The sequence below is a fragment of the Arthrobacter sp. MDT1-48-3 genome (assembly GCF_054511015.1).
This window is the reverse complement of the sequence record NZ_JBTNDL010000008.1, coordinates 1-56,632: the sequence shown is the minus strand read 5'-3', so window position 1 is coordinate 56,632 and position 56,632 is coordinate 1. Positions and strand designations below refer to the sequence as shown.

Sequence of the window (56,632 nt, the reverse complement as noted above, 5' to 3'; positions counted from 1 at the left end):
CGTCGCGGGCCCCCTCAGCACCGTCCTCACGGCCTGGCCGGTCGCCCTCCTGCTCGCTGTCGCGATCTTCCTGGGGCTCCTGATCGTCACGGCCACGCCCTTCCGCCACATCCCGGCCCGCCTGCGGACGCTGTACGAGCACCTCATGGGCCAGGACCCCGACGACGCAGCGCACCGCCGGGACGACGGCCACGACCAGAGCTACCTGTACGAGACGCACGGCGCCTCGGCGAAGCCCGGACCGAAGAAGCGCAAGCGCCTCTTCGGCAAGGGCAGGCAGGACGCCCCCTTCGACGCCGAGCACGACGCCGACCCGGACGGCTACGTCGGTGACGAGGCGTTCGAGCGCGCCGTGATCGAGGACGAGGAGCGCCGGGCACGAGAGGCCGAGGCGGCGGTCCCGCCCGGTGTCCGCCGTCCGACCAAGCAGGAACTGGCCGCCGAGGAACTCAAGCGGTCCCAGGCCGCGCGCGTGCCGGCCCCCGAACCGGAGCGGGAGCCCGAGGGCGCCACGGAGGCGATCGACGTCGTGCCCGCGGCGCGGGCGATGATCGTCCCCTCCACGCCCGTGCAGCCCCAGGTCCCTCCGACGCCCATCCCGCAGCGCACCGAGCAGCTGCAGCTCGCCGGCGACGTCACCTACACCCTGCCGCCGTCGGACTACCTGCCCGCCGGTACGCCGCCGAAGGAACGGTCCGAGGCGAACGACGCGGTCGTCGCGGCGCTGACGCACACCATGGACCAGTTCAACGTCGATGCCAAGGTCACGGGCTTCTCGCGTGGCCCCACGGTCACCCGCTACGAGATCGAGCTGGCCCCCGGCACCAAGGTGGAGCGGGTCACCGCCCTGTCGAAGAACATCTCCTACGCCGTGGCCAGTTCCGACGTGCGCATCCTGTCGCCCATCCCCGGCAAGTCGGCCATCGGCATCGAGATCCCCAACACGGACCGCGAGACCGTCTCCCTCGGCGACGTGCTGCGCTCCGGGAACGCCCGGAAGACCGACCACCCCATGGTCATGGGCGTCGGGAAGGACGTCGAGGGCGGGTTCGTCGTCGCCAACCTCGCCAAGATGCCGCACCTGCTCGTCGCGGGCGCCACGGGCGCCGGCAAGTCCTCGTTCGTGAACTCGATGATCACCTCCATCCTGATGCGCTCCACGCCCGACGAGGTGCGGATGGTCATGGTGGACCCCAAGCGCGTCGAACTCACCGCCTACGAGGGCGTGCCGCACCTCATCACGCCGATCATCACCAACCCCAAGAAGGCGGCGGAGGCGCTGCAGTGGGTGGTCCGCGAGATGGACACGCGCTACGACGACCTCGCGAACTACGGCTACAAGCACATCGACGACTTCAACAAGGCGGTCCGGAACGGCAAGGTCGTCCCGCCCGAGGGGTCCAAGCGCGTCGTGCGGCCCTATCCGTACCTGCTGGTCATCGTCGACGAGCTCGCCGACCTGATGATGGTCGCCCCGCGCGACGTCGAGGACTCGATCGTGAGGATCACGCAGCTCGCGCGCGCCGCCGGCATCCACCTCGTCCTCGCGACGCAGCGGCCATCGGTCGACGTCGTCACGGGCCTGATCAAGGCGAACGTGCCGTCGCGCATGGCCTTCGCGACGTCGTCGGTCACGGACTCCCGCGTGGTCCTCGACCAGCCCGGGGCGGAGAAGCTGATCGGCCAGGGCGACGCCCTCTTCCTGCCGATGGGAGCGTCCAAGCCGATGCGCGTGCAGGGCGCGTGGGTCACCGAATCGGAGATCCACCGCGTCGTCGAGCACGTGAAGGGCCAGCTCCAGGCGGTGTACCGGGAGGACGTCGCGGTCGACGCCCCGAAGAAGCAGATCGACGACGACATCGGGGACGACCTGGAGGTCCTGCTGCAGGCCACCGAACTGGTGGTCACCACGCAGTTCGGCTCCACCTCCATGCTCCAGCGCAAGCTGCGCGTCGGATTCGCCAAGGCAGGGCGGCTCATGGACCTGCTGGAGTCGCGCGGCGTCGTCGGCCCCTCCGAGGGCTCCAAGGCCCGCGACGTCCTCGTCAAACCGGACGACCTCGAACCGGTCCTCGCGGCCATGCGCGGGGACGAGCCGCCGGCCCCGTCCCGTGCCGTGGCCCCCGAACCGATCGACCTCGTCGCCGACGACCTCGCCTCCCGCGCGCAGGCCGTGGACTACTACGACGGCGCGGACGCCTCGGACGGCGGCGACGACGGTGACAACGACGCGTGGAACCTCACCGGCAGGTAGCCTGACATCGTGAGTACCTCCCCGAGCCCGGCGGTGCCGGTCCTGAACATCGCGAACGTCCTCACCGTCGTGCGCATCCTGCTCGTGCCGTTCTTCATCTGGTTCCTCCTGCTCGACGACGGACGGGCAGGGCTGTTCCGCTGGCTGGCGGTCGCGACGTTCGTCGTCGCCATCTACACGGACAAGCTCGACGGGGACCTCGCCCGCAGCCGCGGCCTGATCACCGACTTCGGGAAGATCGCCGACCCGATCGCGGACAAGCTGCTCATCGGATCGGCGCTGGTGCTGCTCTCGGTGCTGGGCGAGCTGTGGTGGTGGGTCACCATCCTCATCCTCGTCCGCGAGATCGGCATCACGCTCCTGCGGTTCGCCGTCATCCGGTACGGCGTCATGCCGGCCTCCCGCGGCGGCAAGCTCAAGACCGTCGTGCAGACCGTCGCGATCCTGCTGTTCCTCATCCCCTTGCAGGCGGTCGCGGGGGACTGGGCCTGGTGGCTCGCCGTGGCCGTCATGGCCGCCGCGACGGTGATCACCGTGGTGACCGGCGTCGACTACATCGTCCAGGCGATCCGCCTGCGGGCGGGCGCCCGCCGGTGACGTCCGCAGGACCGGCGGCCGAGGTCGTCGCACTGGCGTCCGGGCTCGGCCTCACCATCGCCACGGCGGAGTCGCTGACGGCCGGGATGGTCGCCGCGTCCCTCGCCGCCGTCCCCGGTGCGTCGGCCGTCCTGCAGGGTGGCATAGTCGCCTATCAGGTCTCGGTCAAGCAGAACCTCCTGGGCGTGGAGGGCGAGCTCCTCGCCACCGCGGGGGCGGTCGATCCACGCGTCGCGGCGGCGATGGCCGACGGCGTCCGGGTGGCCCTCGCCGCGGACATCGGCATCTCCACCACCGGTGTCGCGGGCCCCGCACCGCACGAGGGGAAGCCCGTGGGCACCGTGTTCACGGCGATCTCCACGCCCACCGGCACCGAGGCGTTCGGTCATTCCTTCTCCGGGGACCGCGCGAGCATCAGGAGTGCCTCCTGCGACGCGGTGCTCCGCGAGCTCCTCGAAGAACTGTCCAGGGGAACAAACGGGGGTCGGGGGTAGTTATAAACACTGCCGGCCGTTGATAGGGTTGGCGACTCAGGCTCAAGCAGATCGGGCAGGTCATCATCACGCGGCATCCGCGATTCCGGCGGTGCCGCATTCATGAGGGAGCAAGCGATACAGATGGTAAAGCAGCCCGTATCCGTAAACGGCGTCGTCCGTTGGCGCGATGTGGGGTTGGCAGAGGATGCACAACGCAAGCCCAAGGAGCGCAAGATGGTAGTTCTCCGCCATGAAATCGGCGACGTCCTCCGTGACGTCCGCCAGCGCCAGGGCCGCACCCTGCGCGAGGTGTCGCACAGTGCGAGGGTCTCCCTCGGATACCTCAGCGAGGTCGAGCGTGGACAGAAGGAAGCATCCTCCGAACTCCTCTCATCAATCTGCAGTGCACTCGAGGTGCCGCTCTCCTCGATGCTGCGGGAAGTCAGCGACCGCCTGGCAGAAGCAGAAGGCGTCTCGATCCCGGACACCATCCCCCAGGAGTTCTCCCGGGAGTTCGGCGAGGACCTGTCCGACGAACTGAACGACGATTTCCGTCGGGGACTCGCGGCGACGAACCGTTAGGACCCCCACGACAAGGAAGGCCCGTCCCTGCAGGGACGGGCCTTCCTGCTGTCTGCTACCAGTTGTCCTTGGTGTACGTGTTGTTCAGCTGTGCGATCAGGGTCCCGAGCCGGGTGAGGTCCTCGACGTCCCAGTCCTCCATCAGCTGGTGGAATGCCTGCTTGCGAGCGGTCTGGGCCGCGACGAGCTGGCTCGTCCCCGCGTCCGTCAGCGAGATCGCCTGGGCCCGCCCATCGAGGGGGTCGGCTTCCTTCTGGACCAGTCCGAGCTGTTCCAGCATGGCGATCTGGCGGCTGACGGAGGGCTTGCCCACCCCGACGCTCGCTGCGATGTCCGTGAGGCGCATGGAGCCTTCGCGCTGGAGGATCACCAGCAGTCCGTACGCCGCGGGCTCCATGTCCGGGTGCACGCGGCGGGCGACCTTGTAGGAATTCGACCGCGCGCGGCGCCACAGCATGCTGAGCTGTTGTTCGAGGGCCTCGATGGCCGCGTCGGTGTCGGCATCTTCCCCGGGGTAGGCTGCAAGGCCCGGGCCGGGATCGGTGGTGCTCGGCTTCGCGTTCATGGGCCCATTGTAGGGTTCCGCCGTGGCGGAGACACCTCCACAGGACGGTCCGTACTGCACGGGTACACGAGAGCGAGGCACTGCAGATGCGATTGAGTGATTTCTGGCGGTTGATGGACGACGAGTTCGGCGAGCGGTATTCGAGGACCCTCGCCCGGGACCTGGTGGTCGACCGGCTGGGCGACAGGACCGCCGCGGAGGCACTGGGCGCCGGGGTGGATCCCAAAGTGGTCTGGGAGGCCGTGTGCCGGGCGCAGGACGTACCGCGCGAGCGGTGGCTGGGGCGCGACATCAAGCCGCGATGACCCTCGGAGGCCGGAGGGACAACACGCTCGCGGTCCCGCGGATAATCGAATATCTGTTCGGACCGGACTATGATGGTGGAGGAGGCGGCGCGCTCCTGTGCACATAGCGGCGGCCCACCTCAAACTGTCGGCGCAGGCCAATACAGTCGAGAAGAACACGTAAACAGGCCAGTTGGCCATGAACAACCGAGGTGAAGAATGGCCGCTCCAGACCGCGAGAAAGCCCTAGAAGCTGCTCTCGCCCAGATCGACAAGCAGTACGGCAAGGGTTCCATCATGCGTCTCGGCGACGAGACCAGGGCGCCCATCGAGACCATCTCCACGAGTTCCATCGCGCTGGATGCAGCACTCGGCATCGGCGGCCTCCCGCGTGGTCGGGTCGTCGAGATCTATGGTCCCGAATCCTCCGGCAAGACCACCGTGGCGCTGCACGCCGTTGCCAGCGCACAGCGCAACGGGGGCATCGCGGCATTCATCGATGCCGAGCACGCGCTGGATCCCGAGTACGCCAAGAAGCTCGGCGTGGACACCGACGCCCTGCTCGTGTCGCAGCCGGACACCGGTGAGCAGGCCCTCGAGATCATGGACATGCTGGTGGGCTCCGGCTCCATCGACATCGTCGTGATCGACTCCGTCGCCGCACTCGTGCCGCGCGCCGAGATCGAGGGTGAGATGGGCGACAGCCACGTCGGCCTGCAGGCCCGTCTGATGAGCCAGGCGCTCCGGAAGATCACGGGCCGCCTGAGCCAGACCAAGACCACGGCGATCTTCATCAACCAGCTGCGCGAGAAGATCGGTGTCTTCTTCGGAAGCCCGGAGACCACCACGGGTGGAAAGGCGCTGAAGTTCTACGCGTCGGTCCGCATCGACGTGCGTCGTATCGAGACGCTGAAGGAAGGCGTCAACCCGGTCGGTAACCGGACGCGCGCCAAGATCGTCAAGAACAAGATGGCCCCGCCCTTCAAGCAGGCGGAGTTCGACATCCTGTACGGCCACGGCATCTCCCGTGAGGGCGGCCTGATCGACGTCGGCGTGGAGAACGGACTGGTCAAGAAGTCCGGTGCCTGGTTCACGTACGACGGAGACCAGTTGGGGCAGGGCAAGGAGAACGCCCGGAAGTTCCTCATCGACAATCCTGATCTGGCGGACGAGCTGGAGCAGAAGATCAGGGTCAAGCTCGGAATCGGAGTGCAGCCGGAGGAGCCCGATGCTCCGAAGCTGAAGGCCGTCAGCGGCGAGTAGGCACGTGTCCTCGGAGGAAGGATCCGAGCCGGTCGGATGGGGTGCCTCGTTCGACCGGTTCGGTTCTGACAGCTCCGTCGATGCTGTCGACGGCGACGCGCTCCCGCGACGGTCGCCGTCCAGGGGACAGGGCCTGACCCGGACCACGTCGTCCTCGTTCGGCGCGCGGGCGGCAGGCGGAGCCGGACGGGGTGCGCCCCGGTCAGTGGTCCGCGGAAGAACGTCCTCCCGATCCTCCGCCGACGATCCGTTCGGTCCTGTGGTCGGATCCTCCGCCGACGGCGATGCTCCCGCGGACGGTTCCGCTGATCGCGCGGGACGAAGCCAGGGTCGCTCCCGTCGGAGGAACACGGCGCGCGGGTCGGGCGCCGCTGCCGCCCCCGCCCCGGACACCCGGGGCGAGGGTGGAGCTCCGCCGCCCAGGACCGACGAGGAATGGACGTCGCAGGCTCGCTCGATCCTGCTGCGCCAGCTCGCACTCGGACCGCGGAGCCGGCACCAGCTCCTGCAGAAGCTCGCCGAACGCGAGGTGCCGCCCGCGATCGCCACCGCACTCCTCGACCGCTTCGAGGAGGTGCAGCTGATCGACGACGCCGAGTTCGCGCGGATGTGGGTGCGGACCCGTACCGCGGCCAAGGCGTTGTCCCGCTACTCGCTCCGGCGCGAACTCGCGGACAAGGGCATCGAGCCCGACCTGGCGGAGGAAGCGCTGCAGCAGGTCACCGACGAGGACGAGCACCTGCAGGCCCGGGACGTCGTCCGCCGCAAGCTCCGGAGTAGCGCCGACCTCTCGGACCGTGCCGTGCGGGACAAGGAGGTACGCCGTCTCGTCGGTGTCCTCGCGCGCAAGGGATACAACCCCGGGGCCGCGTTCTCCATCGTCAAGGAGGTTCTGGCGGACACCGGCACGCCGGACTGAGCCCGCGCGGACGATTGTCGGGGCCCCCGCGGGCAGCCGTACGCTTAAGGGCGTGAGCATGACACTTCCCGTCCCCCTCGGCGACACCGATCCCCAGTCCGGCGACCAGCCGGACCGCCCCGCGGCCGACCCGCGCACCTACGAGGTGCGCACCTTCGGTTGCCAGATGAACGTGCACGACTCGGAGCGTATCTCGGGACTCCTCGAGGACGCCGGGCTCGCCCGGGTCGAGGGTGGGCAGGCGGACGTCGTCGTCTTCAACACCTGCGCCGTCCGTGAGAACGCGGACAACAAGCTGTACGGCAACCTGGGCATCCTGAAGGCCGTCAAGGAATCCCGCCCCGGGATGCAGATCGCCGTCGGCGGGTGTCTCGCCCAGAAGGACAGGGACACCATCCTGAAGAAGGCCCCCTGGGTCGACGCCGTGTTCGGGACCCACAACATCGGCGCCCTGCCGGCCCTGCTGCAGCGCGCACGGCATAACCAGGACGCGCAGCTGGAGATCCTCGAGTCGCTTGACGTCTTCCCGTCCACCCTGCCCACCCGGCGGGAATCGGTCTACGCCGGCTGGGTGTCCATCTCGGTCGGGTGCAACAACACCTGCACCTTCTGCATCGTCCCCTCGCTGCGCGGCAAGGAACGTGACCGCCGACCCGGTGAGATCCTCGCCGAGATCGAGGCCCTCGTCGCCGACGGCGCCGTCGAGGTCACGCTGCTCGGCCAGAACGTCAATTCGTACGGCGTCGAGTTCGGGGATCGAGGCGCCTTCGCCAAGCTGCTCCGCGCCTGCGGCTCCATCGAGGGCCTCGAGCGCGTCCGCTTCACGAGTCCCCATCCGGCGGCGTTCACCGACGACGTGATCGACGCCATGGCCGAGACGCCCAACGTGATGCCGCAACTGCACATGCCCCTGCAGTCCGGGTCCGACCGCATCCTGAAGGCCATGCGCCGTTCCTACCGCTCCACCCGCTTCCTGGGCATCCTCGACCGCGTGCGCGAGCGCATGCCGCAGGCGGCCATCTCCACGGACATCATCGTCGGATTCCCCGGCGAGACGGAGGAGGACTTCCAGGCCACCCTCGATGTCGTCGAGCAGTCGCGCTTCGCCACCGCCTTCACCTTCCAGTACTCGAAGCGCCCGGGGACCCCCGCCGCGGACCTGCCGGAGCAGCTTCCCAAGGCGGTGGTGCAGGAGCGCTTCGAGCGGCTCACCGCCCTCCAGGACCGTATCGCGCGGGAGGAGAACGCACGCCAGGTCGGCACGCTCGTCGAGGTGCTCGTCACCGACCAGCAGGGGCGCAAGGGCGGCGAGACCCACCGGCTCACCGGTCGGGCGCGCGACCAGCGCCTCGTCCACTTCTCGGTCCCCGAGGGCGCCGCCGCGCCACGGCCGGGCGACTTCGTCACGCTGCCCGTCACCGAGGCGGCGTCGTTCCACCTGCTGTCCGACCCGACGTCCGATCAGTACTCGCTCCGGCGTTCTCGCGCCGGCGATGCATGGGACAGGAGCCAGGCCGACTCCTGTGGCGTGCCCGCCGGCCCGGACGGCGCCCCCCGGTCCGTCTCCCTCGGCATGCCGTCCCTGCCCGTGCGGGGGAGCGGCCGTTGACCGTTCCGGTCGTCGCCGTCGTCGGTCCCACCGGCTCGGGCAAGTCCGACCTCGGCGTCGACCTCGCGCACCGGCTCGACGGCGAGGTCGTCAACGCGGACGCCCTGCAGTTCTACCGGGGCATGGACATCGGCACCGCGAAGCTGCCCCTGCCGGACCGGAGGGGCATCGAGCACCACCTGCTGGACGTCCTCGACGTGACCGAGGAAGCCAGCGTGGCCGCGTACCAGGAGGAGGTCCGGCGCGTCATCGCGGACATCCGCAGCCGGGGCCGCGTCCCCATCCTGGTAGGCGGTTCCGGACTGTACCTCCGCGCGGCCCTCGACCGGCTGGAGTTCCCGCCCACCGACGCGGCCGTGCGCACCCGGCTCGAGGCGGTGCTGGCGGCCGGGGGCAGTGCGGCCTTCCGCGAGCGACTGCGCGCGGTCGATCCCGCATCCGCGGAACGGATCGACGACGACCGTCGGCTCATCCGGGCCCTCGAGGTGTTCGAGGTCAGTGGACGGCCCTTCAGCGCCTTCATGCCGCGGCGCGAGTACCACCAGCCCGCCGTGCAGATCGGGCTGGCGGTGGACCGCGCGATCCTGCGCGAGCGGCTCGCCGACCGCGTGCACGCCATGGTGCGGGCCGGCCTCGCGGACGAGGTGGAACGCCTTGCCGCCTCCGGGCTGCGGGAGGGGCGGACGGCGTCGCGGGCGCTCGGCTACGGGCAGTTCCTGCGCGTCCTCGACGGGTCGATGACGGAGGCGGACGCCGTCGAGGACACCATCGCGGCCACGCGCCGCTTCGCCCGGCGGCAGCTGACCTGGTTCCGCGGTGACCCGCGGGTGTCCTGGCTGGACCGGCAGGAGCCCGGACTCCTCGAGCGGGCCGTCGGGATCGTCCGTGCACCGGGGGACATATCCTAGGACGGTGACCGGATTCCCCGCTGATGCCCCTGCCCCCGCTGCCCGGCCGACGTCTGGCCTGTCCTTCACCAAGGGACACGGCACGGGCAACGACTTCGTCCTGACGCTCGATCCCGAGGGCACCGGACCTGCCGATCCGGCGTTCGTCGCGGGCCTCTGCGACCGGCACCGGGGCATCGGTGCCGACGGGTACATCCGCGCCGTGCGATCGGCAGTGCTCCCGGAGGGACGCGCCCTCCTGCAGACGGAGCCCGACGCCGAATGGTTCATGGACTACCGCAACGGCGACGGCTCCCTGTCGGAGATGTGCGGCAACGGCGTGCGTGTCTTCGCGTACTTCCTCCTCGCCAAGGGTGTCGCCGACCTGCCCGACGGCGGCGAACTCGCCATCGGGACCCGTGCGGGCGTCAAGCGCGTGACACGGTCGGGGGACGGCTACGCGGTCGACATGGGGCCGTGGGAGTTCATCTTCCCGGACGCGGCCGTCGCGCGCGGCATGGACTCCCTCGTCGACATCGGCGGGCTCGACGTCGAACGCCCGGCGCTGTCCATCAGCATGGGCAACCCGCACACCGTCGTCGCACTCGCCGATCGGGCCGACCTCGAGCGCACCGAGCTGTACCACGCCCCGGTAGTGCAGCCCCTACCACCGGCCGGGACGAACGTGGAGCTCGTGGTCCCCGCGGATCCGCTGGTCGGTGAGGACGGCGTCGGGCGACTCACCATGCGCGTGCACGAGCGCGGCGTGGGGGAGACGCAGTCGTGCGGCACCGGCGCGTGCGCAGCGGCGGCCGCCACCCGGTACTGGGCCGGCGAAGGTGCCCCGGCCCGGTGGCTCGTGGCCGTTCCGGGCGGGGTGGTGGGGGTGACGTTCTTCGACGGGCCCGAGGGCCGCGAGCACGTCCAGCTCAGCGGACCGGCCGAACTCGTCGCCGACGGCATGCTGCTGCCCGCCGGCTGAGGGCGGGAGCGGCGGGAGCGGCCGGGAGTCGTCAGGCGGGCCGGTGGACCTCGAGGATGCGGAACGACTTCGAGGTCTCGGCGCGGCGGACGGTGAAACCCTCGGGCAACTCGTCGCCGAGCCAGCGCTGAAGCGAGTCCGCACCGAGGTTCTTCTGCACCACGAGCCATGCCCGTCCGTCCGGGGCCAGGCGTGGCAGCCAGCGCAGGAGCAGGGCATGCAGTTCCTGCTTACCGATCCGGATGGGCGGATTGGACCAGATGGTGTCGAAGCGCAGGTCGGCGTCGACGTCGTCCGGCGTCGTCGCCACCACATTGGAGAGCCCCAACCGTTCGGCGTTCTCGGCCGTCAGCGCGACGCAGCGCTCGTTCACGTCCACCGCATGCACCGTCGCCGCAGGAGCCTTCAGGGCCATGGTGAGGGCGATCGGACCCCAGCCGCTGCCGATGTCCAGCAGGTGCTGTCCCTCGGGCTCGGGGACGGTGTCGAGGAGGATCGCCGTCCCCTTGTCCACGCCGTCGGGGCTGAACAGGCCCGACGACGTCACCAGGTCGCGGCGGGCGCCGGCGAGGACGACGGACAGGGGGCGGCGGACGTCGGGTCCGGCCGGTTGCGCGCTGAAATAGTGCTGTGACTCCATGCAGGAAAGCCTAGTGCCCCGGTCCGCGGCACCCTCCGGGCAGTTTTCGCGCTGGGAGAATTCGTTGGAAGGCGTCCCTCCGGCGGCCGTAGAATTGGACGACATCCACCTAGGGAGACCATGACCGAGAATCACGGACATTCCACCGGAGCCAACATGGGCCGGGAGGAGATCCAAGCCGTCATCGACCGGATCCTCGCCAGCGACGAAGCTGCCACGGCGAAGGCGACGAACGGACCTCAGAAGACGGGCGACACCGCACCGCCCGTGGAGAAGACCTGGCGGTCGCGCGCGCTCGCGCTGTCGAAGGACGAAGTGCCCTCCGACGCGGACGGGGACCAGGAGGACCTGGCCGAGCGCCGCGCGCTCCGCCGTGTCGCGGGACTGTCCACCGAACTCGAGGACGTCACCGAGGTCGAGTACCGGCAGCTGAGGCTGGAGCGGGTCGTGCTCGCCGGTCTGTGGAGCGAGGGCACGGCGCAGGATGCCGAGAACTCGCTGCAGGAACTGGCCGCCCTCGCGGAGACCGCAGGGTCCGAGGTGCTCGACGGGATCGTGCAGCGCCGGCTCAAGCCGGACCCCGGCACGTTCCTCGGGTCGGGCAAGGCCCAGGAGCTGAAGGACATCGTGCAGGCGACCGGTGCCGACACCGTGATCGTCGACAGCGAACTGTCGCCGTCGCAGCGCCGTGGGCTCGAGGACATCGTGAAGGTCAAGGTCATCGACCGGACCGCGCTGATCCTGGACATCTTCGCGCAGCATGCCAAGTCCCGCGAGGGCAAGGCCCAGGTGGAACTCGCGCAACTCGAATACCTGCTGCCGCGCCTGCGTGGCTGGGGCGAGTCGATGTCCCGCCAGGCGGGCGGCCAGGTCGGCAGCGCGAGCGCCGGCATGGGCTCCCGCGGACCCGGTGAGACGAAGATCGAACTCGACCGCCGGAAGATCCGCACGCGCATGGCCAAGCTGCGCCGGGAGATCGCGGAGATGAAGCCCGCGCGCGAGACGAAGCGATCCAACCGCCGTCGCAACCAGGTCCCCTCCGTCGCGATCGCCGGGTACACCAACGCCGGGAAGTCGTCGCTGCTGAACCGGCTGACCGACGCCGGCGTGCTCGTCGAGAATGCGCTGTTCGCGACGCTGGATCCCACGATCCGCAGGGCGGAGACGCCGGACGGCATCGGTTACACGCTGGCCGACACGGTCGGTTTCGTCCGGTCGCTCCCCACGCAGCTGATCGAGGCGTTCCGCTCGACCCTCGAGGAGGTCGCCGACGCCGACCTGATCCTGCACGTCGTGGACGCCTCGCATCCGGATCCGGAAGGCCAGATCGCCGCCGTCCGCGCGGTGCTGACCGAGGTCGACGCCCGCAAGGTGCCCGAGATCATCGTCCTCAACAAGGCCGACGCGGCCGACCCCTTCGTCATCGAACGGCTGCGGCAGCGCGAGCAGCGCTCGGTCGTCGTCTCGGCCCGGACGGGCGCAGGGCTCACCGAGCTCCGTCAGCTGATCAGCACGAACATCCCGCGTCCGGGCGTCAAGCTCGACCTGCTGGTGCCCTACGCGCACGGCGAGGTCGTCAGCCGCCTCCATGAGGAGGACGTCGAGATCCTCGGGATGGAGCACGCCGACGAGGGCACGCGCCTCGAGGTGATGGTCCGGGAGGGCCTGGCAGCCGAGCTGGAGCCGTACGTCCGGCATGAGTGAGAGCGTGCGGTCCGGTGCTGCGGTCGCGGCGCCGGACGCGGCGCACCACTCCGCCGAGGCCCGGCAGGCCCTGGAACTGCTCGACGCCGCCGTCGCGGCGATGGGCGGTGAGATGCGCGCCGGCCAGCACGAGATGGTGCGGCAGGTGAGCGAGGCCATCCGCTCCGGCGACCACCTCCTCGTGCAGGCCGGCACCGGGACGGGCAAGTCCCTGGCCTACCTCGTGCCGCTCCTCGCGCATGCCCTGGAGAGCGACCGTCCGTCGGTCGTCTCGACGGCGACGCTCGCCCTGCAGGCGCAGATCGTGGGGCGGGACCTCCCGCGCCTGTTGGACGCGGTGCGGCCCGCGCTCGCACGCCCGGTCGACGTCGCGCTCCTCAAGGGCCGCTCGAACTACGTCTGCCTGCACAAGACCGGCGGGGGATTTCCCGAGGAGGACGCCCCGGACGCCCTGTTCAGCCTGGGCGAGGACGCTGCCCCCCATCCTTCCCCTGCCGGCGGTGGAGCCCCCGCATCGGCCCTCGGGAGGGACGTGGTGCGTCTCCGCGAGTGGGCGGAGGAGACGACGACGGGTGACCGCGACGACCTCGTGCCCGGCGTGAACGACCGCGCGTGGCGCCAGGTCTCCGTCTCCAGCATGGAGTGCCTCGGCGCTGCCCGCTGTCCTGTCGCCCAGGAGTGCTTCAGCGAGAAGGCCCGGGCCGCCGCGGCCGACGCCGACATCATCATCACCAACCACGCCATGCTCGCGATCAGCGCCTTCGAGGGCATTGCCGTGCTCCCCGAATACGACGTCGTGGTGATCGACGAGGCCCATGAACTCCACGACCGGGTGACGGGCGCCGTGTCCGGACAGCTGTCCGCCTCGATGGTGATGGCCGCGGCGACCGCCCTGCGGCGCCACGCCTCCATCAGCACCGGCGCCCTCGACACCGCGGCCGCAGCGTTCGAGGCCTCCGCCGAGCTCATCCCGTCCGGCCTGCTGCCCGGCGGCCTGCCGGACGATCTCGAACAGTCGCTGGCGCAGGTCCGCGACGCGGCACGGGCCGCCCTGTCCGACACGAAGACGGACGGCAAATCGGAGGCCGACGCCGACGGTGGCCGGCAGGTCGCCCGCTCGAGGACGACGCTGGTCTTCGAGCTGGCCGAGCGCATCCTCGCGGCACCGGATCTCAACGAAGTGGTCTGGGCATCCCGCCCGAGCACCTTCACACCGGGTGCCGGCTATGCGCAGCCCGACGAGAGTGCACCGGCGACCCTGAACGTCGCCCCGCTCTCGGTGGCGGGACGGCTGCGGGAAGGCCTCTTCGAGGACCACACCGTGATCCTGACGTCGGCGACGCTCGCCATCGGCTCGGAGTTCGGTCCGGTGGCGGGGTCGTTGGGCCTCAGCGGTCCCGGTGCGCCCGCCTGGACCGGCGTGGACGTCGGGAGCCCCTTCGACTATCCGCGCCAGGGCGTCCTCTACGTGGCGAAGGACCTGCCCAAACCCGAGCGGGGCACGTCGGACGCCCAGCTGAATGAGCTGCTGGTCCTGCTCAGGGCCTCACGCGGGGGCGCTCTGGGCCTCTTCTCGTCCAAACGGGCCGCCGAGGAGGCGGCCGAGGCGCTCCGGCCGAAGGTCGACTTCGAGATCCTGTGCCAGGGGGAGTCCTCCCTCAGCGCACTGGTCACGCAGTTCGCCGACGAGCCCGACACCTGCCTGTTCGGGACCATGTCGCTGTGGCAGGGCGTCGACGTGCCGGGGGCGTCGTGCCGGCTGGTGGTGATCGACCGCATCCCGTTCCCCCGACCCGACGATCCCCTGATGACGGCCCGGACGAGGGCCGTCGCGCGGAACGGTGGCAACGGATTCATGAGTGTCTCCGCCACCCACGCGGCCGTGCGGCTCGCCCAGGGAGCGGGTCGCCTCATCCGGGCGGCGGGAGACAGGGGAGTGGTGGCAGTGCTGGACAGCCGCCTCGCCACCGCACGGTACGGCGGGTTCCTCCGGGCGGCCCTGCCGCCCTTCTGGGCGACCACCGACCGCGCCACGGTCACGGGCATCCTCGAACGCCTCTCGGGCCGCTGACGCCCGTCCCGCCGTATCCGTAGGCCTCCTGGAGGGCGCCCGGTAGGTTCGCCTGCTACGTCGGCGCCGGGAGGGACGCCGAAGCGCTCGGCGGCGTCGCCGACGACGCGCCGGAGCGCCTCCTAGAGGGCGCGCATCACCGAGACGACCTTGCCCATGATGCTGGCGTGGTCGCCCAGGATCGGTTCGTAGCGCGTGTTCTGCGGCAGGAGCCACGTGTGACCGTCACGCTGGCGGAAGGTCTTCACGGTGGCCTCGTCGTCAAGCAGCGCCGCGACGATGTCGCCGTTCTGGGCGCTCTGCTGCCGCCGCACCACGACCCAGTCGCCGTCGCAGATCGCGGCATCCACCATCGAGTCCCCGGAGACCCTGAGCATGAAGAGGTCCCCGTGCCCGACGAGCTGGCGCGGCAGGGGCATGACGTCCTCCACGACCTGGTCGGCGAGGATGGGCCCGCCTGCCGCGATGCGGCCGACGAGCGGCACGAGGGCGGTGTCGACGGCGATCTGGTGCTCGCCCGCAGGCTTGCGGTCCGTCGGGGAGGCGCCGGCGGACACCGGCTCCGACGCGAGCGTCAGGGGCAGCAGCACCTCCATGGCGCGAGGACGCTTCGGGTCCCGTCGCAGGTAGCCGAGCCGTTCCAGCTGGGAGAGCTGGTGCGTCACGCTCGACAGGCTGGCCAGCCCGACCGTGTCGCCGATCTCCCGCATGGAGGGCGGGTAGCCCTTGTCGGCGATCGAGCGCTGGATGGTCTCGAGGATGGTCAGCTGGCGCGCCGTCAGCCCCTTCGACACAGAGCGGCCCCTCGGGCGTCCCCGCCCGGCCGAGAGGGGCACGGCATCGGTGGGGACGTCGGCGATGTTCGATTCCTGCCGCGCTGCCGGTGTTGGTTCCACCACTGGTGTGCCTTTCGCCTGGGACTGCGCATCCCGTCGTATCCGCCGTGCGGCTCCCGCGCAGTGGGAGCCGTTTCTGTCAGTGGCGGATGGTTGTCTTGGGACCATCACCGGCAGGCCTGCGGCTCAGGAGCAGGACACGCCGGTGATGGACCGTGCTGTTCACGCTAGGCCAGTCCGGGGCGGTTTTCAAACATATGTTCGAGCGAGTCTCGACAAGCATCGTCCGTAGATGCTAGAAATAAGCGCAGCTGAATTAGAACGTGTGTTCGAAACACGCTGCGTTTCCACACGGAACATTCGAAGGGAAAGAGGTAGGCCGATGACAGAGGCACCAGCACCGCAGGGCAGTACGGCGTTGGCACTGGCACCCGCCCGGCCGGGGGTCCACCTCCGGCTCGTCGCGGCTCCTTCGACTCCCGCGCCGGCTTCCGTGTCGGCGGGGGAGCACCAGCTCTCGTCGCGGGAACCGGAGCGCCCGCTGACCCTCACCCGGCGGGGGCGGTTGCTCCTCGTGGGCCTGCCGATCGCGCTGGGCGTCGCCGCCCTGATCCTCCTCGGGGCCTTCCTGACCTCGCAGGCCCAGGCCGGGGAATCGGCTCCCGTCTCCTCGTCCGTCGTCGACGTCAACGTGGCCGCGGGCGAGACCCTGTGGGACCTCGCCGTGCGGTACGCCCCCGATCGCGACCCGCGCGACGTCGTCACGGAGATGGTCGAGCTCAACAATCTCCGCTCGTCCGTCGTCCAGGCCGGCCAGAGTATCTCCATACCGGCCGAGGGCTAGCCCCCGGTCCCGCATCGGTTCCCGCACTGCCGGGCAGGGCCGGTCCAGGCGCCCGACGTGCAGCATTCGCTGCGAGGGCCGTCATCGCTTAAACTTGACCGGTGCCCTCCTCCGTCGATGCCCTGGCAAACCTCCCCCTGCGCGATGACCTCGTCGGGATGCACCCCTACGGTGCACCGCAGCTCGATGTGCCGATCCTGCTGAACGTCAACGAGAACACCCACGGTGTACCGGCGGACGTGCATGCAGCCATCGTCCAGGCCGTCGCCGAAGCCACCACGGGGCTGAACCGGTACCCGGACCGCGAGTTCACCGAGCTGCGGAAGAACCTCGCCGACTACCTCGGGCACGGGCTGACGCCCGAGCAGCTCTGGGCGGCCAACGGGTCGAACGAGGTCCTGCAGCAGGTCCTCCAGGCCTTCGGCGGGCCGGGACGCACGGCGATCGGCTTCCCGCCGACGTACTCGATGTACCCGCTGCTCGCCAGCGGGACGGGAACCCGCTACATCACCGCCGAGCGCGGGTCCGCCTATTCGATGACGCCGGACGCGACAGCCCGCGCCATCCGGTCCTCGGATGCGAACGTCGTCTTCCTGTGCTCTCCCAACAACCCCACCGGCACGGCACTGGGGCTCGACGTCGTCGAGGCCGCGTACGAGGCCGGCGAGGACGCGCGGGCCATCATCATCGTGGACGAGGCGTACGGCGAGTTCGCCCAGCAGGGGACACCGAGCGCGCTCACGCTGCTCCCCGGCCGACCGCGCCTGCTGGTCTCGCGCACCATGAGCAAGGCCTTCGCCCTGGCGGGGGCGCGGCTGGGGTACCTCGCCGCCGCCCCGGAGGTCACCGACGCCCTCCGGCTGGTCCGCCTTCCGTACCACCTGTCGGCCATCACGCAGGCGGCGGCCAACGCCGCACTCACCCACGCAGAGACGCTGCTGTCCAATGTCGAGGCCATCAAGGTGCAGCGCGACCGCATCGTGCGGGAACTCGAGGACCTCGGGCTCTCGCCGGCTCCGTCGGACGCCAATTTCGTCTTCTTCTCGGGCCTCGAGGATCCCCACCGGGTCTGGGAGGGCCTGCTGGACGCAGGCGTGCTCATCCGCGACGTCGGCATTCCCGGCTCCCTGCGCGTCACCGCCGGAACAGAGCGGGAGACCACGGTGTTCCTCACAGCGTTGAAGAAGCTGCTGTAGCCGGTACCGCGGCGCCCCGCCCGGCCCGGTCCTCCTAGACTTGAAGGGTTCGGAGCGCCGCATCCTCCCGGCCCCGCGCCACCCAGCCCTCCCGACCACTGCCGATCAGCGCCCGGCCGACCGCCGGCGAACAGAAGGAATGCAATGACAGTTGATGCCGCCAGCGGCCGTACGGCCCGCATCGAGCGCGTCACGAGTGAGTCCAGCGTCCTCGTGGAACTCGACCTCGACGGCACGGGCGTGTCCTCCATCGATACCACCGTGCCGTTCTACGACCACATGCTCACCGCCCTGTCGAAGCACTCCCTGATCGACCTCACCATCAGGTCCTCCGGTGACACCCACATCGACGTCCACCACACGGTCGAGGACACGGCGATCGCGATCGGCGAGGCCCTCCGGCAGGCCCTGGGCACGAAGGCGGGCATCCGCCGTTTCGGCGAGGCCACGGTGCCGCTGGACGAGGCCCTCGCCAACGCCGTCGTCGACATCTCCGGACGGCCCTTCCTGGTGCACGGGGGAGAACCCGCCGGGCAGGAGTACCACCTCATCGGCGGGCACTTCACCGGATCCCTCACGCGCCACGTCCTCGAAGCGATCGCGCTGCACGCCCAGATCTGCCTCCACGTGACCGTCCTCGCGGGCCGCGATCCGCACCACATCGTCGAGGCCCAGTTCAAGGCCCTGGCCCGGGCGCTGCGTGCAGCCGTCGAACCCGACCCCCGCGTCGAGGGCATCCCGTCCACGAAGGGGGCGCTATGACCGCGCGCACCGTCACCGTGCTCGACTACGGGTCGGGCAATGTCCGCTCCGTCGTCCGCGCCCTCGAGCACGTCGGCGCCGAGGTGGTGCTGAGCGCCGAGCCGGACGACGTCCTCAACGCGTCCGGACTGCTCGTGCCGGGCGTCGGCGCGTTCGCGGCCGTGATGAAGGGACTCAAGGATGTCGACGCCCTGCGGATGATCGGCCGCCGCGTGGCGGGCGGGCGTCCCGTCCTCGGCATCTGCGTGGGCCTCCAGGTGCTCTTCGACGAAGGAGTCGAACACGGTGTGCGGACGCCGGGCATGGGCGAATGGCCGGGGACCGTGGAACGGCTGAAGGCGGACGTCGTGCCGCACATGGGCTGGAACACGGTGGACGCACCGGAGGACACCGTCCTGTTCGACGGCATCGCCGACGAGCGGTTCTACTTCGTGCACTCGTACGGCGTCCAGGACTGGTCCTTCGACGTCAACCAGCCCGCCATGAGGCCGCCGCAGGTCACCTGGTCCGACCACGGCGGGCGCTTCATCGCGGCCGTCGAGAACGGGCCCCTCAGCGCCACCCAGTTCCACCCGGAGAAGTCCGGTGACGCGGGCGCCCAGCTCCTGCGCAACTGGATCGAGAGCCTGCGGTGAGCCGGTGCTGAGCCTCGTGCTCATGGGAGCCGCCGGCGTCCTCATCGGAGGTGCCTACTCCCTCCGGAGCCAGGAGTTCCCGCGCTGGGTGTGGATCGCCTTCCTGGTGCTGGCGGGGCTCTCGCTGCTCGCCGCCTACCTGTTCACCCTGCCCGGCGACTAGCCGCAGCACCCTGTCCAGACCGACCGTCCCGACCCAGCGGCCCCCGCCGCGCGTACGAAAGCAGCCAAGCAGACGATGAGCCCCTTCTCCGAATCACCCACGCTCGAACTCCTCCCCGCCGTCGACGTCGCGGACGGCCAGGCCGTCCGCCTGGTGCAGGGCGAGGCGGGCAGCGAGACCAGCTACGGGGACCCGCTCGACGCGGCGCTCGCCTGGCAGGAGGACGGGGCCGAGTGGGTGCACCTCGTGGACCTGGACGCGGCCTTCGGGCGCGGCTCGAACCGGGAGCTGCTCGAGCGTGTCGTGAAGCACCTGAACATCAAGGTGGAGCTCTCGGGGGGCATCCGCGACGACGAATCGCTGGACGCCGCACTGGAACTGGGTGCCACGCGTGTGAACCTCGGCACGGCCGCGCTCGAGAACCCCGAGTGGACCGAGCTGGCCATCGCCCGCTACGGGGACGCCGTCGCCGTCGGCCTGGACGTCCGCGGCACCACGCTGGCCGCCCGCGGCTGGACGCAGGAGGGCGGGGACCTGTGGGAGGTCCTGCAGCGCCTCGAGGATGCCGGGTGCGCGCGGTACGTCGTGACCGACGTGACGAAGGACGGGACCCTCAGGGGCCCCAACATCGAACTCCTCAGGGAGGTCCTCGCGAAGACGACGCGTCCCGTCGTCGCCTCGGGCGGTATCTCCAGCCTCGACGACATCGCAGCCCTCCGCGAGCTCGTGCCGCAGGGACTCGAGGGCGCGATCGTGGGCAAGGCCCTCTACGCCGGAGCCTTCACCCTGCCCCAGGCCCTGGACGTGGCAGGGCTGCCCGCCGCGGACGCGTGACCGGCAAACAGCTGCCCGCGCACATCGCCGCCGCGCTGGCCGGCAACACCGCCGACTCCGCGGGACGGCCATGGGCCGGGCGGGACCTGTCGGGACCCGACAATCCGCTGCACGCATTCGACGACGACGACGGCGCGGCCGACGTGCGGCTCGCCGCCGCGGTGGCCGGACTCCTGGAGACGTCCGACCGGCCGGGACGGGGTGAACGGGCCGTCTTCGCCGCACTGACGACGGCACGGGTGTTCATCCCCATCGTTGCCCAGCTCGGCGCGGAAGGGGACGCCGCCTCCGGCCTCCGGGCCGACAAGGAAGCGGACATGGCGCTTGTCACGCTCACCGCGCCGGACGGGCGGAAGGCCCTGCCGGTGTTCTCCTCCAGCCGGGCGCTGGGACGCTGGCACCCGGACGCCCGGCCCGTGGCCGCCTACGCGGCGCGGGCCGCCCTCGCCGCCGCGGCAGAGCAGGCCGAACTGCTGGTGCTCGACCCGGGTGCCGACGTGACCTTCGTCCTCCGGCGTCCTGCGGTCTGGGCACTCGCCCGGCAGACCGGCTGGACCCCGTCCTACGAGGACCAGGAGCTGGCCGCACTCGTCGAGGGGGCGGCGCGCGTGCAGGAGGATGTCCTGTCCGTGCGGCTCAGGCCCGGTGGAGGCGTCCTCACGCGGGCTGCCGACGGTAGCATTGCGTCCGGTGGGGGACCGGGTCCCGAATTGCGCATGGACCTCCAGCTCCGCGCGGGACTGACTCCGCAGGGGGTACGGGACGTCGTGTCGTCCTTCCGTACGAGGCTCCTCGCACTCACCGAATTCGTGGATCGCGTCGACTCGCTCGACATCAAACTCACCCGCTGACGGAGCCGTCGGCGGAGAAGGACAGCTCGTGAACTTCGCCGTATACCGGGACCTGCTGCGCATCCGGTCCGTCCGGACCCTGCTGATCGTCGGGATGATCGCCCGCTTCCCGCACTCCGCGGCAGGGGTCCTGCTGACGCTGCACGTGGTGCAGACCCTGGACCGCGGCTACGCCGAGGCCGGGGCCGTCGCGGCCGTCGTGACCATCGGGATAGCCGTCGGCGCCCCGTGGCGCGGACGGCGGATCGACAGCGCGGGGCTGCGCCGGGCGCTCGTCCCGTCCATCGTCGCGGAAGCGGCCATCTGGTCCGTCGCCCCGCACCTGCCCTACCACTGGCTGCTGGTCGCCGCGCTGGTCGGAGGCCTGTTCACCCTTCCGGCGTTCTCGGTCATCCGCCAGGCGCTGGGCGTCCTCGTGGACGGGGACCGGCGGCGCACGGCGTTCACGCTCGACGCGATCTCGACCGAGGTCATCTTCATGGCCGGGCCGGCGGTGGGTGTCGTCCTGGCGACGCAGGTCTCCACCGTGCTCGGCCTGACGCTCGTCGGACTCGCCACGGCCTCCGCCGGGCTGTTCCTGATGTGGTTCAACCCGCCGACGCGCTCGGAGCAACTCCCTGATGCCGTCACCGTGTCGGCAGCGGCGCCGGCCGGGATCGGCGAGGCCGCAGCGGACCTCATCGGCTCCCACGACGCCGTGCACCAGGGGGAACGGCGTCCGTCGCTGCTCCGCCGGGGAGTTCGGCGCGCCTTCCCCTGGCTGACGGTTCCGCTGGTGGTCGTCATGGTCATCGCGGCGGGAGCGGGACTCGTGCTGTCCGGCTCGGAGGTCGGCATCGTCGCTGCACTCGAGCACGCCGGCAACGAGGGGCAGCTCGGCCTCGTCTTCGTGGCGTGGTGTGCTGCGTCCGTGGTGGGCGGTCTCCTCTACGGGGCGCTGCACCGGCCCGTCCCGCCGTCGCTCCTCCTGCTCGGCATGGCGCTGCTGACGCTGCCGATGGCTTTCGCCGACAGCACCCTGTCCCTGGCCCTGCTGTCGATCCCCGCCGGCCTGCTCTGCGCTCCGGTGCTCTCGGCGGCGTCGGAGAAGGTGGCCGATCTCGTCCCCGAGGACCGGAGGGGCGAGGCGATGGGCTGGTACGGCTCGGCGCTGACCTCGGGTGTCGCGCTCGGCGCTCCCGTGGCCGGTGTGCTGATCGACGCCACGGGACCCTGGGGCGGCTTCACCGCGGTGGGCGTCGTCTCGGCGCTCATCGGTGCGGCGGGCTTCGCCGCACGGAACCTCGGGCAGCGACCGGCGACGGCGGAGTCGCCCCAGGCGGCCGGTCGCTCGCGCTGACGTCCGCCGCCGCGCCGGTCCGTTGCGCTCCCGGCAGGGGAGCTGCGGTCCCGCGGCCCCGGCCGTCCCTCCTGGTCTCCCGGGTCGCGCGCACGTCTGAAACGCGAACGAGCCGCACCGGCCGGTGCGGCTCGTTCAGGATCATCCCCGGAACGGCCGGGGGATCAGTTGACGGGGCCCGTGTACTTCTCGCCGGGACCCTGCCCCGGCGGGTCGGGGATGATCGACGCCTCGCGGAAGGCGAGCTGCAGGGAACGCAGGCCGTCGCGCAGCGGTCCGGCGTGCTGTGAGCCGATCTCCGGTGCCGCCGCCGTGACGAAGCCGGCCAGGGCCGTGATGAGCTTGCGCGCCTCGTCGAGGTCCTTCAGCTGCTCGGCGTTCTCCTCGTGGCCGAGGCCGCACTTCACGGCGGCCGCACTCATGAGGTGTACCGCCGACGTCACGATGACCTCCACGGCCGCCACCTCGGAGATGTCCCGCATCTGCCGGCGGACGTCCTGCTCCGCATCGGAGGGGCCGGCGGCGTGTTCCTGCTCCTCCGCGAAGCTGCGGCGGGAGGCAGGTGGCGCCCCGGCATCGGAGGAGTGCTGCGGATTGTCGTGTGGGGTGTTCATACTGGTAAGCTTGGCATAGACCAACCGGTCGCAGGTACTCGTCGTGCTCCTCACAGGGCATCCGGGGAAGCGGTCGGGATGCAAGCGGAGTCCTCTCCCACCCGCGTTTGCCTGGTGCGACCTCCCGTCGCATTGCAGGTAGCCGGGTCACCTGGTCGGTCCTGCCGATGTACGGGCGGGAAGCTCGCGCTTCCGCCGACCATCCAGAACCGGTTGACGAGGCCTTCGATTGCGCATGCAATGGGAGGCCTTCTTTCGTTCGCACGCGGTTCCGGTTTGAGAATCCACAGGAGTCACACATTAGCGAGCCAAGAATCAACGATCGTATCCGCGTTCCCGAGGTGCGGTTGGTCGGACCTGCCGGCGAACAGGTAGGAATCGTCCGTATCGAGGACGCGCTCCGACTTGCCGCCGAGTCCGACCTGGATCTTGTCGAGGTAGCACCGCAGGCGAAGCCTCCGGTGGCCAAGCTCATGGATTTTGGTAAGTACAAGTACGAAGCGGCCGTCAAGGCGCGCGAGGCGCGGAAGAACCAGACCAACACGGTCCTCAAGGAGATCCGGTTCCGCCTCAAGATCGACACGCACGACTACGAGACCAAGCGTGGACACGCGATGCGCTTCCTCGGAGCCGGTGACAAGGTCAAGGCCATGATCCAGTTCCGCGGCCGTGAGCAGCAGCGTCCCGAGATGGGCATCCGCCTGCTCCAGAAGTTCGCGGAGGATGTCGCCGAGGTCGGCGTCGTCGAGTCGTCGCCGCGCATCGACGGCCGCAACATGGTCATGGTCATCGGTCCCACGAAGAACAAGGCCGAAGCCAAGGCGGAGGCGCGCCGGGAGACCCAGCGTGCGGAGGCCAAGGCCGCCAACGAAGCGGCGAAGACAGGTGGCGACACCAAGCGTGTCGATACCTCGCGTGCGAGCACGGCGCCCCTGACGCAGTCCCTCGCGGACCTGCTGCCCGAGGGCTACTCGATCACGAGCGAGCCCGAGGCCGCCGCTCCGGAGGCTCCCGTCCAGGAAGCCCCCGCATCGGCCGTTGCGCCGGCAGGTGCACCGGAGGCCGCCCCGGCTGCTGCGCCTTCGGCCGCGCCGACGGCCGCTGCGGCACCGAAGGCCGCTCCGGTCCGGACGTCGTCGGCCCCGCGGTCGACGTCGCGTCCCGCCGAGCGGCCAGCGGCGTCGCGATCGGCGGCTCCTGCGCCGAGGCCCGCTGCAGCAGCACCGGCCCCTCGGCCGGAGGCAGCTCCTGCGCCCAAGCCGGCCGCAGCGGCACCGAAGCCGTCAGTGGCCGCCAAGCCGTCGGCCATGCCGAAGCCGGGAGCGCCGAAGCCGTCGGCGACCCCCAAGCCTGCCGGCAGGACGGCGCCCCAGAGCCCGACCAGCCGTCCCAAGCCCGGAAGCACGGACTAGGTCCGCCCTGTCCCTCCGGGCACGTTCGACAACCAGAGGCACCTGACGGGTGCCGACCTCCGGGTGCACCCGCCCCGGCTATCAGAAGGAGATCGGTTCCCATGCCGAAGATGAAGACCCACAGTGGCGCCAAGAAGCGCTTCAAGCTGACCGGCAGCGGCAAGCTCAAGCGTCAGCAGGCCAACCGCCGCCACTACCTCGAGCACAAGTCCTCGACCGTGACGCGCCGCCTCGCGAGCGACCAGATCGTCTCGAAGGCCGACACCAAGGTCATCAAGAAGATGCTGGGCGTCTAACCACCAATCCATCCCTCGGGAAAGCGTACGCACCGATCAGTGCGGCGCTGCGGCTGCGGCTGTGACCGAAGAAGAACAAAAGGAGTACGCACGTGGCACGTGTGAAGCGGGCAGTCAATGCCCACAAGAAGCGTCGGGTCATCCTCGAGCGCGCCAAGGGTTACCGCGGACAGCGTTCGCGCCTGTACCGCAAGGCGAAGGAGCAGCTGCTCCACTCGTTCGTCTACAGCTACGGTGACCGCCGCAAGCGCAAGGGCGACTTCCGTCGCCTCTGGATCCAGCGCATCAACGCTGCATCCCGCGCCAACGGCCTGACCTACAACCGCCTGATCCAGGGCCTCAAGGCCGCCGAGATCCAGGTCGACCGCCGGATGCTCGCGGACCTCGCCGTCACCGACGGCGCTGCTTTCGCGGCGCTCGTCCAGATCGCCAAGAACGCCCTGCCGGCCGACACGTCGGCTCCGCTCAAGGCTTCGGCCTAGGTCCATCGGATGCTGCGGGCCGCACGGCCCGCACTCCGGTACACGATGACTGCAGACGGACGCCCCCAGGCGCCACTTATGACCAACACCCAGGCTGACCGGGTGAAGGAGGTGGCACGCCTGGCCGGGCGTCCGTCGCGTCTCCGGCGTCGCGAGTTCCTGGCCGAGGGCCCGCAGGCCGTCCGCGAAGCGCTGCGGCTGCATCTCGAAAGGCGCGACGACGACGGGGGCGGCGTGGTCGTCGAGGCGTACGCGACGGTGGAGGCCCTCGAGCGGCACCCCGATGTCGCCGAACTGTTCGGCCGGGACGGGGCGCCGTCCCTCCGGCGCACGACCCCCGATGTGCTCGCAGCGATGGCCTCGACCGTGACCCCGCAGGGCTTCGTCGCGGTCTGCCGATTCGTCGACACGCCCCTCGAGGACGTGCTCTCGACGAAGCCCCGCCTCGTCGCCGTGCTGGTGGAGGTGCGCGATCCCGGGAACGCGGGCACCATCATCCGGGCGGCGGACTCCGCGGGAGCGGACGCCGTGATCCTGACGGGTGCCAGCGTCGACCCGTACAACCCCAAGACGGTGAGATCCACCGTTGGCTCCCTGTTCCACCTTCCCCTCGTCATCGGGGCGGAGCTCGATGGACTGACCGACCGGCTCCGCGAGGCGGGGATGACGGTGCTGGCAGCGGACGGCTACGGTGCCGTGAGTCTGGACGACCTGCAGGACGCCAGCGCGGCGCGGCGGTTCGGGGCAGGATCCGCGGGATCCACGTCGTCCGACCACCGAACGGTCGGGCGCGCACCGGCCGTCGGCGGGGCCGTCCGCCTGGAGGACGCGGGGGCGTGGCTCTTCGGCAACGAGGCGCAGGGGCTTCCTGCCGAGGTGACCGCCGCAGCCGACGCGCGCGTCGCCGTGCCGATCTACGGGAGCGCCGAGTCCCTCAACGTGGGCACGGCTGCGACGGTGTGCCTGTACGCCTCAGCCCGCGCGCAGCGGTCCTCCTGATCGTTCCCTGCCGGACCGTTCGGCGCCGGTCCGGCCGCCACGGCGCGTACCGTCGGCGTCGTCGCTGCGGCGGTCCATCCGGCCGCTGACGAGCGCCACGGCGAGGCCGAGGACCGCGAGGGCGGCGCCCACCAGGGCCGGCGCCGTGAAACCCCATCCCGCGGCGATCACCGCACCGCCCACGGCCGCGCCCAGTGCGTTGGCGATGTTCAGGGCCGAGTGGTTCATCGAGGACGCGAGGGAGGGTGCCCCGGGTGAGACGTCGAGCAGGCGGGCCTGCAGGGGAGGGATGAGCGTCGAGCCGCTCGCCCCCACCAGGAAGACGAAGAGGCACGCCGTCCAGGGCTCCGATGCCGCGAGCGGGAACAGCACGAGCACCGCCGTGATCGCGATCATGACGCCGTAGATGCTGCCCATGATGGACCTGTCCGCGAGGCGTCCGCCCGCGATGTTCCCGACGACCATGCCCACACCGTAGAGCGCGACGACGACGGGCAGGAGCGACGCCTCCACGCCCGCGACCTCCGTCATGATGGGCGAGATGTACGAGTAGACGGCGAAGAACCCGCCGAAGCCCACGATCCCGATCAGCAGCGTCATCCAGAGCTGCGGGCGGCGCAGCGCGCCCAGCTCGGCGCGGATGCTCGCACCGGCCCGCACCGGGACCATCGGCACGAAGGCTCGGATCAGGGCGAGGGTCGCGACGCCGATCAGTCCCACGAGCAGGAACATGGACCGCCAGCCGGCCTGCTGGCCCAGCCAGGTGGCGAACGGGACGCCGACGACGTTCGCGATGCTGAGTCCGAGCATCACCATCGAGATCGCACGCCCGCGGCGCGCCGGATCCGCCAGGGAGGCTGCGATCACGGCAGCCACCCCGAAGTAGGCCCCGTGCGGCAGGCCGGACAGGAACCGGGAGGCCAGCATCCAGCCGAAGCCCGACGCGAAGAAGGACGAGAGGTTGGCGAGCGTGAGAACCAGCATGAGCGCCAGCGCGACGGAGCGCTGGGGCTTCTTGGCCCCGAGCGTCGCGAGGACGGGTGCCCCCACCACGACCCCGAGCGCATAGGCGGAGATGACGTGCCCGCCCTGCGCATAGTCCACACCGAGGTCGGCCCGCATCTCCTCGAGCAGACCCATGATCGTGAACTCGGTGGTGCCGATGGCGAAGCCGCCGACGGCGAGGGCACCGATGGCCAGCGCGAAGCGACGGCCGGTGGGGCGCGGGAGCGTGGGCGCGGGAGCGGCGGAGGTACTCATCTGTTGTCCTAGCGGCGGGGATCGGAGGTCGGGAGGGATCGGTCGCCGGGCTCCCTCGCGGACGGGGAGCGGAACGTGCGCCGAAAGGACGCCGTCGTCGCTCCCAGCCTAGGCGATGACCCCATGACGGCCCGAAATGCAACCGCCGATGGAGGACGTCCGTCATTTGTGCGGCGATCGCCGACCGTCCTACCGTTGACGGACGACATCTTGGTTGAGCAGCGGCCTGTCGATTCTTCTGCTCAGGAGTTCACCATGGCTACCCCTGTCCGATCCGCACCGCAGCGGGCACAGGCAACGATCACACACGCGCCCGGGGCGGAGTCGTGAGGACCGTCGGCGTGGAGGAGGAGTTCCTCCTCGTGGACGCGGAGACGGGGTCTCCCGTACCGCTGGGCCAGGAGGCCTTCGGCCAGTGCCTCGACGACCGCCTCACCTGTGAGATCAAGCAGGAACAGATCGAGACGGGGACCCGACCACACGCCGACGTCAACGACCTCGCCATGGACATCGCCCGGTGTTGAGCCCTCGCCGACGAGACCGCCCGGAGGGTCGGTGCGCGGGCGGCGGCCCTCGCGACGTCGCCCCAGCCCGCCCACCCGATCGCCACTCTCGGCACCAGGTACGAGGAGATGCAGGACCGGTTCGCGCTGACCGCGAGCGAGCAGCTGACGTGCGGCTGCCATGTCCATGTCAGCGTCGAGGACGACGACGAGGGGGTTGCGGTGCTGGACCGCATCCGCGCCTGGCTCCCGGTGCTGCTCGCGCTGTCGGGCAACTCGCCCTTCTGGAACGGCACGGACACCGGGTACGCGAGCTACCGGTCGCAGGCCTGGAGCCGCTGGCCGATGACGGGCCCGTGCGACGTCTTCGGTACGGCCGAGCGCTACCACGAGACGGTGGCCGGGCTGCTCGACACGGCCGTGCCGGTGGACCTGGGACAGATCTACTTCGACGCCCGACTGAGCCACCACCACCCCACCGTGGAGGTACGGGTCAGCGACGTGTGCCTGTACTCGGACGATGCCGTGCTTCTGGCACTCCTGACCCGCGGGCTCGTCGAGACCGCGGCGCGGGAGTGGCGTGCCGGCGTGCCGCCGATGCCCGTACCGACGGCCACCCTCCGGATGGCGTCCTGGCGGGCGGGGCGGTTCGGCATGGACGGCAAGCTGCTGCACCCCGTCGAGGGGAAGCCGCAGGAGGCCGGCTCCGTCGCGTCCGCGCTCCTGCGCCACGTCAGGCCTGCACTGCTGGACCAGGGCGACGCTGAGATCGCCGAGTCCCTGCTGCGCCAGCTCCTCGCCCGCGGAACCGGTGCGAGGCGGCAACGCGCGGCCCTGATGCGCCGGGGCGAGCTCGGCGACGTCGTCTCGGAAGCCGTCCGCGTCACCAACCTGGCACGCGGCGGGATCGCCGACCACCACGAGGCGGCGCCACGGCCCGCGCAGCGGACCCTGGCGAGGTTCGCCGGCTGGGGCCGCGCTGCCACGCAGTGATCTGCGACGGGGCGGCCACGGAGCCCCGAGGACTGGAACTTCTCACCACCTACTGACAGGATCGAACGATGGGCTGGACACCTCATTCATACGAATTGCCGCAGAGCGAGCACCTCCGGGAGGACATCAATCTTTCGCAGGAGCCTGAGGCCGAGAGCGCGGCCGAATTCTCGGAGGACACCTACACCTCCACCGAGCTCAACGCCGGCCAGCAGGTACCGGGGCTGAGCCCGCACGGCGAGTACCGTCGCGGCGACAACCCGGAACACCAGACAGCGCCGACGGGGGACGGGCTCGCGGCCCCCGAGGAGAGCTGACCGCCGCTCCGTCGTCGTCCCGTCACCGGCACGCCCCGCCCGACGGGGTGACGGCGGGTACCCGTCCCGTGGCTAGACTCGGCGGGTGACGAAAGCATCGGACAGCCTCCGCCAGATCGTCGGCGCGGCCGTCGTCGACTCCCTCGGGAACCCGACCCGCCTCCTCGTGGCCCGGCGCACGGCCCCGCCGCAGTTCGCCGGTATGTGGGAGTTCCCCGGAGGCAAGGTCGAGGCCGGGGAGTCGTGCGAGGCGGCGCTGCGACGCGAGCTCGAGGAGGAACTCGGGATCCGGGCACGCCTGGGCGCCGAGATCCGCGGACCCGGTCCGCAGGGGTGGCCGCTCAACGAGAGCGCCGCCATGCGGGTCTGGTTCGCGGAAGCGACCGCCGGCGATCCCGAGCCCCTGCAGGATCATGACGAGGTGCGCTGGGTGCCCCTGCACCCGGACGCAGAACTCGATGCCCTGCCATGGATCCCGGCTGACCGGCCGATCCTCGTCGCCCTGCGCGCGGCAGCGGCGGGTCGCGACGACGTCGCGGACCGGGCGTACTCCTAGAACAGGGACGCCTGGACCGGGCGGGCAGCGCGCGTGACCGCTCCGGTTCCGGCGGGGGGCGCCGTCGTGTGCTCCGGCCCTCCCGCGGGGGAGAGGTTCCGGAAGAAACCGGCCCCGGCCGCGAGCCCGTGTTTGCTCCGGAAGAGGCGGATCCTGCCCGAGAGCCAGTCCCGGTACTCCCTGGAGGCGTAGCTCCCGCCTCGATAGAGCTCCTGGTATTTCGGGACGAGGTGCGGATGGTGGGCTGCGAGCCACTGCAGGAACCACTCGCGGGAGCCGGGACGCAAATGCAGGGGGCCGGCGGTCACGCCCGTGGCTCCGGCTGCTGCGAGTTCGCCGAACAACCGGTCGAGCGACTCGTCGCCGTCGGTCAGCCAGGGCAGGATCGGCATGGCCATCACGCCGCACGGCAGACCGGCCTCGCGGAGTCGGGAGATGAGGGCGAGCCGGGCCCTCGGGGCGGGCGTGCCGGGCTCGATGGCTTCGGCGAGGATCGGGTCCACCAGCGCGAGCGAGATGCCCATGCCGACGGACACCGACCGGGCAGCGGAGATCAGCAGTGGGATGTCGCGGGCCAGGAGGGTGCCCTTCGTCAGGATGGAGAACGGTGTCCCCGAGTCGGCCAGCGCCGAGATGATGCCGGGCATCAGCCTGTACCGTCCCTCCGCCCTCTGGTAGGGATCGGTGTTCGTCCCCAGGGCGACATGCTCGCGGACCCAGGACGGGCGGGCCAGCTCCCGGGCGAGCACCTCCGCGGCGTTGATCTTCACCACGAGCTGGGCATCGAAGTCGAGCCCCGTGTCGAGGTCGAGGTAGCTGTGCGTCTTGCGGGCGAAGCAGTACACGCAGGCGTGCGAGCAGCCTCGGAACGGGTTGATGGTCCAGGAGAACGGCATCGACGAGGTGGGCGGCACCCTGTTGAGGACGGACTTCGCGGTGACCTCGTGGAACGTGAGCCCCGCGAACTCCGGCGTACGGACGGACCGCACCAGGCCGGCCATCGGTACCAGGGCGGGCTCCGCGGCACCGCTGTCGTCCGTGATCTTCTGGCCTTCCCATCGCATGACGTCCATTAGAACACGTGTACTAATACGCTGTCGTGGTGGGACGGCGGTCGTCTAGGCTGTCAGCATGATCCTGCTGACAGGTTTCGAACCCTTCGGGGGAGAAGCGACCAATCCGTCCTGGCTCGCCGCCCGGCGGGCCGCAGCCCTCCTCACCGCCGAAGGACAGCAGGCCGTCGCCGTCGAGGTCCCGTGCGTCTTCGGGCGGAGCATCGAGGTGCTCGAGGCCGCTCTCGAGCGGTACCGTCCGGGCATCGTCCTGGGCGTCGGGCAGGCCGGCGGTCGGGAGCGCGTCTCGATCGAGCGCGTGGCGATCAACGTGGACGACGCGCGCATCCCCGACAACGCCGGGTGCCGGCCCATCGACGAGCCCGTGGTGCCCGGGGGGCCGGCGGCGTACTTCTCCTCCCTGCCCATCAAGGCGTGCCGCGAGGCCGTGGCGGCGCTGGGCGTACCGGTGGAGGTCTCGCAGACGGCGGGCACCTACGTCTGCAACCACATCTTCTACGGCCTGATGTCGCTCCTCGCGGACAACCCGGGGGTCCGCGGCGGTTTCGTCCACGTCCCGTACTCGACGGAGCAGGGCGGGGCCCATCGGCAGGCAGGCCTCCCCATCGAGGACATGGCCGCGGCCCTCGTGGCCATCGCGACGACGGCGGCCGGCACGACGGCGGACGCCCGGATCACCGCGGGCGCGGAGCACTGACGCGGGACCGGCCGTCGGGACGTGCCGCACCTAGGACGGCCCGGCGCCCCCGCAGGGACAGGATGTTCCGAACCACGCCTGCGAGCGGCCGGAGCGGTCGCTCGCGGTAGCCGCCGTCGACCAGTCCGGCGTTCCGTTCGAACAGGTTGCGCGACGCCGGGTCGCCGGTCCGCAGCAGCGAGTACGCCGCCGCCAGCAGGTAGGCCGGGAGGAAGGGGAGCCCGAGGCAGGCGGCGTACTGCCGGGTGTGGCGGGCCTCGTGCTCCAGGAGCTGGGCGAAACCCGCGGGAGCGCCGTCGGGCACCCGCCCCCTGAGCAGCACCACGCTGCCCACCGTGAAGGCACGCGCCCTCGGCAGGCGGCGGCGGTACCCCTCCGCGAGCAGGATCCCGTGAGGGCCCGGTGAGACCCGGCAACCCGAGAGGGTCGCGACAGCGAGCCCGCACGGCGTCGACAGGTTGATCCAGTTGAGGAACGGTACGAGTCCCGGCGTCATGCCGTCATCGTACGGCGCACCGCGCCGCCCGGCAGCAGGTCCGGCGGCAGGTCCGGCGGCAGGTGCGGTTGTGGTGCCGCCGAGCCCGTCGCCTAGACTTGACACGCCGGTGCGCCCCGCTGCGACCCGGCGTTTTCCTGTCCACGGCCCGGACTGTCCGCAGACCGCCCGCCGCACACCGAGAGTGCAAGGTAAGCAAACCCCATGTCCGAAACCCCAGAGCACGCCGGGCCAGGCGGCCCGGGCGCCCCCGTCCCCGATCCGCTGGACGCCGCGTCGGTCGCCGCCGCGGTCCACGCCGCGCTCGCCGACATCGCAGCCGCAGCCGACCTCGACGCGCTCAAGGGGGTCCGGATCGCGCACACCGGCGAGAAGTCGCCGCTGAGCCTCGCGAACCGGGGGATCGGCGCCCTGCCGAAGGAACAGAAGTCCGCGGCGGGCAAGAACATCGGGCCCGCCCGCGGCCGGATCAACTCCGCCCTGGCGTCCCGTACGACGGAGCTCGAAGCGGAGCGCGATGCCCGGATCCTCGTCGAGGAGGCCGTGGACGTCACCGCCGCCCCCCGCCGTCGTCGGCCCGGGGCACGCCACCCCCTGTCCACGCTGCAGGAACGTGTCAGCGACGTCTTCGTGGGCATGGGCTGGGAGATCGCAGAAGGCCCCGAACTGGAGTCCGAGTGGTTCAACTTCGACGCGCTGAACTTCAAGCCGGACCACCCGGCCCGCGAGATGCAGGACACCTTCTTCGTGGAGCCGCCCGAGGCGCACCTCGTGCTGCGCACGCACACCTCGCCCGTCCAGGTGCGCTCCATGCTCGAGCGCGAGCTGCCCATCTACGTCCTGTGCCCGGGCAAGGTGTTCCGCACCGACGAGCTCGACGCCACCCACACCCCCGTCTTCCACCAGTTCGAGGGACTCGCGATCGACAAGGGCCTCACCATGGCCGATCTCGTGGGCACCCTGGAGCACTTCACGCGCCAGCTCTTCGGCGACGAGGCGAAGGTACGCCTGCGCCCCAACTACTTCCCGTTCACCGAACCCAGTGCAGAGCTCGACATCTGGCATCCCGGCGCCAAGGGCGGCCCGCGCTGGATCGAGTGGGGCGGCTGCGGCATGGTTCATCCGAACGTGCTCCGCGCCACCGGGATCGACCCGGACGTGTACTCCGGGTTCGCCTTCGGCATGGGGATCGAACGGGCCCTCATGTTCCGCAACGAGGTCAGCGACATGCGGGACATGATCGAGGGCGATGTACGTTTCAGCGAACACTTCGGGATGGAGATCTAGGTGAGAATCCCACTGTCCTGGCTGCGCGAGTACGCAGCCGTGCCCGCGGATGCGACCGCGGAAGACGTGATGGCCGAGCTCGTGAAGGTCGGCCTCGAGGAAGAGGACGTCCATCGTCCCGGCGACGAGCTGACCGGTCCCATCGTGGTCGGCCAGGTGCTCAGCCTCGTCAAGGAACCGCAGTCCAACGGCAAGACCATCAACTGGTGCACCGTCCGCGTGGTGCCCGAGGGCGCCGAGCAGACGCTCACGGGCGACGGTATCGACCCCTCCGGCGTGCAGGGCATCGTCTGCGGTGCCCACAACTTCGTCGAGGGCGACAAGGTGGTCGTCACCCTGCCCGGAGCGGTCCTTCCCGGTGACTTCCGCATCAGCCCCCGCAAGACCTACGGCCACGTGTCCGCCGGCATGATCGCGTCGGTGCGCGAACTCGGCATCGGTGAGGACCACGACGGCATCCTGGTGCTCTCCACCCTGGGGCTCGACCCCGAGGTGGGCACGGACGCCATGGAACTCCTCGGCCTGCACGACGAAGCCGCCGAGATCAACGTGACCCCCGACCGCGGGTACTGCTTCTCCATCCGGGGCGTCGCACGCGAATACGCGCACGCCACCGGGACGGCGTTCACGGACCCGGCAGCCGCCGTCGTCGTCCCCACCGCGGCGGGCCCCGGCTACCCGGTGCGCCTCGAGGACTCGGCCCCCATCTACGGCAGGCAGGGCTGCGACCGTTTCGTCGCCCGGACCGTCCGCGGCGTCGACCCGTCGCGTCCCACCCCGCCGTGGCTGTCCGCGCGCCTCCGCCTCGCCGGGATCCGCTCCATCTCCCTCGTGGTCGACATCTCGAACTACGTGATGCTCGAACTCGGCCAGCCGCTGCACTTCTACGACCTCGACAAGCTCTCGGGCGACATCGTGGTCCGCCGTGCCGTCGCAGGGGAGACGCTGCGGACCCTCGACGACCGGGAGCGTACGCTCGACGCCGAGGACCTGCTGATCACCGACGCGACCGGCCCCATCGGGATCGCCGGCGTCATGGGCGGCGCGGCGACCGAGGTCTCGGGGGACACCCGCAACGTCCTCATCGAGTCCGCCCACTTCGAGGAGGTCGGTATCGGCCGGTCCCGGCGCCGCCACCGGCTGCCCTCGGAGGCGTCCAAGCGCTTCGAGCGCGGCGTGGACTGGAACGTGGCGGACGTCGCCGCGCAGCGCGCCGTCGAACTCCTCCTCGAGCTCGCGGGCGGCACGGTCGACGACACCGCGACGGACGCCGGCCAGGCCCCGGAGCCGCGCGTCTTGGAGCTGGCGGCCGACTTCCCGGCCCGCCTGATCGGACGGCCGTTCACGGACGAGCAGATCCGGGGGACGCTCACCGACCTCGGCGCAGCCGTGGCGGACGCCGACGGCGGATACCGGGTCACGGTGCCGAGCTGGCGCACCGACCTCGAGACCCGCGAGGACCTCACCGAGGAGATCATCCGGCTCGTCGGCTACGACACGATCCCGTCCACCCTGCCCGTCGCGCCTCCGGGACGCGGCCTGACCCGCCTGCAGCAGCAGCGCCGCCGGCTCCTGAACGCGCTCGCCGCGGCAGGACTGACGGAGGTGCTGTCCTACCCGTTCGTCAGCGGGCACGCCAACGCCGTCTTCGGCACGCCGGACGAGGGAGCTGCCGTCGCCTCGGTCAAGCTCGCGAACCCGCTCAGCGCGGAGCTCGGATACCTGCGCCGGTCGATCCTCCCCGGTCTGGTGGAGCTCGCGAAGCGCAACTCCTCGCGCGGCTTCCGTGACCTGGCCCTGTTCGAGACGGGCGCCGTCTTCCTGCCGGGGGACGTGCTCGGCACATCATCCATCCCGCCGCTCGGTGCCCGGCCCGACGACGAGGTCCTGGACGCCCTGTACGCCGGTATCCCGGACCAGCCGCAGACCATCGCTGCACTGTTCACGGGCCACGAGGCGGCGCCGTCGGCAGGCGTCGTCCCGCGCGCCTGGGATTGGGCCGACGCTGTGGACGTCGTCCGGCTGATGGCACAGGTCGCCGGGGTCGACGTCGTCGTGCGGCAGGGGAGCCACCAGGCGTTCCACCCGGGACGCACCGCGGAGTTCTCGCTGCGCAGCGGAGAGGTGCTGGGCTACGCGGGTGAGCTCCACCCGAAGCTGATCGCCGCGCAGGACCTGCCGGCGCGCACCGTGGCGCTGGAGGTCGACGCGGACCTCCTGCTCGACGCCGCAGCGGACGTCATCGTCGCGCGGCCGCTGTCCACCTACCCGCCGGCCACGCAGGACGTGGCCCTCGTGGTCGACGCCGGGGTGGTCGCGGGGGACGTGCTCGAGACGCTCCGTGAAGGCGCAGGGGAGCTCCTCGAGGACGTCAGCCTGTTCGACGTGTACACCGGACAGGGCATCGGCGAGGGACGGAAGTCGCTGGCCTTCGCCCTGCGGTTCCGCGCCCCGGACCGCACCCTGACGGCGGACGAGGCCAGCGCGGCACGCGATGCCGCAGTCGCGCTGGCAGGAGATCGGTTCGGCGCGGTCCAGCGCTGAGCGACGGCAGCTCCGGGCCCGTCCGGAGCTGCCGCCGTCGCCCCCGTACGGAGCGCGTGCCCGCAGAGGGCCGCTCCGGAGGAACGCCGGCACCTCTGAACGACGCCTTCCGGCCCATGTACGGGCGGGAGGAATCGATCTACGATTGACGCAGCAACCACGGCGTTGCAACGGTGCTCACCGGGCCGGCTCCCTGCGCACAGGCCTCAGATCCACGCGGGAGCTGTGCCGTTTCGGGCAGTGGCACGGCCCTGCCCGCTTATCCACCTGGTCCGGCCTGCGCGGGGAGCCGCTCCAGGACCGCAGCAGTCCTTGTCGGAAGCCCTCCCCATGGCCGGCACATCCTCCCGTCCAGCCCGCACCCTCACTCTCTGCCTGCCCGCCCTGTGGCTGCTCGCGGCATGCACCCCGCCACCGGCCCAGACCGATGTGCCCGTTGATCCTCCTCCGAGCCGTCACGCTTCTTGGGACGGATCCCGATCGTCCGCCCGGACAGGGGCCGCTGAGCCGCAGCGGTGGTCCGGTTCGCCGCGCCCGGGGGCGGAACCGTCGGGGACCGGGCGGACGGCCGACGGCGGGAGATGCCCGCAGGCAGGCACTTCCTGCCTGCTCCCGATGGCACCGGCAGTCCCCGCTCGCGTGCCGCCTCGCAGCCGCGCGCCGCAGCCCGGGGCTGCCGGGCCCATGCATTCCTACCTCCTCGGGGTGCTCCGCGACCTCGATACGCAGTGGAGCGCCTGGTTCGACGACAACGGGCTGGGAGAGCCAGTGGTCTACTACACCTCATCCCGCCGGGGAGGACCCATTCCTCACACTGCAGGGATCCGCACACCTCGCACCGCATCACGGTGGAGCACGACCACCCCAACGCCTACTACTGCCCGGTGGATCCCTACGACCCCGACGACCCGGCGAACCCCCGTCACGCCGGAGACTCGGACAACGGCATGATCATTCTTCCGGTGACCACCCTCCAGCACCTGTGGAGCGCGGGATCCACCACCGGAAGCGCCGGGGAGTTCGCCGTGGCACTGGTGCTCGCCCACGAATTCGGGCACCACGTGCAGCATGAACTCGCTCTCCACTGGTTCGAGGCATCCTCCGACCCGGTTCCGGTGTTCACGGGAGCCAATCGCGAACTGATCGCCGATTGCCTCGCCGGCACGTGGCTCTCCACCCGGTACCTGCCCGAGGCCCTGGGCCCGGCCGCGGTCCACGGGGCGTTCGCGGCCGTCGCGGCGATGGGGGTCGCGCAGTCGGCCACCGGCTACGGGTCGGGCCAGGAACGGCGCGACGCCTTTCTCCTCGGCGCCGCGGGAGGCAGACCCGGGGACTGCATCGCGGCCTACTGGGGATGAGCCGTACATCGCCCGCTTCCCGGCGGCCCGGGACGGCTCAGGGCAGGAGCAGCACCTTGCCCGTGGTGCGCCTGGCCTGGAGGTCCTCGTGGGCCCGTGCCGCGTCGGCGAGGGCGTAGCGCGCGCCGACGCGGACATCGAGCTGCCCTGCGGCCACGGCACCGAACAGTTCCTCGGACCGCCAGCGCCGCTCCTCGGGTGTCAGCAGGTAGTGCGCCAGCGTGGGACGGGTGAGGAAGATCGAGCCACCGCTGTTGAGGCGTTGCGGATCGACCGGCGGTACCGGCCCGGACGCCGCGCCGTAGAGGACGAGCGTCCCGCGGATCCGGAGCGAGCGCAGGGACTCGTCGAAGGTCGCCCTGCCCACCCCGTCGTACACCACGTCCACCCCGGTGCCGTCGGTGAGGTCACGGACCGCGCCGGCGAAGTCCTCGTACCGCAGGACCTCGTCGGCCCCCGCACCGCGGGCCAGCTCCTCCTTCTCCGGCGTCGACACCGTCGTGATCACGCGCGCGCCCTTCGCCTTGAGCAGCTGGATCAGCAGGAGGCCCACGCCGCCGGCGCCCGCGTGCGCGAGGACCGTCTGGCCGGGCTGCATGGCGAACGTCGAGTTGATCAGGTAGTGGGCGGTCATGCCCTGCAGGGGGAGGGCGGCAGCCGTCTCGAGGTCCACGCCGTCGGGCACAGGGAGCGCCTTGTCGGCGTCGACGACGGCGAACTCCCCGTAGGTCCCCTTGCCCTCGGCGAAGGCGACCCGGTCGCCCGTTCCGAAGCCCCGGACGTCCGCCCCCACGGCCTCCACCGTCCCGGCCGCTTCGGCTCCCGGCGTGAAGGGATACTGCATCGGATAGGCGCCGCTGCGCTGGTACGTCTCGATGAAGTTCACGCCGGCCGCAGCGACCTTCACCAGGAGCTGCCCGGGTCCGACATCGGGCCTGTCCACGGTCGCGAGTGTGAGGACGTCCGGACCGCCGGGTTCGGAGACGACGATGGCAGAGGGCATGATGCTGGTCCTTTCGGTGGCGTGTCCTCATGCTATTCCCGCCGCCCCGAATTCGATATGCATGATTATGTGCCGGCATGCATACCCTTGCTGTACGCTGGGCTCATGACGTTCACCGCAGCCGTGTCCGGCGCCAGTGGCTACGCCGGAGGAGAGCTCCTGCGCCTCCTCGCCAACCACCCGGGGATCGAGATCGGCGCGATCACGGCCCACAGCAACGCGGGAGCACGCCTCGGCGAGCTGCAACCCCACCTCCATTCCCTGGCCGACCGGGTGCTGCAGGAGACCTCGCCCGAGGTGCTCGCGGGGCACGACGTCGTCTTCCTGGCCCTCCCGCACGGCGCCAGTGCGGAGATCGCCGCACAGTTGTCACCGGAGACCCTCGTGATCGACGCAGGGGCCGACCACCGCCTGCAGGATCCCGCCGCGTGGGAGAAGTTCTACGGATCGGCCCATGCCGGGACCTGGCCGTATGGCCTCCCGGAGCTCCCGGGTTCCCGTGCGGATCTTGCGGGGGCCCGGCGCATCGCCGTCCCCGGGTGCTATCCGACCAGCGCGCTCCTCGCGCTCACCCCCGGCTTCGCCGCGGGACTCCTCGAGCCCGACGACGTCGTGATCGTCTCCGCCTCCGGCACCTCCGGCGCGGGCAAGGCCGCCAAACCGAACCTCATCGGCTCCGAGGTGATAGGCGGGATGAGCCCGTACGGCGTCGGCGGCGGCCACCGCCACACCCCCGAGATCGAGCAGGGCCTCAGCCTCGCCGCCGGCGAACGCGTCTCGCTGTCCTTCACGCCGACCCTCGCCCCCATGGCCAGGGGCATCTTGACGACCGCGACCGCGAAGGTGCGCGCGGGTGTCGACCATGCCCGGCTCCGGGACGCCTGGGAGTCCGCGTACGCAGAGGAACCCTTCGTCCGCGTCCTCCCCGAGGGCCAGTGGCCCTCGACGAAGTCCGTGCTGGGCTCGAACTACGTGAACCTGCAGCTCGCCTTCGACGAGCATGCGGGCCGCGTGGTCGTCAGCAGCGTCATCGACAACCTCACCAAGGGGACCGCCGGCGGAGCCGTGCAGTCCATGAACATCGCCCTCGGACTCGACGAGACCGCGGGCCTGACCATCCAGGGGATCGCACCGTGAGCATCACCTACCCGGGCGGGTTCCGTGCCGCAGGCGTGGCCGCCGGCCTCAAGAGCACCGGTAAACCTGACGTCGCGCTCGTCGCCAACGACGGTCCGCTGCACAACGCCGCAGCCGTCTTCACCACCAACCGGGTCGCCGCCGCGCCCGTGCTGTGGTCCCGCCAGGTCGTCTCGGACGGACGCGTGGACGCCGTCGTCCTCAACTCCGGCGGCGCCAACGCCTGCACCGGCCCGGAGGGATTCCAGAACACGCATCGCACGGCCGAGGCCACGGCGGAACTCCTCGGCGTCTCTGCGACGGACGTCTTCGTCTGTTCCACGGGCCTGATCGGCGAGCAGCTCCCCATGGACCGGCTCCTCGCGGGCGTGACCGGCGCGGCCGGGTCCCTCGGCAGGGGAGGCGGCCCGACCGCGGCCGAGGCGATCATGACCACGGACACCGTTCCGAAGGAGGCCCGCTACCCGGCGACCGCCGACTCGGCGAGCGAGGGCTACGCGATCGGCGGCATGGCCAAGGGAGCCGGCATGCTCGCCCCCGGCCTCGCCACGATGCTCGTGGTGCTGACCACGGACGCGGCGCTGGATCCCGCGGCCCTCGACGCAGCGCTGCGCGAGGCCACGCGGGTCAGCTTCGACCGTACGGACGCCGACGGCTGCATGTCGACCAACGACACCGTCGTGCTCCTCGCCTCCGGCGCGGCGGGCGTGGCCCCCGACCAGGCGCAGTTCACCGCGGCCCTGACGGACGTCTGCCTCGACCTCGCCGCGCAGCTCATCAACGATGCCGAGGGCGCCAGCCACACCATCGCCGTGCGGACCGTCAACGCGGCCTCCGAGCGCGACGCCGAGACGGTCGGCCGCGCCGTCGCCCGGTCCAACCTCTTCAAGACCGCCATCTTCGGCAACGACCCCAACTGGGGACGCGTGCTCGCCGCAGTCGGCACGACGGACGCCGCATTCGAACCGGACCGGCTGAACGTCTCGATGAACGGCGTGCAGATCTGTCGGAACGGCGGCATCGGTGACTCCCGCGACCTCGTGGACCTCACCGGGCGCGACGTCACCGTGGAGATCGACCTCGCTGCCGGCTCCGCGTCCGCCACGATCTGGACCAACGACCTCACGCACGAGTACGTGCACGAGAACTCCGCCTACTCGAGCTGACGGGAGACGCCATGACCGACACGACGAACGACACGACGACAGGCACGACACCCGGCACCACACCCGGCACGACCCCGTCGGCATCGACCCTGAGGGCCCAGGACAAGGCCGCCACCCTGATGGAGGCCCTGCCCTGGATCCAGCGCTTCGCGGGCACCACGATGGTCATCAAGTACGGCGGCAACGCCATGGTCGACGACGAGATGCGCCGCGCCTTCGCCGAGGACATCGTGTTCCTGCACCACGTCGGCATCCGTCCCGTCGTGGTGCACGGCGGCGGCCCGCAGATCAATGCGATGCTCGGACGCCTCGGCATTGAGTCCGAGTTCAAGGGGGGACTGCGCGTCACGACCCCCGAGGCCATGGACGTGGTCCGGATGGTCCTCACCGGCCAGGTGGGCCGGGAGCTCGTGGGCCTCATCAACTCCCACGGCCCCTACGCCGTCGGGCTCTCCGGCGAGGACGGCGGGCTCCTCCGCGCCGTCCGCACCGGCACCGTCGTCGACGGCGAGCAGGTGGACCTGGGCCTCGTCGGCGAGGTGACCGCCGTCCACCCCGGCGCCATCCTGGACATCCTGCAGGCCGGCCGCATCCCCGTGATCTCGACGGTCGCCCCGGAGTACGACGCCGACGGCGACGCCACCCAGCAGGTCCTGAACGTCAACGCCGACTCCGCGGCCGCCGCCCTGGCCGCCGCACTCGGGGCGTCGAAGCTCGTCATCCTCACCGACGTCGAGGGCCTGTACGCCGCATGGCCGGACCGCTCGTCGCTCATCTCCTCCCTCTCCGCGGCGCAGCTCCGCGAACTCCTGCCGAGCCTCCAGTCCGGCATGATCCCGAAGATGGCGGCATGCCTGCAGGCCGTCGAGGCCGGCGTGGAACGGGCCCACATCGTCGACGGACGCCTGGCCCACTCCATGCTGCTGGAGACGTTCACCACCGCCGGCATCGGCACGCAGGTCGTGCCCGACGTCGTGCCCGGCGTCGTGCCCACGAGCACCAGGTCCACCGGTCCAGCACCCACCGATCCAGCAGGAGCACAGGCATGAACGAGACCGCCATCGCGACCCATGGACGGCACGCGGCAGCGCCGGCAGCCGATGGCGCCGTTGACGTGCTCACGGGCGGTGACTCCGGCGCGGAGTGGCTCGCGCGCTACAACGGAGCGCTCCTGGGTGTCTTCGGGACGCCGCAGCGCGTCCTCGTCCGCGGGTCGGGCTGCTACGTGTGGGACGCGGACGGTACCCGGTACCTCGACCTGCTCGGCGGGATCGCGGTGAACGCCCTCGGCCACGCGCACCCCTTCGTCACCTCCGTCGTCTCGAGCCAGCTCGCCACCCTCGGCCACATCTCGAACTTCTTCACGAGCCCCACGCAGGTGGCGCTCGCCGAGAAGCTGCTCGCACTGGCACAGGCACCCGCCGGCTCGCGCGTGTTCTTCACCAATTCCGGCACGGAGGCACTCGAGGCCGCCGTCAAGCTCGCCCGCAGGAACAGCACCTCCGGGAGGCGCCGCATCCTCGCGCTCGACGGCGCCTTCCACGGGCGCACCATGGGTGCCCTCGCCCTCACATCCAAGAAGGCCTACCGGGAGCCGTTCGAGCCCCTGCCGGCCGGCGTCGAGCACATCCCCTTCAACGACACCGACGCCCTCCGCGAGGCCATGGACGGCTCCGTGGCCGCACTGGTCCTCGAGCCCATCCAGGGTGAGGCCGGCGTCCGTCCGCTCTCACCGGAGTACCTCCGCACCGCCCGCGAACTGACCCGCGAGCACGGTGCCCTCCTGATCCTCGACGAGGTCCAGTCCGGTATCGCGCGGACCGGCCACTGGTTCGCGCACCAGGCGGTCGACGGCGTGGTCCCGGACGCCATGACCCTCGCCAAGGGCCTCGGCGGGGGCTTCCCGGTCGGAGCCCTCGTCACCTTCGGCGAGGACGTCTCGGGGCTGATCGGTGCAGGCCAGCACGGCACCACCTTCGGCGGGAATCCCGTGGCCACGGCCGCCGGCCTCGCCACCCTGCACGCGCTGGAATCCATGGGTGCCCTGCAGCACGCCTCCGACGTCGGCGCGTACCTCCGTGCCGGCCTCACCGCCGTCGACGGCGTCGCAGCCGTCCGCGGCGAGGGCCTGCTGATCGGATTCGACCTCGACGGCGAGCACGCTCCCGCTGCGGTCCAGGCCGCGCTCGCCGCGGGGTTCATCATCAACGCGACCGGTCCGTCGACCCTCCGCCTCGCGCCCCCGCTCATCCTCACCACCGAGCAGGCGGCGACGTTCCTCGACGCCCTGCCCGCCATCCTCCGCACCGCCCAGACCCCAGCCCGGGAGGCATCAGCATGACGCGTCACTTCCTCGTCGACACCGACCTCTCGCCGGCGGAGCAGGCGGAGGTCCTCGACCTCGCCGCGGAACTCAAGGCGGCCCCCTACGCGCACGCCCCCTTCGCGGGAGAGGGCGCCGGACGCAGGACGGTCGCGGTGATCTTCGACAAGACCTCCACGCGCACCCGGGTCTCCTTCGCCGCCGGGATCGCCGACCTCGGCGGCGTGCCGCTCATCATCGGCGCGGGCGACTCGCAACTCGGGCACAAGGAGACCATCACCGACACGGCGAAGGTGCTCGAGCGGATGGTCGCGACGATCGTCTGGCGCACCTACGCCCAGGCCGGACTCGAGGAGATGGCCGCGGCGTCGAGCGTCCCCGTCATCAACGCCCTGTCCGACGACTACCACCCGTGCCAGCTGCTCGCGGACCTCCTCACCATCCGCGAACACAAGGGCGCCCTCGCCGGGCTGACCATGACCTACCTGGGGGACAGCGCCAACAACATGGCGAACTCCTACCTGCTCGCTGGCGCCACCGCGGGGATGCACGTGCGGGTCGCCGGGCCGGAGGGCTACCTGCCCGGACCCGCGGTCGTGGCCGCCGCCGAGGCGCGGGCCGCCGAGACCGGCGGGTCCGTCCTCGTCACCACCGACGCCGCCGTCGCCCTCGCCGGTGCGGACGTCGTCGCCACCGACACCTGGGTCTCGATGGGCCAGGAGGACGAGAAGGACGCCCGGCAGGAGCTGTTCCGGTCGTACGCCGTGGACGCGGCGGCCATGGCGCAGGCGGCGCCCGACGCCGTCGTGCTCCACTGCCTGCCCGCGTACCGCGGCTACGAGATCGCCGCCGAGGTCATCGACGGCCCGCAGTCCCTCGTGTGGGACGAGGCGGAGAACCGGCTGCATGCGCAGAAGGCGCTCATGACGTGGCTCGTGGCCCGATCCACCGGGCAGGGCCCGGAGCGGACGCCATGACCGTCCAGCGCGATCCCGTGCGTCCCACCACGAAGACGGCGCGGCACGCACGCATCACGGATCTCCTCACGGCGCAGTCCGTGCGCTCCCAGGTGGAGCTCGCCGCGCTCCTCGCCGCGGACGGTGTGCAGGTGAACCAGGGCACCCTGTCGCGGGACCTCGTGGAGCTCGGCGTCGTGCGCGTCCGGGGAGCCGACGGCGCGCTCGTCTACGCCGTGCCCGTGGAGGGCGGCGGCCGCCACGCCCAGAGCGGCGTCTCGCAGGAGATCCTCGACGCACGGCTCGCGAAGCTGTGCAACGAACTGCTGGTGACGGCCGAGTCCTCGGGCAACATCGTCATCCTCCGGACGCCGCCGGGAGCCGCGAACTTCCTCGCCCTGGCCATCGACCACTCCGTGATGCCGTCCATCCTGGGCACCATCGCGGGGGACGACACCGTGATGCTCGTGAGCCGGGAACCCGACGGCGGCGCCGCCGTCGCCGAACGCTTCCTCGGACTCGCACAGGAACCGCAGGGACCCGCCGAGCAGTCCTGACGCCCGCGCCGATAGGCTGGCACCAGTGCGCCCCGCGCCACCTCCAGACCACCCGAACCACCTCGTGACACCAGCTACGAACAGACGACCCACGGGCGCCCCGCCCGGACAATCGAAGGAGCACATCCCGTGACCGAACGCATCGTCCTCGCCTACTCCGGCGGACTCGACACCTCCGTCGCCATCGGCTGGATCGCCGAAGCCACCGGGGCCGAGGTGATCGCCGTGGCCGTCGACGTCGGACAGGGCGGCGAATCACTCGAGACCATCCGCCAGCGCGCCCTCGGCTGCGGTGCCGTGGAAGCCTACGTGGCGGACGCCCGCGACGAATTCGCCACCGACTACTGCATGCCCGCGCTCAAGGCGAACGCCCTCTACATGGACGCGTACCCGCTCGTCTCGGCGCTGTCCCGTCCCGTCATTGTCAAGCACCTCGTCGCAGCCGCCCGCCAGTTCGGCGCCACGACCGTCTCCCACGGCTGCACCGGCAAGGGCAACGACCAGGTCCGGTTCGAGGTCGGCATCCAGACCCTCGGCCCGGACCTGAAGTGCATCGCACCCGTCCGGGACCTCGCCCTCACGCGTGACAAGGCCATCGCCTTCGCCGAGGAGAAGGGCCTGCCGATCGAGACCACCAAGAAGAACCCGTTCTCCATCGACCAGAACGTCTGGGGTCGGGCCGTCGAGACCGGCTTCCTGGAGGACATCTGGAACGCGCCGACCAAGGACGTCTACGACTACACCGAGTCGCCCGAGTTCCCGCCCGCCGCGGACGAGGTCACCATCTCCTTCAAGGAGGGCATCCCCGTCGCGATCGACGGCAACGCCGTCACCCCGCTGCAGGCCATCGAGGAGCTCAACCGCCGTGCGGGCGCCCAGGGCATCGGCCGCATCGACATCGTGGAGGACCGCCTCGTCGGCATCAAGAGCCGCGAGATCTACGAGGCGCCCGGCGCGATGGCCCTCATCGCCGCACACCGCGAACTCGAGAACGTGACGATCGAGCGCGAGCAGGCCCGCTTCAAGAAGACGGTCGACCAGCGCTGGACCGAACTGGTGTACGACGGCCAGTGGTTCTCCCCGCTCAAGCGCTCGCTCGACACGTTCGTCGACGACACGCAGAAGTACGTGACCGGGGACATCCGCATGGACCTCCACGGTGGCCGTGCGACGGTCACGGGCCGCCGTTCCGACGTCGCCCTCTACGACTTCAACCTCGCGACCTACGACTCCGGCGACACGTTCGACCAGTCGATGGCCCGCGGCTTCATCGAGATCTTCGGCCTCTCGTCCAAGGTCGCATCGAGCCGGGACCAGCGGGCAGGCGCCTGATGGTCCCACAGCACGACGGCGGCCCACGAGCGCAGGGGTCCCCGGCCGAGCGAAGCGAGGGTGGGGGGCGCCCGGGGACGAACGAGGGTTCGCTGTGGGGCGGCCGGTTCGCCGGCGGCCCCGCCGACGCCCTCGCCGCGCTGAGCAAGTCGACCCACTTCGACTGGCGGCTGGCGACGTACGACATCGAGGGCTCCCGCGCGCACGCGCGCGTCCTGAACAGGGCCGGACTGCTCGACGACGCCGAACTGGCCGGCATGATCGATGCCCTGGACCGCCTCGACGCCGACGTGCGATCGGGCGCCTATGTCCCGGCCGAGAGCGACGAGGACGTGCACGGGTCGCTCGAGCGCGGCCTCATCGAGCGTGCGGGGCCGGCCCTCGGCGGCAAGCTGCGCGCCGGCCGCTCCCGCAACGACCAGGTGGCGACGCTGGGACGGATGTACCTGCGGGACCACGCCCGCATCATCGCCCGCGGCGTCCTCGCCACGATCGGCGCGCTCGTCGACCAGGCGGAGGCGCACCTCGAGGCGCCGATGCCCGGGCGGACGCACCTGCAGCACGCCCAGCCGGTCCTGCTGAGCCACCACCTGCTCGCCCATGCGTGGGCACTGCTACGCGACGTGCAGCGGCTGCAGGACTGGGACCGCCGTGCAGGGGTCTCGCCCTACGGCTCGGGAGCGCTCGCGGGTTCGTCGCTGGGTCTCGATCCCGAGGCGGTGGCAGCGGACCTCGGGTTCTTCTCGGCGACGCACAACTCCATCGACGGCACGGCCTCACGCGACGTGTACGCCGAGTTCGCCTGGGTGACCGCGATGATCGGCGTCGACCTCTCCCGCGTGAGCGAGGAGATCATCCTCTGGGCCACGAAGGAGTTCTCCTTCGTCACCCTGGACGACGCCTTCTCCACCGGATCCTCGATCATGCCGCAGAAGAAGAACCCCGACGTCGCCGAACTCGCGCGCGGCAAGGCGGGCCGGCTGATCGGTGACCTGACGGGCCTGCTCGCGACGCTCAAGGGCTTGCCACTGGCCTACAACCGCGATCTGCAGGAGGACAAGGAGCCCGTCTTCGACGCCGTCGACACCCTCGAGGTGCTGCTGCCGGCCGTCTCCGGGATGATCGCGACGCTGGTGTTCAACACCGCTCGTATGGCGGAGCTCGCACCCCAGGGTTTCGCCCTGGCGACCGACATCGCCGAGTGGCTCGTGCGTCAGGGCGTACCGTTCCGGGAGGCTCACGAGCTGTCCGGTGCTGCCGTCCGCGTCGCCGAGCAGCGCGGCGTCGAGCTGTGGGACCTGACGGACGAGGAATTCGCGGGCATCTCCGACCACCTGACGCCTGCCGTGCGCGAGGTGCTGACGGTCGAGGGATCACTGGCGAGCCGTGACGCCCAGGGCGGCACGGCTCCGACCGCCGTCCGGCGCCAGCTCGCAGCGCTGCGGACCGGACTCGAGGGCGTCGAGGGGTACCTCGCCGCCTGGCGGAGTCCCGATCGCCGCTACCCCTGCCGGTGCCAGCCGCCGCTACCCCTGCCGGTGCCAGCCGCCGCTACGGCGGTCGGGATCAGCCGCCGCTACGCCTGCCGCGAAGGGCTTTGACACCCGCCAGCGCCCGGCGCACTGTGTGAGGATGCAGCCCACCGCACCGCGTGCCACCCTGCGGGAGTTCTTCCCCTATCTGAGGGGACACATGCGTGTGCTCCTCCTCGTCGCCGTCGTCTCCCTCGTCTCCACCGGCCTGTCGATCGCGCAGCCGCTGATGGTCCAGCAGCTCGTCAACGCCGTGTCCGCGAGCCGCCCGGCCACCGTGTTCGTCTGGTTCCTGGTTGCCATCACGCTGGGTGGCGCCGTGTTCGGGGCCGCGCAGTCCTACCTCCTGCAGCGGACGGCGGAGTCGGTGGTGCTCGGCGTGCGGCGGTCCCTGGTCGGACAACTCCTGGCGCTGCCCATCCGGGAGTTCGACAGGAGGCGCGTCGGGGACCTCATGTCCCGGGTGGGCTCCGACACCACCCTGATGCGGAGCGTCATCACCTCCGGTCTCTTCGAGATCGTGTCGTCCATCCTGATGTTCTGCGCCGCCGTCGTCCTGATGGTGCTGATCGACCCGCTGCTGTTCGGGATCACGCTGTCCGCCGTCCTCCTCGGCGCGGGCGGGGTCCTGTTCCTCGGCCGCCTCATCCGCCGGCGGAGCCGGGACGTGCAGGATGCCGTGGGATCGATGACGGCGGCGGTGGAGCGCGGCCTCTCGGGCATCAGGACCATCAAGGCCTCCGTCGCCGAGGATCGCGAAGCCGCCGTGATCGACGTCGAGGCGTCGCGGGCCTATCGCGCCGGCATCGCCATGGCCCGCCTGCAGGCCGCCGTCCAGCCCATCATGTCGATCTGCATCCAGGGCGCCTTCATCGTGGTCCTCGCCGTCGGCGGGATCCGCGTGGCTGCAGGAGAGCTGCGGCTCGGCGACCTGATCGCGTTCATCCTCTACCTGTTCCTCCTCGTGATGCCGATCGGGTCGGCGATGAGCGCCTTCGTCCAGATCCAGTCGGGCCTCGCCGCGCTGGACCGCATCCAGGAGATCGCCCGGCTCGACCCGGAGCGGGCGGACGAGGCCCGCCCCTTCCCGGCCACGGGCGAAGCATCGATCCGGGAGCCGGCGCCGGAGACGGCGGCGGCTCTCCGGGACGCGTCGGCGGGACCCTTCCGCACGATCCGGGCAGCCGGTCCACCCGCAGGTTCGATCGAGCTGCGCGATGTCACCTTCCGCTACGCGTCGGACGCTGAGGACGGCGGCGCGACGGCGGCCCGTTCCCCGGACGGGACCGCCTCGCCGATCCCTCAGGGCCGCCCGGACGCGGAGGAGCCTCCGGGCGAGGGCCGACCCGTGCTCGACGGCGTCAGTTTCACCGTCCCCGCCGGGAGCAGGACGGCGCTCGTCGGTCCCTCCGGTGCCGGGAAATCCACGGTGCTGGCGCTGCTGGAGAGGTTCTACGAGCCCACGGGCGGCAGCATCACCTACGACGGCACAGCACTGTCGGAGATGCCGCGCTCCGAGCTCCGCTCACGGATCGGCCTCGTCGAGCAGGAGGCGCCGGTCCTCAGCGGGACGCTGGCCGACAATCTCCGGCTCGCCGCCCCTGACGCCACGGACGTCCTGCTCCGCCGCGTCCTGTCCGCCGTCGGCCTCGATGCGCTCGGGGACCGAACCGCCGACGGGCTGGACCTCAACCTGGGGGAGGACGGCATCCGGCTCTCCGGCGGGCAACGGCAGCGCCTCGCCTGGGCACGCGTGATCCTCGCGGACCGTCCGGTCCTGCTGATGGACGAGCCGACCTCCGCGGTCGATTCCCGGACGGAGCAGTTGCTCCAGCAGACGCTGGGGGAGGCCTCGCGTGATCGCACCGTCGTCGTCGTCGCGCACCGCCTGTCGACCGTGGCGGACTTCGACCAGATCGTGGTGCTGGACCAGGGCCGGGTCACGGCCGTCGGGACGCACGAAGAACTGTTGGAGGAGAGCGATCTCTACCGCGACATGGCTTACCGCCAGCGACTGGTGGCGGCCTGACCGGGTGCGGTCGGTGCTGCTGCCGTGCTTCCTGCTGTGCCGGCTCTCCCTGCTCAGAAAGCGGTCGAACGCCCTGCCTCGCGGTCGAGCAGCCGCCGCTTCACCGGCAGTCCCCAGCGGAAGCCGCCCAGGGACCCGTCGGTGCGGATGATCCTGTGGCACGGCACGAAGAGGGCGGCGGCGTTCTTCGCGCAGGCGCCAGCAGCGGCACGGACGGCGGTGGGATTGCCCGCCCGCTCGGCGTACTGGAGGTAGGTGACGGGCGCCCCCGGCTCCACCGTGCGTAGGATCTCCCACGCGTGTGCCCGGAAGGGTCCCGAGACCTGCCGCACGCGCACAGCGGTGATCGCGTCGAAATCGCCGTCGTAGTACCGGGACACGGCGTCGAGGATGGGCTGCACGGCGGACGCCGCCGGGTCGAAACTCGCGGCCCTGATGCTCGGATGGATCTGCCCGGTCAGGTCGGACGCCAGCTCCGTCCAGCCGGAGGAGAGGACGGAGCCTTCCGCCTCGATGACGGTGAACGGGCCGTCGGGGGTGTCGACCGTGGTGGTGGTCGCTCCGCGGAGGAGCGGAGGTGCGGCGAGCGTGGTGGTCATGGCTGTGTGTCCGTTCGATCGATGGGAACAGGGTACGCGGTCGCCGGGACGACGGGGGTCGGCGGCCCGACGACGGCGGTGTCGTCCGGCGCCCCGGCGGCACGCCAGAGGTGCAGCATCGCGTAGGAGCGCCACGGCCGCACTTCGGCCAGGGCCTCGCCCAGGACCGGAGGGGACGGGAGATCATCGGCGTCCGGAGGGCGCCGCGCGTCGGCAGGTACTGCGCGGTGGTCGGTCCGTCCGACGAGCCGCGACCAGCCGCTGCGGACCGCGGCATCGGAGGGCAGGGAGACGTCCGGGTGGCCGAGGACGCGCATTGTGACGTAGTCCGCCGTCCACGGCCCGACGCCGTCGAAACGCAGGAGGTCCGCGCGCAGTGCGTCGGGATCGGATCCCACGCCGAGTTCCAGGGTGCCCGAGGCCAGCGCCCGTGCCACCGCCCGCAGGGTGCTCCTGCGGCGGCGCGGCCCGCGGAGGAGCGGTTCGGGCATGTCGGCGAGCTCGTCGGCGGTCGGGAACATCCTGTCCAGGTCCGTACCCGGGGCCTCGACCACCGGGCCGGCAACGGCGAGGCGGCCGAGTGCCCTCGCCGCCGCAGCGACGGTGACCTGCTGGCCGACGATCGCACGGACCAAGGTCTCCCCGGCATCGAGCGATCCGGGAAGGCGCATGCCGGGTGTGGCAGCGACCAGGGCGGTGAGGTACCGGCTGCGGGCGAGCGCACCATCGATCGCCACCGGATCGGCGTCGAGGTCGAACAGGCGACGGATGCGGCTCAGGAGCGCCGGCAGGTCCCGCAGCCCCGCGACGGACACCGTCACCGGCAGCACCGCCTGTCCCTCACCGCGCGCCTCGACGGCGCCTGCCCTGAACCAGGCCGGTCCGGCGGGCAGGCGGAGCAGCCGCTCGTAGGTCCGGTCCGTGCCTCGCTCCACGCCCTCGATCGCACGCGCGGCGAGGAAACGGAAGATCCCGTTGTCGTACGGCAGCCTCACGGGAAGGGACAGCGACAGCCGGAGGGGTCCGCCGACCTCGACCGCGCCGCCGTCCGCGCCGCCGTCCGCGCCGCCGGACCGCTGCCGGGAGGCTTCCCGCACCTGACGCGGGGTGAGGTCGAAGACCTGCTGCACCGTGTCGTTGAACTGCCGGATACTGCCGAACCCGGCGGCGAAGCGCAGCGGCGAACCCGTGAGCAGGGCACGCGCCGTCTGGGCGCGGTGCGCCCGGGCCAGGGCGAGCGCGCCTGCACCGAGTTCGTCCTTCAGGATGCGGTTGAGGTGCCTGGGGGAGTAGCCGAGGCGGGCAGCGAGGCCGGGAACGCCTGTCCGATCCACCTCGCCGTCGGCGATGAGACGCATCGCCCTCGCCGCTGCGTCGCTGCGGAGGTTCCATTCCGGATCGCCGGGAACCGCCTCGGGGAGGCATCGCTTGCAGGCGCGGTACCCGGCGTCGTGGGCGGCGGCAGACGTCCGGTAGAAGGTGACATTGGACGGCTTGGGGGTCCGCGCCGGGCATGAGGGGCGGCAGTAGATGCCCGTGCTCGACACGGCGGTCACGAACTGCCCGTCGAAGCGCACGTCACGCCCATCGATCGCCCGGTACTGCTGCCAGAAGTCCATGCCGCCATCCTGCCACCGGCCGCAGGCTCGAACTAGCGGGATTCGGACATGGCCGCGGGCCTCCTCGGTCGGGGCTTTGCTACCGTCGACGGGTGACCGAGGACAGCGGAACACGCGAGGACATCCGGACCAGGCTCGGTGGCAGCGCGCTCGACGTCGCCCCCTGGCTCCTGGGCGCACACCTCACCCACCAGGACGACGACGGCCGCGTCACGGTACGCATCTCCGAGGTGGAGGCCTACCTCGGCCCCGACGATCCGGGCTCCCATGCGTTCCGGGGACGGACCGCCCGGAACGCGACCATGTTCGGGCCGGCCGGTCACCTGTACGTCTACTTCACCTACGGCATGCACTACTGCGCCAACATCGTGTGCGGCAGCGACGGACGGGCGATGGGTCTGCTGCTGCGCGCCGGCGAGATCGTCGAGGGGGCGGACCTCGCGCGCGCCCGACGCAACCAGCCGGCGTCGGACCTCGATCTCGCCCGGGGCCCGGCGCGCCTTGCGCAGGCGCTCGGAGTGGATCGCCGGTTCGACGGCGCCGACGTCCTCGCAGATCCCTTCCGGCTCGTCCTGCCCGGCGAGCCGCCCGCGGCGATCAGCCGGGGGCCGCGCGTCGGCGTGAGCGGTGTCGCCGGCACCGGGGAGTACCCGTGGCGCTTCTGGCTCCCGCAGGACCCGACCGTCTCCCGGTACCGTCCGGGCAGACCGCCCGCAGCCCGTAAGGTTGATCCGTGACGATGAGCGGAGCGGACGCCGGGGAGACCCCGGCCCGGGCACCAGGTACAGCGGGACTCGCAGCCGACGCGAGGGAAGCCATCGACCGCCTGAGTGCCGTCGTTCCCGACTTCCCGTCCCCGGGCATCCTGTTCCGCGACCTCACTCCCGTCTTCTCCGACGCACGGGCCTTCCGTACCGTCGTCGATGCGGTGTCGGCGCCGTTCGCCGGGTCGTTCGACGCCGTGGCAGGAGTCGAGGCCCGTGGCTTCCTCCTCGCGGCCGCCGTCGCCTATGCGACCGGCACGGGTGTCGTCACCGTCCGGAAGGCGGGCAAGCTCCCGCGCGCGGTGTACCGGGAGTCCTACGATCTCGAATACGGCCAGGCAGCACTCGAGATCCACCAGTCGGACCTGCCCGCCGGTGCGCGCGTCCTGGTGCTCGACGACGTCCTCGCCACGGGCGGAACACTCGTCGCGGCCTGCGCGTTGCTCGAAAAGGCCGGCGCCGTCGTCGTGGGGTGCGGTGTCGTCCTCGAGCTCGGGGACCTGGACGGGCGGACCAGCCTGGCGGGACGGACCGTCCACGCGCTGGAAACCGTGTGACGCCCACCGCGCTAGAATTGACGGTCCGCCTTTGAAGAAGGAAGTGCCCGATGCACGAGACATCCCAGGCCAACGCCGAGCTGGACTACGAGCGCGTCTACGTCGACGGGCTGTACCGCCGTCTCGATGAACTCCGCGCCGAGAAGGCCCAGCAGCTCGCCGAGGTCCGGCGCACCCAGGCGGCGGGTTCCCACCAGAACCGGTCGGAGCGCGACGCGTTCGCCACCATGTACGAGGATCGCCTGGCCCAGCTGAACGCCGTCGACGATCGGCTGGTCTTCGGTCGACTCGACCTCGACAGCGGCGACAAGCGCTACATCGGGCGCATCGGTCTCTCCGACGAGGAGCTTCGCCAGCTGATGGTCGACTGGCGCGCGCCGGAGGCGGGCACCTTCTACCAGGCCACGGCCTTCGAGCGCATGGGCGTCCGACGCCGGCGCCACCTGATCCTGTCCCGGAGGGACGTCGTCGCCATCGAGGACGACGTCCTCGATGTGGACCTGCTGGGCGACGACGATTCGCTGCAGGGGGAGGGAGCCCTGCTCGCGGCACTCAACTCGCGGCGCACGGGGCAGATGTCCGACATCGTCGGGACCATCCAGGCGGAGCAGGACCGCATCATCCGCGCACCCCTCCCCGGTGTCACCGTCGTCCAGGGCGGCCCGGGTACCGGCAAGACGGCTGTCGCGCTGCACAGGGCCGCGTACCTCCTCTACACGCACCGGGAACGGCTGAAGTCGGCGGGCGTGCTGCTGGTCGGGCCCACCGACGCCTTCATGAAGTACATCGAGCGGGTCCTCCCGTCCCTCGGCGAGACCGGGGTCGTCATGGCCGGGATCGGGACCCTGATGCCGGGCGTGACGACGGTGCAGGAGGCCAGCGAGGAAGCCGCCGCCATCAAGGGCCGGCTCGAGATGGCACAGGTCATCAGGACCGCCGTCGCCAACCGCGAACGGGTGCCCGCCGAGAACAAGCGCCTCAACGTCGAAGGCACCATGCTGACGCTCACGCCCCGTCAGGTCTCCCGGGCACGTGAGCGCGCGCGCGCCACGGGGAAGCCGCACAACGAGGCCCGCGTCACTTTCGTCAAGATCCTCCTGCGGGAGCTCACCGAGCAGTTGCTGGACAAGCTCGAGGAGTCGTCGGGTGGCGGGAACAACGCCGACCGCTCCTACCTGGCCGAGGACGTCCGGAGCGCACGCGACGTGCGGATCGCACTGAACCTCGCCTGGATGCCCCTGACGCCGCAGAAGCTCGTCTCGGAGTTGTTCGCGCGCCCGGAACTGCTGCGTGCGGCAGCGCCGGGCCTGAGCGACGACGAACTGGCCGCGCTGGCCCGACCGGCCGACGCTCCGTGGACCGAGGCGGACGTGCCCCTGCTCGACGAGGCGGCCGAACTGCTCGGCGAGCTCGATCCCTCCGCCGGGCGTGACAGCGCGGCCCGCGAGCAGGAGCAGAAGCGCGATCTCGCCAACGCCGAGCGCGCCCTCGAGAACGTCAACGCCTCGCTCGAGGATGCCGGGGTGGACGGTGTGCTGACGGCGGCAGACCTCGCGCAGCACAACGCCGTGTCCGCGAGCCGGCTGTCCGCCGCCGACCGCGCCTCCGGGGACCGCACGTGGGCCTACGGGCACATCGTGGTGGACGAGGCACAGGAGCTGTCCCCGATGCAGTGGCGACTGCTCATGCGGCGTTGCCCGTTGAAGTCCTTCACCATCGTCGGCGACATCGCCCAGACCAGTTCCGCCGCGGGATCACGGTCCTGGCAGCAGGCGCTCGAGCCGTTCGTGGGCGACCGCTGGCAGCTCGAGGAGCTGACGGTCAACTACCGCACCCCCTCCCAGATCGCCGAGGCAGCCGTGCGGATGGCCAATGCGGCGGGCCTGGTCGTGTCGGCTCCCAAAGCCGTGCGGGAGGGGAGGTTCGCACCCGTGCTCGATACGGTGCAGGACCTCCTGCCCGCCCTGGTGCGCGCCCTGCCGGAGGAACTCGCGGCGATCGACGGCGGTCTGCTCGCCGTCATCGCACCGGACGACCTCCTGGCCGACGCCCGTGCGGCGCTGGCACCCGGGTACGGCGACCGCGTGGGGTCCGGTGCGGGTGGTCCGGGCCAGGACATCGTCGTCATCGGTCCCCGCGAGTCGAAGGGACTCGAGTTCGACGGCGTGGTCATCCTCGAGCCCCAGGAGATGCTCGACTCCGCCACGGCGAGGGTCGGAGACCTGTACGTGGCGATGACACGCCCCACCCAGCGCCTGCGCGTCATGTCCACCGGCCGAATTCCCGCTGGTATTGCCGGCTGATAATTTGTAGGGGTGTCCCAGCAAACAGATACCCCGGTCAGTGGCCTCGAGGGCCAGCGCAACGATCCGTCCTTCGCGAGCATCTACGACGAGCTCGTGTGGCGTGGGCTGGTCTATGTGTCCACCGACGAGGGTGAACTGAGGGAACTGCTGGCAGGACCGCCCATCACGTTCTACTGCGGGTTCGACCCGACGGCCCCGAGCCTGCACCTGGGCAACCTCGTCCAGCTCCTGACCATGCGACGGCTCCAGCTCGCCGGGCACCGGCCCCTGGGCCTCGTCGGGGGCTCCACGGGCCTCGTCGGCGATCCGCGGCCGACGGCGGAGCGGACGATGAACACGAAGGAGACCGTCGCCGAGTGGGTCGGCTCCCTGCAGGGGCAGGTGCAGAAGTTCCTCGACTTCGACGGCGGCAACGCCGCCCGGATGGTGAACAACCTGGACTGGACCGGTCCGATGAGCGTCATCGACTTCCTGCGCGATGTGGGCAAGTACTTCCGCGTGGGCACGATGATCAAGAAGGAGACTGTGGCCAAGCGGCTGAACTCCGACGAGGGCATCAGCTACACCGAGTTCAGCTACCAGATCCTGCAGGGCATGGACTACCTGCAGCTGTTCCGTGAGTACGGATGCGTCCTTCAGACCGGTGGCTCCGACCAGTGGGGGAACCTGACCAGCGGCACCGACCTGGTGCGCAAGGTCGAGGGTAAGGGCGTCCATGCGATCGGCACCCCGCTGATCACCAATTCGGACGGTACGAAGTTCGGCAAGAGCGAGGGCAATGCCATCTGGCTGGACGCCGCGATGACGAGCCCGTACGCGATGTTCCAGTTCTGGCTCAACACCTCGGACGCCGACGTCGCCGAGCGCCTGCGGATCTTCACCTTCCGTACCCGCGCCGAGATCGAGGAGCTGGAGCGGGCGACGGCGGAGCGTGCGCACGAGCGGGCGGCGCAGCGAGCGCTGGCGTACGACGTGACCTCGCTGGTGCACGGGGTCGAGGCGACCGAGAAGGTCATCGCCGCGTCCGCGGCGCTCTTCGGCCAGGGCGATCTGGGTGGGCTCGACCTCGCCACGCTGCAGGCTGCGACGGCGGAGCTCGAGTCCGTCTCCGTCGCGAAGGACGGACTCGGGATCATCGACCTCCTGGTCGCGTCGGGGCTGTCCGCGAGCAACTCCGCGGCCCGCCGGACCGTCGCCGAGGGTGGCGCGTACGTCAACAACACGAAGGCCACGGACGCCGACCACAGGTTCGGCGATGAGGACCTGCTACACGGTCGGTACCTCCTTCTCCGCCGCGGCAAGCGCAACCTCGCGATGATCGACGTCGTCCGATAGGTCCTCCTCGTCCTGCCTTTCGTGCCGGCATCCCCATCCGGGGGTGCCGGCACGTCTGTTCCCGGGGCCGGTATCGGTGGGGCGCGGGTGGATTTGCCGGTGGGGCGGGATGGTCGTATAGTTGTGGAGTTGCCCCGGTGAGGGTGACCATCCCCTTCAAATCATGTGGTGGGTTCGTGCGCTCTTGAGCGGTAGCGGATTTACCTTTTATTTGTGGTGGGTTGGCTCTTGTTGTTG

The 56,632-nt window shown here is 70.9% G+C and carries 54 protein-coding genes and 1 pseudogene (1 of these 55 cut by a window edge); 45 read left to right on the top strand and 10 right to left on the bottom strand.

Annotated elements, in window-relative coordinates; all coding sequences use genetic code 11:
• The 4 genes from ACX80L_RS15080 to ACX80L_RS15065 form a co-directional block, all read left to right on the top strand.
• A protein-coding gene (locus tag ACX80L_RS15080) for an FtsK/SpoIIIE family DNA translocase (protein WP_459290614.1) crosses the window boundary here: on the top strand, positions 1–2,254 show its 3' portion. 614 nt of this gene lie to the left of the window's left edge; only the last 2,254 of its 2,868 coding nucleotides appear in the window; its start codon lies beyond the left edge, outside the window; its stop codon occupies positions 2,252–2,254.
• Between the two features lie 6 nt (positions 2,255–2,260).
• Positions 2,261–2,851 (top strand): CDP-diacylglycerol--glycerol-3-phosphate 3-phosphatidyltransferase, encoded by a 591-nt coding sequence (pgsA, locus tag ACX80L_RS15075; RefSeq protein ID WP_459290679.1) that lies wholly within the window; start codon positions 2,261–2,263, stop codon positions 2,849–2,851.
• Positions 2,848–3,345, top strand: coding sequence for a nicotinamide-nucleotide amidohydrolase family protein (locus tag ACX80L_RS15070; RefSeq protein ID WP_133082222.1), 498 nt, complete (start codon positions 2,848–2,850; stop codon positions 3,343–3,345). The genes pgsA and ACX80L_RS15070 overlap by 4 nt, the downstream gene beginning before the upstream one ends.
• 123 nt (positions 3,346–3,468) lie before the next feature.
• Positions 3,469–3,909 (top strand): helix-turn-helix domain-containing protein, encoded by a 441-nt coding sequence (locus ACX80L_RS15065; protein ID WP_133082223.1) that lies wholly within the window; start codon positions 3,469–3,471, stop codon positions 3,907–3,909.
• 55 nt (positions 3,910–3,964) lie between these two features.
• Here the strand turns inward: ACX80L_RS15065 and ACX80L_RS15060 are convergent, their stop codons facing one another.
• A complete protein-coding gene (locus ACX80L_RS15060; protein WP_244186183.1) occupies positions 3,965–4,474 on the bottom strand; it encodes a MarR family winged helix-turn-helix transcriptional regulator in 510 nt (169 codons plus the stop codon).
• A gap of 86 nt (positions 4,475–4,560) precedes the next feature.
• On the opposite strand from ACX80L_RS15060, the gene ACX80L_RS15055 reads away from it, so the two are divergent.
• The 6 genes from ACX80L_RS15055 to dapF all read left to right on the top strand — a co-directional run bounded on the left by ACX80L_RS15055 (position 4,561) and on the right by dapF (position 10,418).
• On the top strand, positions 4,561–4,779 hold the full coding sequence (locus ACX80L_RS15055) for a DUF3046 domain-containing protein (RefSeq protein ID WP_133082224.1): 219 nt from the start codon (positions 4,561–4,563) through the stop codon (positions 4,777–4,779).
• Between the two features lie 198 nt (positions 4,780–4,977).
• A complete protein-coding gene (gene recA, locus ACX80L_RS15050) occupies positions 4,978–6,021 on the top strand; it encodes a recombinase RecA (protein ID WP_133082225.1) in 1,044 nt (347 codons plus the stop codon).
• Positions 6,022–6,025: 4 nt separating this feature from the next.
• Positions 6,026–6,940: a regulatory protein RecX gene (locus ACX80L_RS15045; RefSeq protein WP_459290612.1), complete on the top strand. Its 915-nt coding sequence runs from the start codon at positions 6,026–6,028 to the stop codon at positions 6,938–6,940.
• Between the two features lie 58 nt (positions 6,941–6,998).
• A complete protein-coding gene (miaB, locus tag ACX80L_RS15040) occupies positions 6,999–8,549 on the top strand; it encodes a tRNA (N6-isopentenyl adenosine(37)-C2)-methylthiotransferase MiaB (protein WP_133082226.1) in 1,551 nt (516 codons plus the stop codon).
• Complete coding sequence (gene miaA, locus ACX80L_RS15035; protein WP_459290610.1) at positions 8,546–9,457, top strand: tRNA (adenosine(37)-N6)-dimethylallyltransferase MiaA; 912 nt, start codon at positions 8,546–8,548, stop codon at positions 9,455–9,457. Before miaB ends, miaA begins: the two co-directional genes overlap by 4 nt.
• A 4-nt stretch (positions 9,458–9,461) precedes the next feature.
• A complete protein-coding gene (gene dapF, locus ACX80L_RS15030; protein ID WP_459290608.1) occupies positions 9,462–10,418 on the top strand; it encodes a diaminopimelate epimerase in 957 nt (318 codons plus the stop codon).
• A gap of 31 nt (positions 10,419–10,449) precedes the next feature.
• On the opposite strand, the gene ACX80L_RS15025 is transcribed toward dapF, so the two are convergent.
• Positions 10,450–11,058: a class I SAM-dependent methyltransferase gene (locus ACX80L_RS15025; protein ID WP_459290606.1), complete on the bottom strand. Its 609-nt coding sequence runs from the start codon at positions 11,056–11,058 to the stop codon at positions 10,450–10,452.
• A 120-nt stretch (positions 11,059–11,178) separates the two neighbouring features.
• Between ACX80L_RS15025 and hflX the strand changes: the two genes are divergently transcribed.
• Positions 11,179–12,762, top strand: coding sequence for a GTPase HflX (gene hflX / locus ACX80L_RS15020; protein ID WP_208740825.1), 1,584 nt, complete (start codon positions 11,179–11,181; stop codon positions 12,760–12,762).
• A complete protein-coding gene (locus tag ACX80L_RS15015; protein WP_459290604.1) occupies positions 12,755–14,833 on the top strand; it encodes an ATP-dependent DNA helicase in 2,079 nt (692 codons plus the stop codon). Before hflX ends, ACX80L_RS15015 begins: the two co-directional genes overlap by 8 nt.
• A gap of 122 nt (positions 14,834–14,955) precedes the next feature.
• Here ACX80L_RS15015 and lexA read toward each other — a convergent pair whose 3' ends face one another.
• Positions 14,956–15,669: a transcriptional repressor LexA gene (lexA, locus tag ACX80L_RS15010; RefSeq protein ID WP_133082299.1), complete on the bottom strand. Its 714-nt coding sequence runs from the start codon at positions 15,667–15,669 to the stop codon at positions 14,956–14,958.
• Between the two features lie 382 nt (positions 15,670–16,051).
• On the opposite strand from lexA, the gene ACX80L_RS15005 reads away from it, so the two are divergent.
• The 8 genes from ACX80L_RS15005 (at position 16,052) to ACX80L_RS14970 (ending at position 22,293) form a co-directional block, all read left to right on the top strand.
• Entirely contained in the window at positions 16,052–16,513 is a 462-nt protein-coding gene (locus ACX80L_RS15005) for a LysM peptidoglycan-binding domain-containing protein (protein WP_459290602.1), read from the top strand.
• Between the two features lie 158 nt (positions 16,514–16,671).
• Positions 16,672–17,709 (top strand): histidinol-phosphate transaminase, encoded by a 1,038-nt coding sequence (locus tag ACX80L_RS15000; protein ID WP_459290677.1) that lies wholly within the window; start codon positions 16,672–16,674, stop codon positions 17,707–17,709.
• Positions 17,710–17,853: 144 nt separating this feature from the next.
• Positions 17,854–18,471 carry an imidazoleglycerol-phosphate dehydratase HisB gene (gene hisB / locus ACX80L_RS14995; protein WP_133082234.1) on the top strand — a complete coding sequence of 206 codons (618 nt, stop codon included), beginning with the start codon at positions 17,854–17,856 and terminating at the stop codon, positions 18,469–18,471.
• A complete protein-coding gene (hisH, locus tag ACX80L_RS14990) occupies positions 18,468–19,106 on the top strand; it encodes an imidazole glycerol phosphate synthase subunit HisH (RefSeq protein ID WP_459268967.1) in 639 nt (212 codons plus the stop codon). Before hisB ends, hisH begins: the two co-directional genes overlap by 4 nt.
• 4 nt (positions 19,107–19,110) lie before the next feature.
• Positions 19,111–19,269: a hypothetical protein gene (locus tag ACX80L_RS14985; protein WP_208740834.1), complete on the top strand. Its 159-nt coding sequence runs from the start codon at positions 19,111–19,113 to the stop codon at positions 19,267–19,269.
• Positions 19,270–19,344: 75 nt separating this feature from the next.
• Positions 19,345–20,103 (top strand): bifunctional 1-(5-phosphoribosyl)-5-((5-phosphoribosylamino)methylideneamino)imidazole-4-carboxamide isomerase/phosphoribosylanthranilate isomerase PriA, encoded by a 759-nt coding sequence (gene priA / locus ACX80L_RS14980; protein ID WP_459290599.1) that lies wholly within the window; start codon positions 19,345–19,347, stop codon positions 20,101–20,103.
• Positions 20,100–20,954 (top strand): SseB family protein, encoded by an 855-nt coding sequence (locus tag ACX80L_RS14975; protein ID WP_459290597.1) that lies wholly within the window; start codon positions 20,100–20,102, stop codon positions 20,952–20,954. The genes priA and ACX80L_RS14975 overlap by 4 nt, the downstream gene beginning before the upstream one ends.
• 28 nt (positions 20,955–20,982) lie before the next feature.
• Positions 20,983–22,293, top strand: coding sequence for an MFS transporter (locus tag ACX80L_RS14970; RefSeq protein WP_133082238.1), 1,311 nt, complete (start codon positions 20,983–20,985; stop codon positions 22,291–22,293).
• Between the two features lie 164 nt (positions 22,294–22,457).
• Here ACX80L_RS14970 and ACX80L_RS14965 read toward each other — a convergent pair whose 3' ends face one another.
• Positions 22,458–22,907, bottom strand: a complete 450-nt coding sequence (locus ACX80L_RS14965; RefSeq protein WP_208740837.1) for a DUF1844 domain-containing protein — start codon at positions 22,905–22,907, stop codon at positions 22,458–22,460.
• A 341-nt stretch (positions 22,908–23,248) separates the two neighbouring features.
• On the opposite strand from ACX80L_RS14965, the gene infC reads away from it, so the two are divergent.
• From infC to ACX80L_RS14945, 4 genes are all read left to right on the top strand, one after another.
• Complete coding sequence (gene infC, locus ACX80L_RS14960; protein WP_244186187.1) at positions 23,249–24,319, top strand: translation initiation factor IF-3; 1,071 nt, start codon at positions 23,249–23,251, stop codon at positions 24,317–24,319.
• A gap of 101 nt (positions 24,320–24,420) precedes the next feature.
• On the top strand, positions 24,421–24,615 hold the full coding sequence (rpmI, locus tag ACX80L_RS14955) for a 50S ribosomal protein L35 (RefSeq protein ID WP_133082241.1): 195 nt from the start codon (positions 24,421–24,423) through the stop codon (positions 24,613–24,615).
• Between the two features lie 92 nt (positions 24,616–24,707).
• On the top strand, positions 24,708–25,097 hold the full coding sequence (rplT, locus tag ACX80L_RS14950; protein WP_055772447.1) for a 50S ribosomal protein L20: 390 nt from the start codon (positions 24,708–24,710) through the stop codon (positions 25,095–25,097).
• A 45-nt stretch (positions 25,098–25,142) separates the two neighbouring features.
• Complete coding sequence (locus ACX80L_RS14945; protein ID WP_459290595.1) at positions 25,143–26,096, top strand: TrmH family RNA methyltransferase; 954 nt, start codon at positions 25,143–25,145, stop codon at positions 26,094–26,096.
• On the opposite strand, the gene ACX80L_RS14940 is transcribed toward ACX80L_RS14945, so the two are convergent.
• Entirely contained in the window at positions 26,070–27,356 is a 1,287-nt protein-coding gene (locus ACX80L_RS14940) for an MFS transporter (protein WP_459290593.1), read from the bottom strand. The genes ACX80L_RS14945 and ACX80L_RS14940 overlap by 27 nt on opposite strands.
• Before the next feature lie 326 nt (positions 27,357–27,682).
• On the opposite strand from ACX80L_RS14940, the gene ACX80L_RS14935 reads away from it, so the two are divergent.
• The 4 genes and pseudogenes from ACX80L_RS14935 to ACX80L_RS14920 all read left to right on the top strand — a co-directional run bounded on the left by ACX80L_RS14935 (position 27,683) and on the right by ACX80L_RS14920 (position 29,725).
• Positions 27,683–27,880, top strand: a complete 198-nt coding sequence (locus tag ACX80L_RS14935) for a hypothetical protein (protein ID WP_459290591.1) — start codon at positions 27,683–27,685, stop codon at positions 27,878–27,880.
• A 15-nt stretch (positions 27,881–27,895) separates the two neighbouring features.
• Positions 27,896–28,852 (top strand): annotated as a pseudogene (locus ACX80L_RS14930) (glutamate--cysteine ligase); the annotation flags it as partial.
• 68 nt (positions 28,853–28,920) lie between these two features.
• Positions 28,921–29,169: a hypothetical protein gene (locus ACX80L_RS14925; protein WP_459290590.1), complete on the top strand. Its 249-nt coding sequence runs from the start codon at positions 28,921–28,923 to the stop codon at positions 29,167–29,169.
• A gap of 85 nt (positions 29,170–29,254) precedes the next feature.
• A complete protein-coding gene (locus ACX80L_RS14920; protein ID WP_459290588.1) occupies positions 29,255–29,725 on the top strand; it encodes a (deoxy)nucleoside triphosphate pyrophosphohydrolase in 471 nt (156 codons plus the stop codon).
• Here the strand turns inward: ACX80L_RS14920 and ACX80L_RS14915 are convergent.
• A complete protein-coding gene (locus tag ACX80L_RS14915; protein WP_459290675.1) occupies positions 29,722–30,789 on the bottom strand; it encodes an Rv2578c family radical SAM protein in 1,068 nt (355 codons plus the stop codon). The genes ACX80L_RS14920 and ACX80L_RS14915 overlap by 4 nt on opposite strands.
• Positions 30,790–30,856: 67 nt before the next feature.
• Here ACX80L_RS14915 and pcp point away from each other — a divergent pair, with 67 nt between their 5' ends.
• Positions 30,857–31,495: a pyroglutamyl-peptidase I gene (gene pcp / locus ACX80L_RS14910; RefSeq protein ID WP_459290586.1), complete on the top strand. Its 639-nt coding sequence runs from the start codon at positions 30,857–30,859 to the stop codon at positions 31,493–31,495.
• Here pcp and ACX80L_RS14905 read toward each other — a convergent pair.
• Positions 31,473–31,991 (bottom strand): eCIS core domain-containing protein, encoded by a 519-nt coding sequence (locus tag ACX80L_RS14905; protein WP_459290584.1) that lies wholly within the window; start codon positions 31,989–31,991, stop codon positions 31,473–31,475. The genes pcp and ACX80L_RS14905 overlap by 23 nt on opposite strands.
• Before the next feature lie 204 nt (positions 31,992–32,195).
• Here ACX80L_RS14905 and pheS point away from each other — a divergent pair, with 204 nt between their 5' ends.
• The 3 genes from pheS to ACX80L_RS14890 all read left to right on the top strand — a co-directional run bounded on the left by pheS (position 32,196) and on the right by ACX80L_RS14890 (position 37,180).
• Positions 32,196–33,278 (top strand): phenylalanine--tRNA ligase subunit alpha, encoded by a 1,083-nt coding sequence (gene pheS, locus ACX80L_RS14900; protein WP_459290582.1) that lies wholly within the window; start codon positions 32,196–32,198, stop codon positions 33,276–33,278.
• Complete coding sequence (gene pheT / locus ACX80L_RS14895) at positions 33,279–35,822, top strand: phenylalanine--tRNA ligase subunit beta (protein ID WP_459290581.1); 2,544 nt, start codon at positions 33,279–33,281, stop codon at positions 35,820–35,822.
• A gap of 848 nt (positions 35,823–36,670) precedes the next feature.
• Positions 36,671–37,180 carry a neutral zinc metallopeptidase gene (locus tag ACX80L_RS14890; RefSeq protein WP_459290579.1) on the top strand — a complete coding sequence of 170 codons (510 nt, stop codon included), beginning with the start codon at positions 36,671–36,673 and terminating at the stop codon, positions 37,178–37,180.
• Between the two features lie 37 nt (positions 37,181–37,217).
• Here ACX80L_RS14890 and ACX80L_RS14885 read toward each other — a convergent pair whose 3' ends face one another.
• The gene (locus ACX80L_RS14885; protein WP_459290577.1) at positions 37,218–38,183 is read right to left on the bottom strand and encodes a quinone oxidoreductase family protein; all 966 of its coding nucleotides are present in this window, start codon (positions 38,181–38,183) and stop codon (positions 37,218–37,220) included.
• A 105-nt stretch (positions 38,184–38,288) separates the two neighbouring features.
• On the opposite strand from ACX80L_RS14885, the gene argC reads away from it, so the two are divergent.
• The 9 genes from argC to ACX80L_RS14840 all read left to right on the top strand — a co-directional run bounded on the left by argC (position 38,289) and on the right by ACX80L_RS14840 (position 49,215).
• Positions 38,289–39,320 (top strand): N-acetyl-gamma-glutamyl-phosphate reductase, encoded by a 1,032-nt coding sequence (argC, locus tag ACX80L_RS14880; protein ID WP_459290575.1) that lies wholly within the window; start codon positions 38,289–38,291, stop codon positions 39,318–39,320.
• The gene (gene argJ / locus ACX80L_RS14875) at positions 39,317–40,486 is read left to right on the top strand and encodes a bifunctional glutamate N-acetyltransferase/amino-acid acetyltransferase ArgJ (RefSeq protein ID WP_133082253.1); all 1,170 of its coding nucleotides are present in this window, start codon (positions 39,317–39,319) and stop codon (positions 40,484–40,486) included. The genes argC and argJ overlap by 4 nt, the downstream gene beginning before the upstream one ends.
• Positions 40,487–40,605: 119 nt before the next feature.
• Positions 40,606–41,535, top strand: coding sequence for an acetylglutamate kinase (gene argB, locus ACX80L_RS14870; protein WP_459290673.1), 930 nt, complete (start codon positions 40,606–40,608; stop codon positions 41,533–41,535).
• Positions 41,532–42,827 (top strand): acetylornithine transaminase, encoded by a 1,296-nt coding sequence (locus ACX80L_RS14865; protein ID WP_459290572.1) that lies wholly within the window; start codon positions 41,532–41,534, stop codon positions 42,825–42,827. Before argB ends, ACX80L_RS14865 begins: the two co-directional genes overlap by 4 nt.
• Positions 42,824–43,786, top strand: coding sequence for an ornithine carbamoyltransferase (gene argF / locus ACX80L_RS14860; RefSeq protein ID WP_459290570.1), 963 nt, complete (start codon positions 42,824–42,826; stop codon positions 43,784–43,786). Before ACX80L_RS14865 ends, argF begins: the two co-directional genes overlap by 4 nt.
• Positions 43,783–44,322: an arginine repressor gene (locus ACX80L_RS14855; RefSeq protein ID WP_133082257.1), complete on the top strand. Its 540-nt coding sequence runs from the start codon at positions 43,783–43,785 to the stop codon at positions 44,320–44,322. Before argF ends, ACX80L_RS14855 begins: the two co-directional genes overlap by 4 nt.
• Positions 44,323–44,451: 129 nt before the next feature.
• Complete coding sequence (locus ACX80L_RS14850) at positions 44,452–45,654, top strand: argininosuccinate synthase (protein WP_208740850.1); 1,203 nt, start codon at positions 44,452–44,454, stop codon at positions 45,652–45,654.
• Positions 45,654–47,255, top strand: a complete 1,602-nt coding sequence (gene argH, locus ACX80L_RS14845) for an argininosuccinate lyase (protein WP_459290568.1) — start codon at positions 45,654–45,656, stop codon at positions 47,253–47,255. The genes ACX80L_RS14850 and argH overlap by 1 nt, the downstream gene beginning before the upstream one ends.
• A 31-nt stretch (positions 47,256–47,286) precedes the next feature.
• Complete coding sequence (locus ACX80L_RS14840; protein ID WP_459290566.1) at positions 47,287–49,215, top strand: ABC transporter ATP-binding protein; 1,929 nt, start codon at positions 47,287–47,289, stop codon at positions 49,213–49,215.
• A gap of 53 nt (positions 49,216–49,268) precedes the next feature.
• Here ACX80L_RS14840 and ACX80L_RS14835 read toward each other — a convergent pair whose 3' ends face one another.
• Positions 49,269–49,814, bottom strand: coding sequence for a methylated-DNA--[protein]-cysteine S-methyltransferase (locus tag ACX80L_RS14835; protein ID WP_459290564.1), 546 nt, complete (start codon positions 49,812–49,814; stop codon positions 49,269–49,271).
• Positions 49,811–51,433 (bottom strand): DNA-3-methyladenine glycosylase 2 family protein, encoded by a 1,623-nt coding sequence (locus ACX80L_RS14830; RefSeq protein ID WP_459290562.1) that lies wholly within the window; start codon positions 51,431–51,433, stop codon positions 49,811–49,813. Before ACX80L_RS14830 ends, ACX80L_RS14835 begins: the two co-directional genes overlap by 4 nt.
• Positions 51,434–51,525: 92 nt before the next feature.
• Between ACX80L_RS14830 and ACX80L_RS14825 the strand changes: the two genes are divergently transcribed.
• From ACX80L_RS14825 to tyrS, 4 genes are read left to right on the top strand one after another with little or no spacing between them, the layout of a single operon-like run.
• The gene (locus tag ACX80L_RS14825; protein ID WP_459290560.1) at positions 51,526–52,170 is read left to right on the top strand and encodes a DNA-3-methyladenine glycosylase; all 645 of its coding nucleotides are present in this window, start codon (positions 51,526–51,528) and stop codon (positions 52,168–52,170) included.
• A gap of 2 nt (positions 52,171–52,172) precedes the next feature.
• On the top strand, positions 52,173–52,754 hold the full coding sequence (locus ACX80L_RS14820; protein ID WP_208741701.1) for an adenine phosphoribosyltransferase: 582 nt from the start codon (positions 52,173–52,175) through the stop codon (positions 52,752–52,754).
• A gap of 50 nt (positions 52,755–52,804) precedes the next feature.
• Positions 52,805–55,057, top strand: a complete 2,253-nt coding sequence (locus ACX80L_RS14815) for a HelD family protein (protein ID WP_459290558.1) — start codon at positions 52,805–52,807, stop codon at positions 55,055–55,057.
• Between the two features lie 12 nt (positions 55,058–55,069).
• Entirely contained in the window at positions 55,070–56,395 is a 1,326-nt protein-coding gene (gene tyrS, locus ACX80L_RS14810; RefSeq protein WP_133082265.1) for a tyrosine--tRNA ligase, read from the top strand.
• Positions 56,396–56,632 lie beyond the last annotated feature (237 nt).

Excerpts from the sequence above, each read along its gene's own strand:
- ACX80L_RS14940 (WP_459290593.1), bottom strand. The coding sequence starts at position 27,356 with ATGAGTACCTCCGCCGCTCCCGCGCCCACGCTCCCGCGCCCCACCGGC.
- argC (WP_459290575.1), top strand. The coding sequence starts at position 38,289 with ATGACGTTCACCGCAGCCGTGTCCGGCGCCAGTGGCTACGCCGGAGGA.
- ACX80L_RS14840 (WP_459290566.1), top strand. The coding sequence starts at position 47,287 with ATGCAGCCCACCGCACCGCGTGCCACCCTGCGGGAGTTCTTCCCCTAT.
- ACX80L_RS15055 (WP_133082224.1), top strand. The coding sequence starts at position 4,561 with ATGCGATTGAGTGATTTCTGGCGGTTGATGGACGACGAGTTCGGCGAG.
- pcp (WP_459290586.1), top strand. The coding sequence starts at position 30,857 with ATGATCCTGCTGACAGGTTTCGAACCCTTCGGGGGAGAAGCGACCAAT.
- miaB (WP_133082226.1), top strand. The coding sequence starts at position 6,999 with ATGACACTTCCCGTCCCCCTCGGCGACACCGATCCCCAGTCCGGCGAC.
- rpmI (WP_133082241.1), top strand. The coding sequence starts at position 24,421 with ATGCCGAAGATGAAGACCCACAGTGGCGCCAAGAAGCGCTTCAAGCTG.
- ACX80L_RS14835 (WP_459290564.1), bottom strand. The coding sequence starts at position 49,814 with ATGACCACCACGCTCGCCGCACCTCCGCTCCTCCGCGGAGCGACCACC.
- ACX80L_RS14830 (WP_459290562.1), bottom strand. The coding sequence starts at position 51,433 with ATGGACTTCTGGCAGCAGTACCGGGCGATCGATGGGCGTGACGTGCGC.
- ACX80L_RS14945 (WP_459290595.1), top strand. The coding sequence starts at position 25,143 with ATGACTGCAGACGGACGCCCCCAGGCGCCACTTATGACCAACACCCAG.
- ACX80L_RS15015 (WP_459290604.1), top strand. The coding sequence starts at position 12,755 with ATGAGTGAGAGCGTGCGGTCCGGTGCTGCGGTCGCGGCGCCGGACGCG.
- argB (WP_459290673.1), top strand. The coding sequence starts at position 40,606 with ATGGAGGCCCTGCCCTGGATCCAGCGCTTCGCGGGCACCACGATGGTC.
- ACX80L_RS14915 (WP_459290675.1), bottom strand. The coding sequence starts at position 30,789 with ATGCGATGGGAAGGCCAGAAGATCACGGACGACAGCGGTGCCGCGGAG.
- hflX (WP_208740825.1), top strand. The coding sequence starts at position 11,179 with ATGACCGAGAATCACGGACATTCCACCGGAGCCAACATGGGCCGGGAG.
- recA (WP_133082225.1), top strand. The coding sequence starts at position 4,978 with ATGGCCGCTCCAGACCGCGAGAAAGCCCTAGAAGCTGCTCTCGCCCAG.
- priA (WP_459290599.1), top strand. The coding sequence starts at position 19,345 with ATGAGCCCCTTCTCCGAATCACCCACGCTCGAACTCCTCCCCGCCGTC.
- ACX80L_RS14925 (WP_459290590.1), top strand. The coding sequence starts at position 28,921 with ATGGGCTGGACACCTCATTCATACGAATTGCCGCAGAGCGAGCACCTC.
- ACX80L_RS15005 (WP_459290602.1), top strand. The coding sequence starts at position 16,052 with ATGACAGAGGCACCAGCACCGCAGGGCAGTACGGCGTTGGCACTGGCA.
- ACX80L_RS15060 (WP_244186183.1), bottom strand. The coding sequence starts at position 4,474 with ATGAACGCGAAGCCGAGCACCACCGATCCCGGCCCGGGCCTTGCAGCC.
- ACX80L_RS14855 (WP_133082257.1), top strand. The coding sequence starts at position 43,783 with ATGACCGTCCAGCGCGATCCCGTGCGTCCCACCACGAAGACGGCGCGG.
- ACX80L_RS14815 (WP_459290558.1), top strand. The coding sequence starts at position 52,805 with ATGCACGAGACATCCCAGGCCAACGCCGAGCTGGACTACGAGCGCGTC.
- pheS (WP_459290582.1), top strand. The coding sequence starts at position 32,196 with ATGTCCGAAACCCCAGAGCACGCCGGGCCAGGCGGCCCGGGCGCCCCC.
- ACX80L_RS14865 (WP_459290572.1), top strand. The coding sequence starts at position 41,532 with ATGAACGAGACCGCCATCGCGACCCATGGACGGCACGCGGCAGCGCCG.
- hisH (WP_459268967.1), top strand. The coding sequence starts at position 18,468 with ATGACCGCGCGCACCGTCACCGTGCTCGACTACGGGTCGGGCAATGTC.
- hisB (WP_133082234.1), top strand. The coding sequence starts at position 17,854 with ATGACAGTTGATGCCGCCAGCGGCCGTACGGCCCGCATCGAGCGCGTC.
- ACX80L_RS14820 (WP_208741701.1), top strand. The coding sequence starts at position 52,173 with ATGAGCGGAGCGGACGCCGGGGAGACCCCGGCCCGGGCACCAGGTACA.
- ACX80L_RS14905 (WP_459290584.1), bottom strand. The coding sequence starts at position 31,991 with ATGACGCCGGGACTCGTACCGTTCCTCAACTGGATCAACCTGTCGACG.
- argF (WP_459290570.1), top strand. The coding sequence starts at position 42,824 with ATGACGCGTCACTTCCTCGTCGACACCGACCTCTCGCCGGCGGAGCAG.
- argH (WP_459290568.1), top strand. The coding sequence starts at position 45,654 with ATGGTCCCACAGCACGACGGCGGCCCACGAGCGCAGGGGTCCCCGGCC.
- ACX80L_RS14885 (WP_459290577.1), bottom strand. The coding sequence starts at position 38,183 with ATGCCCTCTGCCATCGTCGTCTCCGAACCCGGCGGTCCGGACGTCCTC.
- ACX80L_RS15065 (WP_133082223.1), top strand. The coding sequence starts at position 3,469 with ATGGTAAAGCAGCCCGTATCCGTAAACGGCGTCGTCCGTTGGCGCGAT.
- ACX80L_RS14965 (WP_208740837.1), bottom strand. The coding sequence starts at position 22,907 with ATGAACACCCCACACGACAATCCGCAGCACTCCTCCGATGCCGGGGCG.
- ACX80L_RS15025 (WP_459290606.1), bottom strand. The coding sequence starts at position 11,058 with ATGGAGTCACAGCACTATTTCAGCGCGCAACCGGCCGGACCCGACGTC.
- ACX80L_RS15000 (WP_459290677.1), top strand. The coding sequence starts at position 16,672 with ATGCACCCCTACGGTGCACCGCAGCTCGATGTGCCGATCCTGCTGAAC.